The 44,778-nt window shown below is 69.7% G+C and carries 45 protein-coding genes; 25 read left to right on the top strand and 20 right to left on the bottom strand.

What is annotated here, in order from left to right:
- From EJK15_RS37550 to EJK15_RS37535, 4 genes are all read right to left on the bottom strand, one after another.
- Window positions 1-265: LacI family DNA-binding transcriptional regulator (locus EJK15_RS37550; protein ID WP_138715225.1), on the bottom strand; the 265-nt coding region annotated here is incomplete at its 3' end.
- A complete protein-coding gene (locus EJK15_RS37545; protein WP_138715224.1) occupies window positions 265-1,149 on the bottom strand; it encodes a carbohydrate ABC transporter permease in 885 nt (294 codons plus the stop codon). The genes EJK15_RS37545 and EJK15_RS37550, both read right to left, overlap by 1 nt.
- On the bottom strand, window positions 1,149-2,033 hold the full coding sequence (locus EJK15_RS37540) for a carbohydrate ABC transporter permease (RefSeq protein WP_138715223.1): 885 nt from the start codon (window positions 2,031-2,033) through the stop codon (window positions 1,149-1,151). The genes EJK15_RS37545 and EJK15_RS37540 overlap by 1 nt, the downstream gene beginning before the upstream one ends.
- Window positions 2,030-3,346 (bottom strand): ABC transporter substrate-binding protein, encoded by a 1,317-nt coding sequence (locus EJK15_RS37535; protein ID WP_138715222.1) that lies wholly within the window; start codon window positions 3,344-3,346, stop codon window positions 2,030-2,032. The genes EJK15_RS37540 and EJK15_RS37535 overlap by 4 nt, the downstream gene beginning before the upstream one ends.
- A 180-nt stretch (window positions 3,347-3,526) precedes the next feature.
- Here EJK15_RS37535 and EJK15_RS37530 point away from each other — a divergent pair, with 180 nt between their 5' ends.
- Genes EJK15_RS37530 through EJK15_RS37505 form a run of 6 tightly spaced genes read left to right on the top strand, consistent with a single transcriptional unit; the run spans window position 3,527 to window position 9,950 of the window.
- Window positions 3,527-5,497 carry a beta-galactosidase gene (locus EJK15_RS37530; RefSeq protein WP_138715221.1) on the top strand — a complete coding sequence of 657 codons (1,971 nt, stop codon included), beginning with the start codon at window positions 3,527-3,529 and terminating at the stop codon, window positions 5,495-5,497.
- Window positions 5,498-5,523: 26 nt separating this feature from the next.
- On the top strand, window positions 5,524-6,624 hold the full coding sequence (locus EJK15_RS37525) for a glycoside hydrolase family 53 protein (RefSeq protein ID WP_138715220.1): 1,101 nt from the start codon (window positions 5,524-5,526) through the stop codon (window positions 6,622-6,624).
- Window positions 6,625-6,680: 56 nt separating this feature from the next.
- On the top strand, window positions 6,681-7,064 hold the full coding sequence (locus tag EJK15_RS37520; RefSeq protein WP_138715219.1) for a hypothetical protein: 384 nt from the start codon (window positions 6,681-6,683) through the stop codon (window positions 7,062-7,064).
- Between the two features lie 17 nt (window positions 7,065-7,081).
- On the top strand, window positions 7,082-7,720 hold the full coding sequence (locus EJK15_RS37515; RefSeq protein ID WP_138715218.1) for a nitroreductase family protein: 639 nt from the start codon (window positions 7,082-7,084) through the stop codon (window positions 7,718-7,720).
- Window positions 7,721-7,732: 12 nt separating this feature from the next.
- Window positions 7,733-8,770 carry a uroporphyrinogen decarboxylase family protein gene (locus tag EJK15_RS37510; RefSeq protein ID WP_138715217.1) on the top strand — a complete coding sequence of 346 codons (1,038 nt, stop codon included), beginning with the start codon at window positions 7,733-7,735 and terminating at the stop codon, window positions 8,768-8,770.
- A gap of 43 nt (window positions 8,771-8,813) precedes the next feature.
- Window positions 8,814-9,950, top strand: coding sequence for a Fic family protein (locus tag EJK15_RS37505; protein ID WP_138715216.1), 1,137 nt, complete (start codon window positions 8,814-8,816; stop codon window positions 9,948-9,950).
- 40 nt (window positions 9,951-9,990) lie between these two features.
- Here EJK15_RS37505 and EJK15_RS37500 read toward each other — a convergent pair whose 3' ends face one another.
- Window positions 9,991-10,206 (bottom strand): hypothetical protein, encoded by a 216-nt coding sequence (locus EJK15_RS37500; protein WP_138715215.1) that lies wholly within the window; start codon window positions 10,204-10,206, stop codon window positions 9,991-9,993.
- Window positions 10,207-10,365: 159 nt separating this feature from the next.
- Window positions 10,366-10,953 (bottom strand): TetR/AcrR family transcriptional regulator, encoded by a 588-nt coding sequence (locus tag EJK15_RS37495; protein WP_206061342.1) that lies wholly within the window; start codon window positions 10,951-10,953, stop codon window positions 10,366-10,368.
- Window positions 10,954-11,759: 806 nt separating this feature from the next.
- On the opposite strand from EJK15_RS37495, the gene EJK15_RS37490 reads away from it, so the two are divergent.
- Window positions 11,760-12,611 carry an alpha/beta fold hydrolase gene (locus tag EJK15_RS37490; RefSeq protein ID WP_138715213.1) on the top strand — a complete coding sequence of 284 codons (852 nt, stop codon included), beginning with the start codon at window positions 11,760-11,762 and terminating at the stop codon, window positions 12,609-12,611.
- Between the two features lie 232 nt (window positions 12,612-12,843).
- Window positions 12,844-13,458, top strand: a complete 615-nt coding sequence (locus EJK15_RS37485; protein WP_138715212.1) for a TetR/AcrR family transcriptional regulator — start codon at window positions 12,844-12,846, stop codon at window positions 13,456-13,458.
- A gap of 122 nt (window positions 13,459-13,580) precedes the next feature.
- Here the strand turns inward: EJK15_RS37485 and EJK15_RS71150 are convergent, their stop codons facing one another.
- Window positions 13,581-13,733, bottom strand: a complete 153-nt coding sequence (locus tag EJK15_RS71150; protein ID WP_171074744.1) for a hypothetical protein — start codon at window positions 13,731-13,733, stop codon at window positions 13,581-13,583.
- A gap of 25 nt (window positions 13,734-13,758) precedes the next feature.
- Between EJK15_RS71150 and EJK15_RS37480 the strand changes: the two genes are divergently transcribed.
- The 4 genes from EJK15_RS37480 (at window position 13,759) to EJK15_RS37465 (ending at window position 17,296) form a co-directional block, all read left to right on the top strand.
- Window positions 13,759-14,079: a hypothetical protein gene (locus tag EJK15_RS37480; protein ID WP_138715211.1), complete on the top strand. Its 321-nt coding sequence runs from the start codon at window positions 13,759-13,761 to the stop codon at window positions 14,077-14,079.
- A gap of 301 nt (window positions 14,080-14,380) precedes the next feature.
- Window positions 14,381-15,196, top strand: a complete 816-nt coding sequence (locus EJK15_RS37475) for an oxidoreductase (RefSeq protein ID WP_138715210.1) — start codon at window positions 14,381-14,383, stop codon at window positions 15,194-15,196.
- Window positions 15,197-15,268: 72 nt separating this feature from the next.
- Window positions 15,269-16,180 (top strand): alpha/beta hydrolase, encoded by a 912-nt coding sequence (locus EJK15_RS37470; protein ID WP_138715209.1) that lies wholly within the window; start codon window positions 15,269-15,271, stop codon window positions 16,178-16,180.
- A 543-nt stretch (window positions 16,181-16,723) separates the two neighbouring features.
- Entirely contained in the window at window positions 16,724-17,296 is a 573-nt protein-coding gene (locus EJK15_RS37465; protein ID WP_138715208.1) for a TetR/AcrR family transcriptional regulator, read from the top strand.
- A gap of 239 nt (window positions 17,297-17,535) precedes the next feature.
- Here EJK15_RS37465 and EJK15_RS37460 read toward each other — a convergent pair whose 3' ends face one another.
- Complete coding sequence (locus EJK15_RS37460; protein ID WP_206061340.1) at window positions 17,536-17,919, bottom strand: alpha/beta fold hydrolase; 384 nt, start codon at window positions 17,917-17,919, stop codon at window positions 17,536-17,538.
- A 91-nt stretch (window positions 17,920-18,010) separates the two neighbouring features.
- Here EJK15_RS37460 and EJK15_RS37455 point away from each other — a divergent pair, with 91 nt between their 5' ends.
- On the top strand, window positions 18,011-18,604 hold the full coding sequence (locus EJK15_RS37455; RefSeq protein ID WP_138715207.1) for a hypothetical protein: 594 nt from the start codon (window positions 18,011-18,013) through the stop codon (window positions 18,602-18,604).
- A gap of 242 nt (window positions 18,605-18,846) precedes the next feature.
- Here the strand turns inward: EJK15_RS37455 and EJK15_RS37450 are convergent, their stop codons facing one another.
- On the bottom strand, window positions 18,847-19,491 hold the full coding sequence (locus tag EJK15_RS37450) for an aldehyde dehydrogenase family protein (RefSeq protein ID WP_276615470.1): 645 nt from the start codon (window positions 19,489-19,491) through the stop codon (window positions 18,847-18,849).
- Window positions 19,492-19,520: 29 nt separating this feature from the next.
- Between EJK15_RS37450 and EJK15_RS37445 the strand changes: the two genes are divergently transcribed.
- From EJK15_RS37445 to EJK15_RS37435, 3 genes are all read left to right on the top strand, one after another.
- Window positions 19,521-20,078 (top strand): MarR family winged helix-turn-helix transcriptional regulator, encoded by a 558-nt coding sequence (locus tag EJK15_RS37445; RefSeq protein WP_138715205.1) that lies wholly within the window; start codon window positions 19,521-19,523, stop codon window positions 20,076-20,078.
- Window positions 20,075-20,455, top strand: a complete 381-nt coding sequence (locus EJK15_RS37440; RefSeq protein ID WP_138715204.1) for a hypothetical protein — start codon at window positions 20,075-20,077, stop codon at window positions 20,453-20,455. The genes EJK15_RS37445 and EJK15_RS37440 overlap by 4 nt, the downstream gene beginning before the upstream one ends.
- 106 nt (window positions 20,456-20,561) lie before the next feature.
- Window positions 20,562-20,975, top strand: coding sequence for an SRPBCC family protein (locus tag EJK15_RS37435; protein WP_138715203.1), 414 nt, complete (start codon window positions 20,562-20,564; stop codon window positions 20,973-20,975).
- Window positions 20,976-21,164: 189 nt separating this feature from the next.
- Here the strand turns inward: EJK15_RS37435 and EJK15_RS76585 are convergent, their stop codons facing one another.
- Window positions 21,165-21,392 carry an aldehyde dehydrogenase family protein gene (locus EJK15_RS76585; protein ID WP_276615469.1) on the bottom strand — a complete coding sequence of 76 codons (228 nt, stop codon included), beginning with the start codon at window positions 21,390-21,392 and terminating at the stop codon, window positions 21,165-21,167.
- Window positions 21,393-21,428: 36 nt separating this feature from the next.
- On the opposite strand from EJK15_RS76585, the gene EJK15_RS37425 reads away from it, so the two are divergent.
- Window positions 21,429-22,259, top strand: coding sequence for an SAM-dependent methyltransferase (locus EJK15_RS37425; RefSeq protein ID WP_138715202.1), 831 nt, complete (start codon window positions 21,429-21,431; stop codon window positions 22,257-22,259).
- Here the strand turns inward: EJK15_RS37425 and EJK15_RS37420 are convergent.
- The 4 genes from EJK15_RS37420 to EJK15_RS37405 are packed head-to-tail and all read right to left on the bottom strand — an operon-like array spanning window position 22,256 to window position 29,006.
- Window positions 22,256-23,647 carry a GH1 family beta-glucosidase gene (locus EJK15_RS37420; protein ID WP_138715201.1) on the bottom strand — a complete coding sequence of 464 codons (1,392 nt, stop codon included), beginning with the start codon at window positions 23,645-23,647 and terminating at the stop codon, window positions 22,256-22,258. The two genes, EJK15_RS37425 and EJK15_RS37420, sit on opposite strands and share 4 nt — an antisense overlap.
- Before the next feature lie 8 nt (window positions 23,648-23,655).
- Window positions 23,656-25,959, bottom strand: a complete 2,304-nt coding sequence (gene yicI, locus EJK15_RS37415; protein WP_138715200.1) for an alpha-xylosidase — start codon at window positions 25,957-25,959, stop codon at window positions 23,656-23,658.
- A gap of 27 nt (window positions 25,960-25,986) precedes the next feature.
- Window positions 25,987-28,008 (bottom strand): beta-galactosidase, encoded by a 2,022-nt coding sequence (locus tag EJK15_RS37410; protein ID WP_240777462.1) that lies wholly within the window; start codon window positions 28,006-28,008, stop codon window positions 25,987-25,989.
- Window positions 28,005-29,006, bottom strand: a complete 1,002-nt coding sequence (locus tag EJK15_RS37405) for a LacI family DNA-binding transcriptional regulator (protein ID WP_171074743.1) — start codon at window positions 29,004-29,006, stop codon at window positions 28,005-28,007. Before EJK15_RS37405 ends, EJK15_RS37410 begins: the two co-directional genes overlap by 4 nt.
- Before the next feature lie 158 nt (window positions 29,007-29,164).
- Between EJK15_RS37405 and EJK15_RS37400 the strand changes: the two genes are divergently transcribed.
- Window positions 29,165-31,603, top strand: a complete 2,439-nt coding sequence (locus EJK15_RS37400; protein ID WP_240777461.1) for a beta-galactosidase — start codon at window positions 29,165-29,167, stop codon at window positions 31,601-31,603.
- Window positions 31,604-31,803: 200 nt separating this feature from the next.
- Here the strand turns inward: EJK15_RS37400 and EJK15_RS37395 are convergent, their stop codons facing one another.
- On the bottom strand, window positions 31,804-33,222 hold the full coding sequence (locus EJK15_RS37395) for a glycoside hydrolase family 62 protein (protein ID WP_206061339.1): 1,419 nt from the start codon (window positions 33,220-33,222) through the stop codon (window positions 31,804-31,806).
- Window positions 33,223-33,413: 191 nt separating this feature from the next.
- Here EJK15_RS37395 and EJK15_RS37390 point away from each other — a divergent pair, with 191 nt between their 5' ends.
- Complete coding sequence (locus EJK15_RS37390) at window positions 33,414-34,688, top strand: SGNH/GDSL hydrolase family protein (protein ID WP_138715197.1); 1,275 nt, start codon at window positions 33,414-33,416, stop codon at window positions 34,686-34,688.
- A 33-nt stretch (window positions 34,689-34,721) separates the two neighbouring features.
- Here EJK15_RS37390 and EJK15_RS37385 read toward each other — a convergent pair whose 3' ends face one another.
- Window positions 34,722-35,924 carry a hypothetical protein gene (locus EJK15_RS37385; RefSeq protein ID WP_138715196.1) on the bottom strand — a complete coding sequence of 401 codons (1,203 nt, stop codon included), beginning with the start codon at window positions 35,922-35,924 and terminating at the stop codon, window positions 34,722-34,724.
- 167 nt (window positions 35,925-36,091) lie between these two features.
- On the opposite strand from EJK15_RS37385, the gene EJK15_RS37380 reads away from it, so the two are divergent.
- Window positions 36,092-36,670 (top strand): hemerythrin domain-containing protein, encoded by a 579-nt coding sequence (locus EJK15_RS37380; protein WP_240777460.1) that lies wholly within the window; start codon window positions 36,092-36,094, stop codon window positions 36,668-36,670.
- Between the two features lie 6 nt (window positions 36,671-36,676).
- Here the strand turns inward: EJK15_RS37380 and EJK15_RS37375 are convergent, their stop codons facing one another.
- From EJK15_RS37375 to EJK15_RS37360, 4 genes are all read right to left on the bottom strand, one after another.
- Window positions 36,677-37,921 carry a PP2C family protein-serine/threonine phosphatase gene (locus EJK15_RS37375; protein ID WP_240777459.1) on the bottom strand — a complete coding sequence of 415 codons (1,245 nt, stop codon included), beginning with the start codon at window positions 37,919-37,921 and terminating at the stop codon, window positions 36,677-36,679.
- 94 nt (window positions 37,922-38,015) lie between these two features.
- Window positions 38,016-39,794, bottom strand: coding sequence for an aldehyde ferredoxin oxidoreductase C-terminal domain-containing protein (locus EJK15_RS37370; protein ID WP_206061338.1), 1,779 nt, complete (start codon window positions 39,792-39,794; stop codon window positions 38,016-38,018).
- A gap of 240 nt (window positions 39,795-40,034) precedes the next feature.
- Window positions 40,035-40,295, bottom strand: coding sequence for a hypothetical protein (locus EJK15_RS37365; protein WP_138715194.1), 261 nt, complete (start codon window positions 40,293-40,295; stop codon window positions 40,035-40,037).
- On the bottom strand, window positions 40,292-41,098 hold the full coding sequence (locus EJK15_RS37360; protein WP_171074741.1) for a phytanoyl-CoA dioxygenase family protein: 807 nt from the start codon (window positions 41,096-41,098) through the stop codon (window positions 40,292-40,294). Before EJK15_RS37360 ends, EJK15_RS37365 begins: the two co-directional genes overlap by 4 nt.
- A gap of 83 nt (window positions 41,099-41,181) precedes the next feature.
- On the opposite strand from EJK15_RS37360, the gene EJK15_RS37355 reads away from it, so the two are divergent.
- The 5 genes from EJK15_RS37355 to EJK15_RS37335 all read left to right on the top strand — a co-directional run.
- Entirely contained in the window at window positions 41,182-41,946 is a 765-nt protein-coding gene (locus tag EJK15_RS37355; protein WP_138715193.1) for an AraC family transcriptional regulator, read from the top strand.
- Window positions 41,947-42,057: 111 nt separating this feature from the next.
- Complete coding sequence (locus tag EJK15_RS37350; RefSeq protein WP_138715192.1) at window positions 42,058-42,465, top strand: FAD-dependent monooxygenase; 408 nt, start codon at window positions 42,058-42,060, stop codon at window positions 42,463-42,465.
- Between the two features lie 255 nt (window positions 42,466-42,720).
- On the top strand, window positions 42,721-44,070 hold the full coding sequence (locus tag EJK15_RS37345; protein WP_138715191.1) for a carotenoid oxygenase family protein: 1,350 nt from the start codon (window positions 42,721-42,723) through the stop codon (window positions 44,068-44,070).
- Window positions 44,071-44,091: 21 nt separating this feature from the next.
- Window positions 44,092-44,355, top strand: a complete 264-nt coding sequence (locus tag EJK15_RS37340) for a hypothetical protein (RefSeq protein ID WP_138715190.1) — start codon at window positions 44,092-44,094, stop codon at window positions 44,353-44,355.
- A 33-nt stretch (window positions 44,356-44,388) separates the two neighbouring features.
- Window positions 44,389-44,778: hypothetical protein (locus EJK15_RS37335; RefSeq protein ID WP_206061337.1), on the top strand; the 390-nt coding region annotated here is incomplete at its 3' end.

Genomic DNA, 44,778 nt, shown 5'->3' with positions numbered 1-44,778 from the left:
TGGCGACCCGGATGAGCGTGCTGTAGTTGGGGTCCTCGAACAGCTTCTCGTGCGGCTCCGACAGCACCATCGCGACCGAGCCGGTCCGCTGCGTGACCAGGCTGCGGGCGGCGCGGTTGACGACGTAGCCGGTCTCCGAGATGGCCCGCTCGATGGCCACGCGCGCCGCCAGGCTCACATACTTGTCCCCGTTGAGCAGGCGGGACACCGTGCCGCGGGACACTCCCGCGGCGGCGGCGACGTCGTGGATCGTAGGGCGCTTCATTATTTCACCGCTCCGGAGGACAGGTCGGTCCTCCAGTATCTCTGCATCGTGAGGAAGAGCGCGATCAAGGGCACGAGCGACAGGAACGCCCCCGTGAGGATGAGGTTGTACAGCGACGGCTGGTTCGCCCCGGACTGCAGCAGCGTGAAGAGGCCGACCGTGAGCGGGAACTTGCCGTCGTCGCCGAGCATGATGAACGGCAGCAGGAAGTTGTTCCAGATGGCGACGAACTGGAAGAGGAAGATCGTCACCATGCCGGGCACCATGAGCGGCATCGCCACCCGGGACATCAGGCGCCACTCGCTCGCCCCGTCGATGCGGCCCGCCTCCAGCAGCGAGTCCGGGATGGCGGCGGTGGCGTAGATGCGGGCCAGGTAGATGCTGTACGGGTGCAGGATCTGCGGCAGCAGTACGGCCCAGTAACTGTCCGCCAGGCCGATCTTGGAGAACAGCAGATACTGCGGGATCGCCAGCACCACGGCCGGCACCAGGATGCCGCCGATGAGCAGGTTGAAGATCACGTTCCGGCCGGGGAAGCGGTACTTGGCGAGGGCGTACCCCGAGATCGCCGAGACCCCGGTGGACAGCAGCGCGCCGCCGCCCGCGTACAGCAGCGTGTTGGCCCCCCACCGCCAGAACACCCCGTCGCGGTAGGCGAACAGGTCCGCCACGTTGTCGAGGAAGCCGGTGCCGAAGGCCAGGGTCGAGGTGGTGAACAGCTCGCCGGGCGACTTGGTCGCCGCGATGAACACCCAGAGCACCGGGAACAGGCAGTAGATCGCGCCGAGCAGGAGCAGCGCCGTCGGCGCGATTCCCCACGGCCGGTCCGCGACCGCGCCTCGGGCGCGGCGGCGGTGTGTGGTGGTGGCGGTGATCCCGGCCATCAGCCCTCCCCGAAGGCGCGGTTGCGGACCACGCGCAGGAACCCGAACGACAGGACGAGCGAGATCGCCGCGATGACGATCGAGGTGGCGGCGGCCGAGTACAGGTCGCCGGTGACGAACGCGTCGCGGTAGACCTTCATGAGCGGGCTCCACGTGGAGCTGATCGTGTTGGTCAGCGGCCGCAGCGTGGTGGGCTCGGTGAACACCTGGATCGTCGCGATGATCGAGAAAACGGTGGTCAGGATGATCGCCGGGGTCAGGATCGGGATCTTGACCCGGAGGGCGATCTGGATCTCGGAGGCGCCGTCGAGCCGCGCGGCCTCGTACAGGTCGCGCGGGATCGCCCGGAGCGTGGTGTAGAGCACCAGCATGTTGAAGCCGACCCCGCCCCACACGGCCACGTTCGCCATGGAGTACGTGACGGTGGTGGCGCCCAGGAAGTCGATGTCGAGGACGTCCCTGATCGGGCTGAGCGACGGCAGGTAGAGGAACCCCCACAGCAGGGTGGCCGCCACCCCCGGCACGGCGTACGGCAGGAAGATCGCGATCCGTGAGAATCGCGCCAGCCGCACCCGCGCCGAGTCAAGCAGCAGCGCGAACAGCAGTGCCAGGCCGAGCATCACGACCAGCACCAGCGCGCCGTAGCCGAGCACCCGCAGCCACCCGTTCCACAGCTCCGCGTCGGAGAGGGCGGCGGCGAAGTTGTCGAACCCGACGAACACCTCGCGCCGCGCGCCCTTCCCGAGCCCGAGCCCCGACACCTTGGTCCGGCGCATCGCCAGGTAGACCGTGTAGCCGATGGGCACGGCCAGGAAGAGCGTGAACAGCACCATCGCGGGGGTCAGGAAGACATACGGCCACGCCCCCCTCTCCGACCGCTTCATGACGCGATCTGGAAGCCGGACTTACGCATGTCGGCGACCGTGGCGTCCTGCATGGCCTGGACGGCGTCGGAGAACGGCGTCTTGTTCTGCAGCGCCTTGTCGAAGGAGTCCTTGAAGGAGTTGTACGTCACGCCGACGTTCGGGCCGAAGGTGAACCCGCGCGCCCCGGCGGACACGGTGGCGGCCTGCTGCCAGAAGTCGGGCTGGTTGGAGAAGTACTCGGGCGCCTCGCCGAGCGCCGACTGCGCCTTGGTCGACGCCGGGTAGATCGCGGCCTCCTTGACCAGCAGCTCCAGGGCGGCGGGGTCGGTGTTGAGCCAGGTGGCGAACTGCGCGGCGGCGGCCTTGTTCGGCGTCTTGGCGGACACGGCCGTGGACGAGCCGCCCCAGAAGCCGCTGAAGCTCTCGCCCGCGTTCCACTGGGGGAGCGGCGCGACGGCCCACTTGCCCTTGGCCTTGGGCGCGTTGCTCGACAGCACGCCCGGCGCCCACACCGCGGACGGCCAGGTCAGCAGCTTGCCGTCGTTGAGCGCCTTGTTCCACTCAGGGGTGAAGAACGGCATGTCGTCGATGGCGCCGTCCTTGACCAGGCCGCCCCAGTAGTCGGCGACCTTCTTGGTGGGCTCGTCGGCGATGTCGACCTTCCAGGACTCGCCGCTGATCGACCACCACTGCGCGCCCGCCTGCTGGGCGAGCCCTGTGAACGCTCCCGGGTCCTTGCTGGAGAACGTGCCGAGGTACGCCTTGGAGTCCTTCTTGCGCACGGTGCGGGCCGCGTCGGCGTACTCCTGCCAGGTCTTCGGCACCTCGATGCCGTACTTGTCGAACAGGTCCTGGCGGTAGAAGAGCATCATGGGGCCGCTGTCCTGCGGGATCCCGTACACGCCCTCGGTGCCGAGAGTGACCAGCCCCCACAGGCCCTCCGAGAACTCGCCCTTGACGGCCGCGGTCTCGGCCTTGAGGTCGGCCACCGCGTCGGCGGCGATGAACGACGGAAGGTGCTGGTACTCGGCCTGCACCAGGTCCGGCGGGTTGCCGGCCTTGGCCGCGGTGAGGTACTTGGCGGCCGCGTCGTCGCCGCCGGCCTGCTTGCTGACGGTGACCTGGATGTCGGGGTGATCCTTGTTCCAGACCGCGACGATCTTGTCCATGTTCGGGGCCCAGGTCCAGTACGTGAGCTTGACCGGACCCTGGGCGGCGGCCGTGGGGCTCTGCGCCGCCTCGGGGCTTTCGGCCGGCTCGCTGGACCCGCAGCTCGCAAGGGTGGCCGTGAGAGCGACGGCCAGGGCGGCTCCGAGGCGGTTGGCGCGCATGCGTACCTCCGTAAAGTTCTGTGAACGTGCACAGAGTGGAGCAGGCCGGAAATGAACGTCAAGGGGTCGTTACGTTCTCGTTAACCTCCTGCACCAGCAGGAAGTTGCAGATGGCCTGTTCCCTCGGACGCAACCTGAGCGTTACTGTGCACGTTCACAGAAGCATTTCGAGGGGGATGGATGTATCCGGAGCGTCCTGCTGGTATCGCCTTTGGCGGGGACTACAACCCAGAGCAGTGGCCGCGCGAGGTCCTCGAGGAGGACGTGGCCCTCATGCGCGAGGCCGGGGTGAACCTGGTCAGCCTGGGCATGTTCTCGTGGGCGCTGATGGAGCCGGCCGAGGGACGCTACGAGTTCGGCTGGCTGGACGAGATCATCGACCGGCTGCATGCCGCCGGCGTCGCGGTCGACCTGGCCACGCCGACCGCCGCGCCGCCCGCCTGGTTCGTGGCGAAGCATCCCGACGTGCTGCCGGTGACCAGGGAGGGCACGCGAATCGGGTTCGGCGGCCGGCAGAACGCCTGCTCCAGCGCCCCGGCCTTCCGCGAGGCGACCGCCCGCCTGGTGCGCGCGCTGGGCGAGCACTACCGGGGCCATCCCGCCGTGGTCATGTGGCACGTGCACAACGAGTACGGCGCGCCGCTCGGCGAGTGCTACTGCGAGCACAGCGTGGCGGCCTGGCGTGAGTGGCTTCGAGTGACCTATCGCGATATTTCCGCATTGAACGACGCCTGGGGCGCCACCTTCTGGGGCCAGACCTACACCGACTGGTCCGAGATCGACGCCCCCCGGTTCAACCACACGGTCGTCAACCCGGCCCAGCGCCTCGACTACGCCCGCTTCAGCGACGGCCAGCACCGCGAGCACTACGCGCTCCAGCGCGACATCCTCCGCGAGCTCACCCCTGGCCTGCCCGTCACCACGAACTTCGCCGGCACCGTCAACTGCAAGTCCACCGACCTGTGGCAGTGGGCCCGCGAGCTCGACGTGATCGCCAACGACCACTACCTCAAGGCGGAGCGGCCGGACAACCACATCGACCTGGCCATGTCCGCCGACCTGGCCCGCTCGGTCGCGGGCGGCGCGCCATGGATGCTGATGGAGCACTCGACCGGGGCGGTCAACTGGCAGCCGCGCAACATCGCCAAGCGGCCCGGCGAGATGCGCCGCAACAGCCTCGCGCACGTGGCCCGCGGCTCCGACAGCGTGCTGTTCTTCCAGTTCAGGGCCTCGCGGTTCGGGGCCGAGAAGTTCCACTCGGGACTGGTCCCGCACGCCGGCACCGACTCCGAGCACTGGCGCGAGGTGGTGCGGTTCGGCGCCGACCTGCGCAAGCTCGCCGATCTGCGGGGGAGCCGGGTGCGGGCCGACGTCGCCATCGTCTGGGACTGGGAGTCGTACTGGGCGCTGGAGCTGGACTGGCGGCCGTCGGTCGACCTGACGTTCAGGGAGCGGGTGGACGCCTTCTACGAGGCGCTGTGGCGGGAGCACGTCACGGTGGACTTCGTCCACCCTTCCGCCGATATTTCGGGATATCGGGTGGTGGTGGCGCCCAGCTCGTACCTGCTCACCGAGGCGTCCGCCAAGAACCTGCACCGGTACGTCGAGGGCGGCGGCAACCTGCTCGTGTCGTACTTCTCCGGCATCGTCGACGAGCACGACACCATCCACCCGGGCGCCCACCCCGGTGCGCTGCGCGAGCTGCTGGGCCTGTCGATCGAGGAGTTCCACCCGCTGCGCGAGCACGAAACCGTTGCACTGACGGGCGGCGACACCGCCCGCATCTGGTCGGAGCGGATCCGCCCGGCGGGCGCGGTGGCGGTGCGGGACTTCGCCGCGGGCCCCGACGCCGGCCACCCCGCCTTCACCCGCCACGACCTGGGCGCCGGCACCGCCTGGTACCTGGCCACCGCCCCCGTCACCGGCCTGCGCGACCTGCTGGCCGGCGTGCTCGACCACGCGGCCGTGTCCCGCCCGCGCGGCCTGCCCGACACCCTGGAGCTGGTGCGCCGGGGTGTCCACACCTTCCTGATCAACCACGGCGACGAGCCCGTGACGGTCGAGGGGGTGACCGGCACGAGCGTGTTCGACGGCGTACGCCACGACGGGCCGGTCACCGTCGCGCCCGGCGCGGTCGTCGTCGTCGTGTAAACCCCCCGACCACAGGGAGCATCCCGATGAAACGCATCCTGACCGCGCTGCTCTTAGCCGTCGCCCTCACCGCCGTCGCGCAACCGGCGCACGCCGGGGCCCGCCTGCAGATCAGGGGCGCCGACATCTCCAGCCTCGCCAAGTCCGAGGCCTACGGCGGCGTCTACCGCGATGCCCGCGGCCGCCGCGGCGACGCGCTGCGCATCCTGTCGCAGGCCGGGCTCAACTACATCAGGCTGAAGGTCTGGGTGAACCCGGCCGACGGCTACAACACCAAGACCCAGGTGCTCGCGATCGCCAAGCGCGCCAAGGCGCAGGGCATGAAGCTGCTGGTGGACTTCCACTACTCCGACACCTGGGCCGACCCGGGCAAGCAGTTCAAGCCGGCCGCGTGGGAATCACTCCCGTTCGACCAGCTCAAGCAGGCCCTGTACGACCACACGTACGACGTGCTCGACGCGCTGCGCCGCCAGGGCACCACGGCCGACATGGTGCAGGTCGGCAACGAGATCAACGGCGGCCTGCTCTGGCCGGACGGCTCCAACTCCAACTGGGCGAACACGGCCGCGCTGCTGAACGCCGGCTACGACGCGGTCAAGGCGGTGTCCGGCTCGACGAAGGTCGTGCTGCACCTGGCCAACGGTGGCGACAACGGGTTGTACCGGTGGTGGTTCGACAACGCCGGCGCCAACGGCATCCGGTACGACGTGATCGGGCTGTCGTACTACGCGTACTGGCACGGCACGCTGGAGGCGTTCCAGGCCAACATCAACGACGTCGCCACCAGGTACGGCAAGCCCGTCGTCGTGGTCGAGACCGCGCACCCGTTCACCACGGCCGACGACGACGGCTGGGAGAACATCATCCTGTCGCCCGAGCCGTACCCCGGCTACCGGGCCACCCCGCAGGGCCAGGCCGCGATGCTGGCGAAGGTCGCCGACATCGTCCGCCAGGTGCCGAACGGCCTGGGCCTCGGCCTGTTCACCTGGGAGGCCACCTGGACCGGCGTCAAGGGCAACGGCTGGGACCCGGCCGACCCGTCGTCCGGCAACGGCTGGGAGAACCAGGCCCTGTTCGACTACGACGACCGCGCCCTGCCGGCCATGCCGGTGCTCGGCCGCGGCTGATCCCCGGCCCGCACCCATCCCGTCCCCGGCCCGTCGTCCTTGAGGAGGACGACGGGATGGGGCCGCGAGCGCGGAAGCGCGTGACGGGCGTGACGCGGGCGGGCACACGGGATACCGTTCGTACGGCGATCGGCGAGCCACTACGCCTGCCTCCGCTGGAGGCGGGCACCACGACCATCCTCAAGGCCGGGCCGCGGCGGTCATCCATGGACATCGGGGACATCCCGCCCGGCAAGCAAGCGCTGTGGCCGATGTTCACCTGCCGAGGCGCCGGCACGGTCGAGCTCATCCTGGATCAGGGCATCGTCATCACCACCCCCTGCGTGGCGAGCGAGATCCGCCCGAGTCTGCACAAGCTGGACATAGGGCCGAGGAAGACGCTGACGGCGCGGGTCCACGCCCCGACTGAGGTCGAATGGGCCCTGCGGATCACCCGCTAGGTTGACATGCTGGGCTCATGACGATCGAACCAGACGAGCTGCTCACCACCACCCGCAGCGTCCGCAAGCGCCTCGACCTGACCCGCCCCGTCCCCATGGAGCTCGTCCGCGAGTGCCTGGAGATCGCCCTCCAGGCCCCCACCGGCGGCAACCGGCAGACCTGGCACTGGATCGTGGTCACCGACCCGGACCTGCGCAAGACGATCGGGGACTATTACGGCCGCTCCTTCCGCGCCTACTACGAGTCCGGCGGCTCCGCCGGGTCGCTGTTCCAGGACGACCCGGCGCGGGCCGCCACGCAGCGGCGCGTCGCTGAGAGCGCCGTCTACCTGGGTGAGCACATGGGTGACGTGCCGGTGCTGGTGATCGGCTGCATCGGGGTGGGCGGCGGGCTGCCGCCGGGCAACCAGGCCGGGTTGTGGGGGTCGCTGCTGCCGGCGGCGTGGAGCTACATGCTGGCCGCGCGTGCCCGCGGGCTGGGCACGGCCTGGACGACCCTGCACCTGGCATACGAGAGTGAGATCGCCGAGTTGCTGGGCATCCCGGCCGACGTGCGCCAGGGCGTGCTGCTCCCCACCGCCTATTACACCGGGGAGACGTTCGGGCCGGCGCGGCGCCAGCCGCTCGGCGACGTGCTGCACCTCGATCGCTGGTAGGAGGAGGGCCCCGTGAGATCCTTGCCGCTGCTTCCGACGTCGCTGGTCGGCAGCTATGCCCAGCCCGAATGGCTGATCGACCGCGCCAGGCTGGCCGGCCGGTTCCCGCCGCGCGTGCGGGCCAGGGAGCTGTGGCGGATCCCGCCGGAGCATCTTGCCGAGGCTCAGGACGACGCGACCGAGCTGGCGATCCGCGCCCAGGAGCGGGCCGGGCTGGACATCATCACCGACGGGGAGATCCGCCGCGAGAGCTACTCGAATCACTTCGCCACCGCCCTGGAGGGTGTCGACGTGGACAATCCGGGTACGGCGCTGGACCGCAGCGGGCACCCGAACCCGGTCCCGCGCATCGTCGGCCCGATCCGCCGTCCGCGCCCCGTCGAGGTGGACGACCTGCGGTTCCTGCGTGCCCACACCGGCCGCCCGATCAAGATGACGGTGCCGGGCCCGTTCACGATGAGCCAGCAGGCGCAGAACGATCACTATCCGGACGCCGAGGCGGCCGCGATGGACTACGCGGCGGCGGTCAACGCCGAGATCCGTGACCTGTTCGCGGCCGGGGCGGACATCGTGCAGATCGACGAGCCGTACCTGCAGGCCAGGCCGGAGCAGGCGCGTGCCTACGGGCTGGCCGCGCTGAACGCGGCGCTGGACGGCGTCACCGGCACGACGGCGGTGCACATCTGCTTCGGCTACGCCGCGATCATCCACGACCGGCCGGAGGCGTACTCGTTCCTGCCGGAGCTGGCCGGCTGCCCGGTCCGGCAGGTGTCGATCGAGACCGCGCAGTCCGGGCTCGACCTGGGAGTGCTGTCCGACCTCAAGGACAAGACGATCATCCTCGGCGTCATCGACCTGTCCACGCCGGAGGTGGAGCCGGTCGAGGTGGTGGCGGGGCGGGTGCGCAGGGCGTTCGAGCGGGTGCCGCCCGAGCGGATCGTCATCGCCACCGATTGCGGGATGAAGTACCTGCCGCGGGAGTCGGCCGAGGGCAAGATGCGCGCCATGGCCGGCGCCGCCCGCCTGCTGCGCGCCGAACTCGGCCCGTAAGGACGAGTATGACGCAATGATTGCGTCATACTATGATGGCGTCATGTTGTTTCCGGCTCCCGTACTCGCCGCCGCCGACCGGAGGGTTCTCGAAGAGGTCGAGGTGGCTCGCCAGAAACTCCGCCGCCAAGTGCAGTCCACCCCGAGCAAGTGGACCGAAGGGTTGCGAAAGTTCCTCACTGCCGACGCCGTCGCCGCCTCTAACTCGATCGAGGGCTTCAAGGTGTCCACGATCGATGTGGAAGATCTACTCGAGGGCGAGCGAGACGTGGACGTCTCCGATGAGAATCGCGAGGAAACCCTCGCCTACCAGCGGATGATGACATACATCCAGACCCTCCATGATGTGGAGGACTTCTCCTACAGCACGGGGTTCCTCAACGCTCTGCATTGGATGCTCCAGGGGCACCGGCACACGCCGCGCAAGCCTGCGGGACAGTGGCGCCGCGGGCCGGTCTACGTCACCGACGCGCGTGACCCCAGCATCGCGGCCTACACGGCTCCGGACGCGGAGGTAGTCCCCGCGCTGATGCGGGAATTGTCCGACTGGCTCAATACCGGCGACGGCTCGCACTCGCTGATCAGAGCCGCAATGGCCCACCTCCATCTGGTCTCCATCCACCCATGGGCGGACGGCAACGGGCGCATGTCGCGTTCCCTCCAAACCCTGTTGATCGCCAGGAACGGCGTGCTCGCACCCGAGTTCTCCTCCATCGAGGCGTGGCTCGGGCGGCCGGGCAACACCTGGGAGTACTACGCCGTGCTCGCCCGGCGCGGTTCCACCTACCGGCCCGACCAAGACGTCTCCGACTGGATCCGCTTCAACCTCACCGCCTATCATCAGCAGGCGCAGACCGTGAAGAACCGTCTTGACCGCTCCACCCGTGTGTGGATGCTGCTCGGAGAAGTTGCGGAGCGGCGGGGCATGGACGAGCGAATCGTCACCGCTCTGCACGATGTGGCCATGTCCGGCCGCGTCCGCCGCAGCCGCTACGAACGAGCCGAGGGGCTGAGCCTCCAGCAAGCTCAGCGGGACTTGCGTGACCTGGTCACAGCCGAGATCCTCACCCCGATCGGTCGTACCCGTGCCCGGTTTTACACAGCTGGACCCAACTTCCCCCAAGCCGCCCTGGATGCCGCCCGCACCCCCCTGCCCCTGACCGACCCCTTCAGCCGCTAATTGAGTTGTGCAGGCACGAGCCGTGCCAAGCAGCCGGGCATCAGCGAACGCCGTGCGGTGACGTGTTCGAGGACGCCGGGTCGATGTGAGCCTCGACGAGATAGACGTTCACCGCGTTCCAAGGTATATAGATCATCATGCCGTTGATCTCGACGGCGACCTTGTCGGCGGAGACGTACGTGCTGCTAAGCGTGGCTGCGGCGTGCGCCTTGCTCATGTTCATGTCCGGATGCACGTCACTCAGCGTGACGTCCACGGTGGCGAGCGAAGTATCACGGCCTCGTGAAACTCTGCTGATACGGCATGCCGAGCCAGGACGCGAAGCGGCTCAACGCCTGCGCGCGGCGCAGCTCGGGAGAACGTGCCGGCGTCGAGCGTTTCCCGAGCTACAGCCTGGGGCTGGGGATGCGGTGCGTCAGACGAGCTGCTCGGCGTCCAGCACGGCGAGGGCGTTGTTGATGCCCTGATCGAGGAGTGCCTTGGCGAGTCGACGGTCGGTCAGGGCGCGGGAGAGCTGCAGCGTCCCGGCCATCAGGCCGAGGAGGCTGAGCGCCTTCACGCGTGCCGAGGACGGGTCGTCGGGCACCATGCGGGCGGCGAGGCCTTCGATGAGGACCAGCACGCCGTCGGTGTACGCCTGCCTGGTTGCGTCCGTACAGCGCCCGATCTCGTCGAGCAGAGCGGCGTTGGGGCAGCCGTCGCCAAGGCTGTCCCGGTGCTGGACCGACAGGTAGCCCCGCACGATCTGCTCGAGTCCGGCACGGCCGGGCTTCGCCTGCGCGACGACGTTCTCGGCCTGAGCCTTCAACTGCTCGGCGATGGCTGTGGCGACGAGGTCCTCCTTGGACTCGAAGTGGGTGTAGAAGGCGCCGTTGGTCAGCCCCGCGTCCTTCATGAGCGTCGAGACCCCCGAGCCGTCGATGCCGTCCCGCTTGAACCGACGGCCGGCCGTCTCGATGATCCGCCGCTTCGTCTCCTGCTTGTGCTCTTTTCTGTACCGCACCACACCACACGCTCCTTCGCCGCCGGCAGGACCGGTTGTCCTTCACCGAACTGCCCAGTCTATGGTATTGCGAACGTAATTCAATTTGTCGGCAGCGGTGACGGCCGGCCGCCTCGTCGCCAGTTGCTCGATCTGCCGTTTGCCGATCACCTGGCCGCAGCGCGCGATGATCGCCGCGGCTGATCGGTCAGCGCAAGGTCGACAGACCTGACGTGGGCCCATTCGGTCCGCTCAGCGCGCGAGTCCGGGCGGCGCCGCGTAGGCGTGACGGTATGGCCCGGACTCATCCGATCGAGCAGAAGAGGGTCCGGGAAGAGATCACGCGGTTGCGGGAGGAGGTCGTACGGGTGGGGGCCGTGCTCGGTGAGGCGGAACGTGTGCTTCAGCGTCTGGTGCGCGTGCAGCGGTGGCCGAGGTGCTGGGCGAGACGCCGTCTGCGGTCGCGGAGCCGGTGCGGAGTGTGGTGGCGGGCTCGCCTGAACCTCTCCGCTCCCTCTTCGGCAGCAGCGGCTCGATCCGCTCCCACGAGTCGTCTGGCACGATCCACGGCGAAGTCACCACGGCTCGGAAAACGGCCAACTCGCCATCCAGGCACGGCCATCAGGACCTATCCAGCTCATTCTGTCGGCCGTTCTAAGTTTTTGGGTACCGACTGGTACCAAGTGAGGTGCACATCCTGGTACCAGTCGGTACCCAAAAGGGAGATAGCGTGGTACCGTCTGGGTCGGAAGCAGGATCCAGCAGGTCACCGGCGCTTTGGGTGGGCTCGGGAGGTCCTCGTCGTGTCGAACCGAGGAGTCAGCCGCATGTATACGCATTTCAATGCGCCCACGAAATTCGTGGACGTCAATGGGGTCCGTCTGGCATATCGCCGTTTCGGGGCGGACAACGGTGTCCCGATCGTGCTCCTGCCGCATTTCCGTGCAGGGATGGACCACTGGGATCCCCTGCTGACCGACGGCCTGGCCGCGAAGCGACCTGTTGTGCTGTTCGACAATGTCGGAATTGCAGCATCAGCCGGTGAGGTACCGGACAGCATCGAGACCATGGCCGATGACGCGGCGGCGTTCCTGCGCGCGATCGACCTGCCCCTGGTCGACGTGCTCGGGTTCTCCCTCGGCGGCGCGGTTGCACAGTCGTTGACGCTGCGCCATCCCGAGTCGGTGCGTCGCCTGATCCTATTGGGCACCGTTCCGCCCAACGGCGACATGGCCGATGCGCACCCTGACGTCCCGCGGGTGGCGGTTAACCCGGTACCGACCGTGGACGACTTCCTGTTCCTGTTCTTCGGCTCGTCGCCGGCTGCGCAAGAGGCCGGCCGCGCCTTCTGGGCGCGCCGCCACCAGCGCACCGAGGATGTCGATCCGCCGTCGTCGCCGCAGACGATTCAGGCGCAGGCAGCGGCAATGGAGAAGTGGAACACCTCGCCGGTGGACCGCGACGCCGAACTCGCGAAGATCACTCAGCTCACGCTGGTCGCGAACGGCAACCGGGACGTCATGCTCCCCACGATCAACTCCTATATCCTGGCTCAGCACATTCCCAACGCGCAGCTGGTCATCTATCCCGATGCCGGGCATGGCGCGCAGTTCCAGTACCCGCGGCTGTTCCTGAACGACGTCACACAGTTCCTCGACACGGAGGTTCCCTTCAGCTGACAGCCGCTCCCTTGGCGAGGCGCTACCACGTGGATGCTTGGGCCGCTCGTGCCGAACGGCACGCCGGTGCCGGCCGGGAGTGTGCCATCGTGAGAGCGTGGCCTGCGCCTGGCGGCCGGTCACGCCGAGCCAGGACTGAGCCGATAATCGACCTTGGCCGCGGTGACGCGTCGGCGTCGCCGAGGAGACCGGGGCGGCCATTCCGATTTTCGACGAGAACCATGGGTACCACGTGAGCAGAAGTCACGAATCAACTCCGCCGCTCGACCCCCTTTACCGCAATCGCGCACCAAGGGAGCGGATTCTTTCGTCTGCGGCGGCGCTTTTTTATCATCGCGGAATTCACGCCACCAGCGTCAGTGACGTAACGAGCTCCGCGCGCGTTTCCAAGCGAACACTCTACGAGGAGTTCAAAGACAAGGACGAGATAATAGCAGCCTATTTGGCCTGGTGCGATCAGGCACCGGATAGCAACGAACGCGCATTGGAGCGAGAGGATCTGCCGCCTCGGGAACGTCTCATAGCACTGTTTGACCCCCCGTCTCTGGGAGCACAGTTCAGAGGGTGCCCGTTCCATAATGCGGCCGTTGAGATCAAACAGCCTCGGCATCCGGCGCAGAATGTCATCCTTGCCCACAAGCAGGAGTTCCGCCGACGCTTGCTGCGGACGGCCCACGAGGCGGACGCACGCGATCCGGAAGAACTCGCGAGCCAACTGTTCGTCCTCTTTGAAGGGGCCACGGCACTAGCCACTTCGCTGGGTGACATCCAAGCGTTTGACTTCGCCAAGTCGGCGGCGCTGATGCTCATCAGAGAGGGCCTTCACCCCGGGGCGGAGACTGTTTGAGGCATCACTGACTGGGCTGTGAGGCGTGACGCGATCGCGCACTACGTGCCGATGGCAGAGGCCCTGCACATGCTGCGCTTGGCCGACGAGCCCGGATGCCGGTGGCGGATCGAGGTGCTGTGTCACACGACCGGATCACGCCGCCGCAAGCGCTGTCCGCCCCGGGCGACGACTTTGATCCGGTCGGTGATCTGGCGTAACGGGTCGACGTGGACGCTCCTCGATCCACCCATGGACAGCGACGACCAGGCCGGCAGCGCTCGTGTCTCCGGCATGGGACCCCCGCGAAGGAGACGATTGATGAGTACGAATGCCACGCCAGGCGCCCTGCACGGTCCCTGCCTGACCGACGTCCGCGACATGGTCATGGCGCATGACGCGTTCCGCCGCGCCCTGGACTCCGGCGCGTCATTGGTGGGCGCCGTCGGTGACGGCGACCGCAAGCGGGCCGGTGTGGTCGCCGACCACCTTCCCATGGTCTTCGGCCTGTACGTGGAGGTCGGTGACCCGGAGGTCACCGCGCAGGCACTCGCCAAGGCGCCTGCGCCGCTTCGTCTGCTGCTGCGCCTCACCGCCCGACGCGCCTGGCGCCGCTACGAGGCCCGGGTTTTCGCGGCCTGACGAAGGCTTGGCCGCTTCGGTCGTAGACGCAGGTCCACGGGCCTGTTGCGCAACAGCCCGTTGGTCAGTGCGGAGGAGGACGGTCCCACCGCGTGCCGACCCGTGGGGACGGGGTGGGTACGCAACTGACCCGGCGGCCGATCCACGCTACGGGGGCGACCGCCGAACCTTGTCCTTTCCCGTACCGCACCACATGGTTCTCCGGTCGCCGGAGGTGACCCACTTGCCATCCGCCGCTCTTCTCTATAGCATTACGGTCATAAGACAAACGATCGTAATCCAATGATGCAAGGAGCCTGTGATGGCGACAACCCGGCCGGTAGCACTCGTGACGGGAGCGTCATCGGGTATCGGCAAGACAACGGCCCGCGCCCTCGTCGCAGCGGGTTTCGAGGTGATCGGCACCGGCCGGAAGACCTCGGGACTCACCCCGCCCGCCGGTGTGACGTATCTCGACCTCGACGTGGCCGGTGACGAATCCGCCGCCGCTGCAGTCCAGCAGGTGATCGACCGGTTCGGGCGGATCGACGTCCTCGTCAACAACGCCGGTATCGGCTCAGCCGGTGCCGTCGAGGAAAACTCCGTCGCCCAGGCCCAGAGCATCTTCAACATCAACGTCTTCGGCGTCATCCGCATGACGAAGGCCGTCCTGCCGCACATGCGCGCTCAGGGAGGCGGACGCATCATCAACATCTCGTCCGTCCTCGGGATCACCCCCCAGCCCTACATGGCCCTCTACGTCGCGGCGAAGCACGCGATCGAGGGCTACTCCGAGTCCTTGGACCACGAGGTCCGCGAGCACGGCGTCCGCGTCCTCCTCGTCCAGCCCGCCTACACCAAGACCGGCTTCGACGCCAACGCCGCGCAGCCCGACACCCCGCTGCCTCTGTACGCGGAGCGGCGGCGCATCTTCGACGAGGTGATCGCAGCGGCGATGAAGGACGGCGACGACCCCGCCGTCGTCGCCAAGGTGATCGTCACGGCAGCCACCGACCCGAAGCCGAAGCTGCGCTACACCGCCGGCCCGCTTGCCTCACGCGTCAGCACAGCGCGCCGCCTCGTCCCCGCCGGGGTCTTCGACAAGCAGATCCGCAAACTCAACCGGATGCCCGGTTGACGTCGCCCCAGCACATCGACCTGACTGCGAGCGAGAAGCGCACGCAGCGCTGACCTGAAAAGGAGCATCATCATGGGAATCAGTCCAGAAGCACAGCAGTTCGCACAGTTCCTTGAAGGAGTGCGCGCGAAGTCCTCGACACCCGGCCTCGACCTGGCCATCGTCCGCGACATCGTCGAGACGCACCATCTGGCCTCGACCGAGCCGGAAGGCGTCACCTACGCCGAGGTGGACGCGAACGGCGTCCCCGCCCTGTGGTGCATCCCCGAGGGCGCCGACCCCGACCGAGCGCTGCTCCACTTCCATTTCGGCGGTTCGGTCACCGCCTCGATGCATTCGGACCGCAAGGCCGCCGGTCACATCGCGAAGGCGGCAGGAGTTCGCTCGCTCGTCGTGGACTTCCGCCTGGCGCCCGAGCACCCGTATCCGGCGCAGCTCGACGACGCCGAGACGGCCTACCGGTGGCTGCTCTCACAGGGATATGAGCCGCGGAACATCGGCAGCACGGGCCACTCCATCGGAGGCACCCTCGCGGTCATGCTGCCGCTGCGCCTGCTCGCCAAGGGCGAGGCGACCCCGGGTGCGATCGTCAGCATCTCGCCGTGGACCGACCTCACCATCCAGAACATGAAGGTGGACGAGAACGAGGAACATGACAAGATGCTCAGCCGGGGCACGCTCGAGCTCTTCCGGGGTGCGTGGCTGCAGGACCCCGCCGTGGACTTCGCCGACCCCGAGATCAGCATCGTGAACGCCGATCTGACCGGCCTGCCGCCCACGAGCGTTTACTACGGCGATTACGAGACCCTCGCCGGAGACGGCGCCGACTTCGGGCGCCGGCTCGCGGACTTCAAGGTCACCTCCGAGGTCCACCCGATGCCCGAGGGCCAGCACTCTTTCATCCTGGCTGCCGGGCGCGTGCCCGAGGTGGACCAGGCGATCGAGCAGATGGGTCAGTGGCTGCGCCGGCATCTCGGTGCCTGAGCAGAAGAGTCCCGTTGCAACTTGACGTCACGGGCGTCGGCTCCGTGGCCCGCGCCGCCAAGTACGTACGCCCTCCGGGCCGGCGCGCCGACCAACCTACGGAAAGTGACAAGGCGCCGTGGACCTGTGTCTGCAAGGCGGCGGCCGGTGGGTCATTGATTGATCAGATCATGTGTGGCACGACTCGGACGCGCCGCCGCCCGGCGGGACCAGATGGCCCCGTCCATCACGGCACACGCCGACCAACCCGCCACCGACGCCCGAAGCACAGGCAACGGCCGTGGCCTTGCACGGCACGCTTGCCGTAGACACGCCCTTACCTGCACACCCTCTGCGTACCCCTGGCGACCTTCACTTCTTGTCAACTCGTCGCGCTGTTTCGGATCAACTCCGCGCCCCACTAAGCGGGCCAATGACGTCGATCGATACATAGAGCGGAGAGGGTCGCTCATCACCTTGCGTGCCGATCGTAATATTACATACGTCAGGCGATGATCTACGATGGGTGAGGCGATGGTCTTGCCGAGCGAATGGAGGAGCCCTGTGGCGCGCTATAGCAAGGAGCACAAGGAGGCGACGCGGCAGCGGATCATCGAGACGGCCGGCCACCGGTTCAAGCAGGACGGAATCGACGGCTCCGGCGTCGCCACGCTGATGGCGGACGCGGGGCTGACCAACGGCGCGTTCTACGCCCACTTCACGTCCAAGGATGATCTGGTCGCCAGGGTCGTTGCCGACCAGTTGCGTACCCAGGCCGAGACGTTCAGCACGCTGCCGCCCGGCCGAGCGGGACTGGAGGAGTTCCTACGCGATTACCTGTCGCCTCAGCACCGGGACCATCCCGGCGCCGGATGCGCTTCGGCCGCTCTGCTCGACGAGATCGGGCGCTGCGCGACCGCAACCAAGCACGCCTACACCGACGGTGCGCGGGCCATCGTGGACGAGATCGCCGCCCGCCTGGCTCCTGACGATCCGCAGTCCGCGTACGGAAAGGCGCTCGGGCTTTTCACGATGGCGGTGGGAACGCTGCAGTTGTCGCGTGCCCTGTCCGACCCGAAGCTCGCCGACGAGGTCCTCGAACAGGGTATCCAGAACGCCCTCACATTCCTTCGCTGAGCAACATTCGCGGCGTTCCACGGCGCCGCAGCGGCGGAAAGGCTGGGCGCCCGGAGGCGCCGCGCCTTCCTGGCTCGGCTGTCGAGGATCGACACGGCGGCAGAGCTTCGGCCACTTGCCTGCGGCGGAACGCGCACGGCTCAAGCAGGCGGGGCTGACGACCGGTCGTGCGGATTCTGCGAGGTCGGCCCCCTCGACCGCGACTGTCGTGGGCGAAGGGGTCGCCTCCTCCTCGGGTGTTACCGCTGGAGGAATTCGAGGGCCTTTCCGATGAACTGCCCGTAAAACTGGAAGATGCCGCCGTGGCCGGCGTCGGGGTAGATCACCAGCTCACTGTCCGGCAGGCGTCGAGCCAGGTCTGCCGAATTCTTCGTCGGCACCATCCTGTCGCTCTCGCCGTTCGCGACGAGCACGGGCTGGCGAATGACGGAGAGGTCTGACGGCTGCTCCAGCCCCCAGCGGTGGATGGCCGTGAGCTGGGCGAAGTAGGACTTGAGGGAGATCGCCTCATCCCGGTTGTCGGTGCGTTCCTTCAGGCGTGCCAGGAACTCCTTGCCGGCCCGACGCCCGTTGCGGGTCCTGGTGAAGAAGAGGAACTGCTTCGGGTCCTGCAACGTGAGCAAGTGGGCAGGCGAACGAAGCGAGAGCACCGCCCTCAGGTTTAATTGGCGGATTCGTACCTGATCAAGGATCGCCGCCGCATAGGGGGATGTGTTGATCTCGGACTATCAGCAACGGTTGCGCCGGCACCTTCTGGCTGCTCCCGTCGTCCAGGTGCCGGCGCCCTGGCAACCGGTGCTGGACAACAGAACGCCCATCGGTGGCCTGCTGGGCATCGGCTTCGCCGTCCATCCAGAGAGCAGACGAGATCTGGTCATGGTCGTCTCCAACGACGGCCACGGGCTCTTCGACGCGGTCACCGGCGAGAAGATTGCCCGAGATCGTGATCCCGACCCCGACACCAGCACACCCGACGCCTCCCCAGACCTCACCTGCCCCGGTCTCGGGCCAATCGCAGGCACTCGGGTGCACATTGCCGGCCTCTTCGGTGGCGGCCTTCACAGCACCACTTCGGACGGCTGGGGCCTCGACGTCGTCAGTCCCGAATGGCCCAACGACCGCGCCCTGCTATCTGCGGGCGGCGACATCTACAAGGACCCACCGGGACAAGGCTGGTGGCACATCTTCCACTCCGACTACTCCACATTCCGCGCCGCCGGATTCTCGCCCTCGGGCCTCACCCTCGCCGTCGCTACCAGCAGCGACCTCACCCTCTGGACTCGGCCCACCCCCGGCTTCCGGGCATGAACACGGAGCTTGGCCTCACTCGATCGTCCGCGGCGCCAGGCTCCCCGCCAACAACAGCTGGGAACCGCCATCTATAGATGGCGGTCACAGTGACAGAAAGCCCGCCTACCCACCGGTTCCAACAAGCGTGAGCAGGTTCCAACTATCGTGATCCGGCTCAGTCCATCAACCAGCAGCCGAACCACCACGACAAGAGCGCGGCGACATTAACCGTGGCACGTCACAGCCGGCCCTAGCGACGATCAGACGCCGGGGTGTGGCCGACCGCGTGACCCTGCGAGGCTACGGGGCCTGCTCGACGTCTCTTCCGGGGACCTGATGCTGATCCAGGTGGATTTCAGTTCGGTGTACTTGTCCAAAGCATGCAGCGATTTGTCGCGCCCGATGCCCGACTGTTTGAACCCGCCCCAAGGGGTGGTGATGTCGCTGTCGTCGAAATTGTTGATCCAGACGGTCCCGGCCCGCAGCCGCTTCGCGGCGGTGAGAGCCACGTCGATGCTGGCGGTCCACACCCCGGCGGCCAAGCCGTAAGCCGAGGCGTTGGCCAGCTCGATGGCCTGGTCGGGTCCGTCGAACTCGATGACGGCGAGCACCGGGCCGAACACCTCGTCCTGGCCCGGCCGGGTGGTGTTGGCGACCCTGTCGATGATGGTCGGCTGGACATAGGCACCGCCTGTGTCCTCGCGGGCGGCATGACCTCCGCGCAGGAGCCGCCCACCGGTCTGCAGGGCTTCATGCACGTGGGCGAGGACGCTGTCCCGGCTGTCGTGGTCGATGACGGCGCCGAATTGAGTCATCGGGTCGAGCGGATCGCCGAGCCGGATGGCATCGGCATGGGCGGTGACGTGCTCGAGAAGCTCCTGATGCGCCATGGATTGGCAAAGTATGGAAGCACGTACTATTGTGCTACTTCATAATGAAGGACGTAAATATCTATGAGAGCGACTCTGACGGCCTCCTCTACGATCCTCGGGTCAGGGCCGCGATGACCCAGTTCACCGACGGCGACGGAGACCTGCTCATCTTCGAGGCGGGCGCCGCTGTCCGCACCGCCAACCATGCCGTCGAGCGCATGCGCGCCCACGGCTCTCAGGGACGAGGGGTCAGCGCGGGCGCGCTCGACCTGCTGATCCGCCTCAACAGCAGCGAGCACGGCATCAGCATCGGCGAGCTGGCCCGGGCCGCCGGGGTCAGCTCCCGCAACGTCACCGGCTTGGTCGACACGCTGGAGCACGACGGGCTGGTCCGCCGGGTTCCCGACCCGAAGGATCGACGTTCGGTTCTGGCCGAGATCACACCTGCCGGGCGGGCGTGGATGGAGGCGTTCCGCAGGCCGTCGCAGCTTGCCATGCGGGCGATGTTCCACGGGTTCGCTCCTGAAGAACTGGTCGTTCTGCGCGACCTGTGCCTGCGGCTGGCCGCCAACCAGCATCGCCTCGCCGACCATCTGCGCCAGATCGGACAGCAGCCATGACCACGACAGCTCAGGAACAGACCCGTCGCACCGTGCGCGGCTATCACGAGGCCCGCTTCCGTGGCGAGGTGTCCGCGGCGGCGGCGCACCTGGGAGAGCCGTTCCGCTTCCAGAGCCCGTTCATCACCTCCGACGATCGGACGGGCCATCTGGCGACCTTGCCGGGGTTCGTGTCGATCGTGACCGGCGTCGAGCTGATCAGTGAGTTGTACGGCGAAGTAGAGGCCACGCTCGTGTACGACGTGCACACCGCGACGCCGGTCGGCACTCAGCGCACGGCCGAGCACTTCCGGCTGGACGGCGGCAAGATCGTGTCGATCATGCTGTTGTTCGACGCCTCGCCCTGGCAGCCGATGAAGGCCCAGATCGAGCTATGAAACGACGCGCCCCAGGCACGTGTCAAAGGCGCGAAAGACGTTGACGAGTTTGGCGTCGGTGCACTCGCGACGGCAGCATCGCAGGTGGAGAGGAGTTCCCGGCGTCATGGCCTCCATCCGCCACGAGATCGTCATCGACGCGTCCCCCGAGCACATCTGGGATGTGCTGCGCGACGTCGGAGCCGTGCACGAGCGCCTGCTGCCGGGCCGTGTCATCGACACCCGGCTGGAGGGCGACCAGCGGTTCCTGACCTTTCCCGACGGGCACGTCATCCGCGAGCTGATTGTCGCGATCGATGACGATTCCCGCTGCTTGGCCTATTCCGTTGTTGAAGGCGCGAGACCCCCGCTCGAGCACCACCACGCCTCGTTTGAAGTTCGCCCGGAGGGCGACGAAGCGGGCCGGCTGATCTGGACCACTAACGTGCTGCCACACACGCAAGCCGCCGAGATCCGCATTCGCATCGAACACGGCGCATTGGAGATGAAGCAGGCGATCGAGGCCGCAGCACGCAGCTGAGCCACCTACCCATGTGAACCCCTGGAAAGGGGAGGGTTAGATGTACTCGCCGAAGCGGCGCACGTTGTCTTCCTGTTAGGGGGACATGATGGCGACGTCGGCGCGATGCACCTCCCGCCCCTCGCTGCGCAGCCGCCCACGGGCCCCTCGGAATAGCGCTGACCAGCGCTAACGACCCTCGCATGTGCCTCATGACAGCTTCGTCAGCGACAGGCCGAGTCCGGGGACCACGTTGGGTACGCCGAGTGGCGGGCCGGCCTCGACGGCGAGCTCGGCGGCACGCAGCGCGCTGAGCGGTGACTGCTCGGCGGGCTTGAAGTCGACCTCGAGACCCTCCGGCGACGGGCAGGCGAGGCCGGCGGAGGCGGAGCCCGGCCCGTGACCGCTGGAATCGCCGGGGTGCCGGACTAAGATCATGTGATCGCCGACACCCCGCGATTCGAGGAGCAGACAGTGCCCGAGAGCGAGCAGGAAGCCGCGCCACAGGGGATCGACACCACCAAGCCGAGCGTCTCCCGCGTCTACGACTACATGCTCGGCGGCAAGGACAACTACGCGATCGACCGCGAGGTGGCCGCGATGGCGCTGAAGATCGCGCCGGACGCGCCCGAGGCTGCCCAGGCCAACCGGGAGTTCCTCCGGCGCTCGGTGCGCTACCTGGCCGGCGAGGCCGGAATCCGCCAGTTCCTGGACATCGGCTCGGGTCTGCCCACGCAGGGCAACGTCCACGAGATCGCCCAGTCCGTCGCCCCCGGAGCCAAGGTCGTCTACGTCGACAACGACCCGATCGTGCTCGTCCACGGCCGGGCACTGCTCGCCGTGGACGCCTCCACCACGGTCATCGAGGCCGACGCCCGCGAGCCGGAGAAGATCATCGATGATCCGAAGACGCGTTCCCTGATCGACTTCAGCCGGCCGGTCGGGCTGCTGTTGTTCGGGCTCCTGCACCACCTGTCCGACGACGAGGACCCGGGCGGCATCCTGGCCAGGCTCGTGGCCCCGCTGGCGCCGGGCAGCCACGTGGTGATCTCCCACTTCCACAACCCGGGTGAGGCCCTGCCGGAGGTGTCCCAGCAGGCCCGCACCGCGGAGAAGCTCTTCAACGAGCACCTCGGCACCGGCCGGTGGCGCGCCCGCGCCGAGCTGCTCGCCTATTTCGACGGTCTCGAGCTGCTGGAGCCCGGCCTGGTGCCGCTCCCCGAGTGGCGTCCCGACGGGGAGGACGAGGCCACGCCGGGCATCACCTACCACACCTTCGTCGGCGGCGTGGCGCGCAAGGGTTAGTCAGGCAGCTTGCCGGTGGCGACGACGTCGCGGTACCAGTGGGCGCTGTCCTTCCAGGTGCGCTTCATCGTGTCGCGGTCCACGCGGACGATGCCGAACCGCTTGGCGTACCCGTGCGCCCACTCGAAGTTGTCCATCAGCGACCACACGAAATACCCGCGCACGTCCGCCCCGGCCGAGATCGCCTCGGCCACGGCCGACAGGTGCCGGTGCAGGTAGTCGACGCGCCGCTCGTCCCTGATCCGGCCGTCGGCGTCCACGACGTCGGCGAACGCGGCGCCGTTCTCCGTGATCATCGTCGGCATGGACGGGTAGTCGTCGCGTAGCCGGAGCAGGAGCTCGGTCAGGCCGGTCTCGTCGATGTTCCAGCCCATCTCGGTGTACGGGCCGGGCTGCTGGACGAACTCGACGTCCTCGCACGCGATCCACGGCGAGGCGGCGCCGTCCTGGTGCCCGTCGGCGGTCTCCCGCCGGCTGGCGCCGTCCCACTGCCGTACCAGCGTGGGGTTGTAGTAGTTGACGCCGAGCACGTCCAGCGGCTGGCAGGCGGCCGCCTCGTCGCCGTCGCGCACGAACGACCAGTCGGTCACCGCGGCGGTGTCGTCGATGAGGTCGCGCGGGTAGGCGCCCTCCAGCATCGGGCCGAGGAAGGCCCGGTTGGCCAGCCCGTCCGCCTTCCGGACCGCGTCGGCGTCCGCCTCGGACACGCCGCGCACGTGGTGCAGGTTGAGCGTGACGGACATCTGCGCGGACGGGGCCGCGACCGCGCGCAGCGCCTGGACGGCCAGGCCGTGGCCGAGGTTGAGGTGGTGCACGGCGGCCAGTGCCGCGGCGGGGTCGGTCCTGGCGGGGGCGTGCACGCCGGAGGCGTAGCCGAGGTAGGCCGAGCACCACGGCTCGTTCAGGGTGATCCAGGTGTGCACGCGATCGCCGTACGCCTCGCCCACGAGGTGGGCGTACTCGGCGAAGCGCAGCGCGGTGCCGCGGTGCGGCCAGCCGCCCGCGTCCTCCAGCTCCTGCGGCAGGTCCCAGTGGTAGAGGGTGGCCACCGGGGCGATGCCACGGGAGAGCAGCCCGTCGATCAACCGGTGGTAGAAGTCCACGCCGGGCTGGTTGAGCGGCCCGCTGCCGCCCGGCTGCACGCGCGGCCAGGAGATGGAGAACCGGTACGCGCCCACGCCCAGCGCGGACAGGATGTCCAGGTCCTCCTCCAGCCGGTGGTAGTGGTCGCAGGCCAGATCGCCGGTGTCACCGTTGGTCACCAGTCCCGGCGTGTGGGAGAAGGTGTCCCAGATCGACGGGCCGCGGCCGTCCTCGTTCCAGGCGCCCTCCACCTGGTAGGAGGCGGTGGCGGTGCCCCACATGAAGTTGTCGGGGAAGGTGGTCATGCCGCTCCTCAGAAAATGATCTCGATGTCGTCGGTGCCGGGCCCGGCGGCGACCCGCACGCCGCCGGGTGTGGTCTCGAGCCGCGGGTGGCCGGCGTCGCGCACCCCGGCGAGCAGCAGGTTCCAGCGCGCGGGCGGGCCCTGCACGCGGCGGGCGCGTAGGCGGTCGCCGGAGCGGGACACCTCGAACACGGCGCCGGCGCCGCCGTCCACGGCCGGCACGGTGACGGTACGGGTGGCGCCGTCGGCGAGCTGGTAGACCTGCAGGGTGACGTCGTCGGCGTAGTCGTAGTCGGGCCGGTCCTCGCGGGCCCCGACGGGCAGCACCGTGCCCGGCCGCACCAGCAGCGGCAGGCTGTCGAATCCGTGCCGCTCGCTGCGCCAGCCCGGACCGGTGACGGTCTCGCCGTCCAGCAGCCGGGTCCACACACCATCAGGGACGTAGTACGAAATATCACCATCGGCCGACATTACGGGCGCCACCAGCAGGTCCCGACCCAGCATGTACTGGGCGTCCAGGTAGTCGCAGGCCCGGTCCCCGGGGAACGCCAGCTGCATGGCCCGCATCACCGGCAGCCCGTCCGTCGTGGCCTGGACCGCGGCCCCGTACAGATACGGCATCAACCGCGCCTTCAAACGGGTGAACGAGCGCAGCACGTCCACCGACTCCTCGTCGAACAGCCACGGCACCCGGTACGACCCGCTCCCGTGCAGCCGGCTGTGCGACGACAGCAGCCCGAACGCCGCCCACCGCTTGAACACGGCCGGATCCGGCCGCCCCTCGAACCCGCCGATGTCGTGGCTCCAGAACCCGAACCCGGCCAGGCCCAGCGACAGCCCGCCCCGCAGCGACTCGGCCATCGCCTCGAACGTCGACTCGCAGTCGCCGCCCCAGTGCACCGGCAGCCGCTGCCCGCCCACCGTGGCGGACCGGGCGAACAGCACGGGCTCGCCCCGCTCGGCCAGCACGTCGTTGACGGTCTGGTTGTAGAGCAGGGTGTAGTAGTTGTGCATGCGCTCGGGGTCGGAGCCGTCGGCGTAGACGACGCCGGTCGGGATGCGCTCGCCGAAGTCGGTCTTGAACGCGTCCACCCCCATGTCGAGCAGGGCGCGCAGCTTGCCCGCGTACCACTCGCGGGCGGCCGGCGAGGTGAAGTCGACCAGCGCCCGGCCCGCCTGCCAGTGGTCATCCTGCCAGACGCTCCCGTCCGGCCGGCGCAGCAGGTGCCCGGCCGCCATGCCCTCATCGAACAGCTTCGATGCCTGCCCGATGTACGGATTGATCCACAGGCACACCCGCAGCCCGCGCTCCTTCAGCCGGCCCAGCATGCCCTCCGGGTCCGGGAACACCTCCGCGTCCCACTCGAAGTCGCACCACCGGTACTGCCGCATCCAGAAGCAGTCGAAGTGGAACACGCTCAGCGGCAGGTCCCGCTCGGCCATCCCGGCCACGAACGACGTCACCGTGGCCTCGTCGTAGTCGGTGGTGAACGACGTGGACAGCCACAGTCCGAACGACCAGGCGGGCGGCAGCGCCGGCCGGCCGGTCAGCGCCGTGTAGCGGCGCAGGATGTCGGCCGGCGTCGGCCCGTGGATGATCAGGTACTCGAGGTCGTGGCCCTCGACGCTGAACTGCACCCGCGACACGGTCTCCGAGCCCACCTCGAACGACACCCGCCCGGGATGGTTGACGAACACGCCGTAGCCGCGGTTGGTGAGGTAGAAGGGGATGTTCTTGTAGGCCAGCTCGCTGGTGGTGCCGCCGTCGTCGTTCCAGATGTCGACGGCCTGCCCGTTGCGCACCAGCGGACCGAACCGCTCACCCAGCCCGTACACCAGCTCGCCGGCGCTCAGCCGGAGCTGCTCGACCATGAAGTGCCGGTCGCCGGGGTCGTGCACGATGCCCAGGCTCTTGCCGCCGCTGCGGGTGAGCTCCCTGCCACCCGCGCTGAACGTCATCTCCCACGGCGCGTCCCTGCGCAGCCGCACGGTGAGGGCGCCGCTGGTCAGGCCGGCCACGTCGTCGTCCACGGAGATCTCCACGTCCGGCGAGTCGTCGCGCACCTCGAAGGCGGGGGAGCCGGGCACGGAGCCGGCGAAGTGCACCGTGCGGACGCGGATCACGTCCGGCATCGGCGACGACACGTCCACCCGCAGGACGGGGCCGTCGATGGTGTTGCCGCGGCGGGTGATCGGCCGCGTCGGCGCCAGCACCCGCAGCGAGGCGGCGTCCGCGGTCACGTCGTGGGCCGCGGTGGCGTACTCGCCCCGCACCCCGGGACGCATCCGCCAGTGGCCGTCTTTGAACTTCATGCCGGTCCGTTCTCGAGGTGGGCGTTGTCAACCGTGCGGGCGCAGCGCGACGACCGCGCGGGGCGGCAGCGTGACCGGGCCGTCCGTCGCGGCTCCGGTGAGCAGGTCTACCGCCGGGCCGGGTATGGGCACGCTCGCCGCCTCGGCGCCGTGGTTGAGCAGGAAGAGCACCTCGCCGCGGCGTACCGCCTCGACGCCGGGCGGCGGCGGAGCTCCGTCGGGCACGGCCCCGCGCACGCCCGCGTCGGCCAGCGCCCGCGCGGTGAGCTCGCCGAGCGCTTCGGGCTCGGGCATCGTCGCGACATACCAAGCGATGCCGCTCCCTGGGCCGTCCCCGGCCCGGTGCCGCAGCACCGCGGGCCGTCCGGCCAGGTCTCCGCCGGCGAACTCGGCCACCGGCTCGGCGCCCTCCGCGGCCACCAGCTCCGTCCAGGTGTGCGCCGTGAACTCGGCGCCGCCGGCCCACCGGCAGCGCACTTCCTCGGCAGCGGGGAGCCACTCCTCACCGGACGCGCCGAGCACCTCGCGCAGCGGCGCGGGAAACCGCCCCGTACGGATGTGCGCCCGCGGATCGACGACCCCGGAGAACGGCCCGACCACCAGCACCCCGCCGCCGCGCGCGTAGTCCGTCAGCGCCGCCGCGTCCCGGTCGCTCACCAGGAACAGGTTCGGCACCACGACCAGCGCGTATCCGGTCAGATCTGCGTCCGGCGGCACCAGGTCCACGCTGACCCCGCGCTCCCACAGCGGAACGTAGTAGGCGAGCAGCTGGTCGGTGGCGTTCAGCCGGTCGCTGGGCCGGCCGCGCTCCTCCAGCGCCCACCAGCTCGCCCAGTCGAACACCATCGCCACCCGCGCCGGCACCGGCTCGCCCGCCACGGAGGCGAGCCTGCGCAGCTCCTGGCCGTGCGCTCGGACCTCGGCGTGCAGCCGCGTGTCCGCGCCCGCGTGCGGCACCATCGCGGCGTGGAACCGCTCGGCGCCGAAGCGGGAGGCCCGCCACTGGAAGTAACACAGCCCGTCCGCGCCGCGGGCGAGGGCCTGCAGCGACTCCAGCCGGAACTGGCCCGGCGGCTTCGGCAGGTTGTGCGGGCGCCAGTTGACGCCGGTGGTGGCCTGCTCCATCAGCAGCCACGGCCGGCCCCTTCCCAGGCCGCGCATCAGGTCGTGGACGAGCGCGCTCCGCGCCGGGGCGAGCGGGTCGCCCGGCTCGGGGTACCAGTCGTTGGAGACGATGTCCTCCTCGCCGGCCCACGCCCAGGAGTCCACAGGCTTGAACAGACCCATGAAATTCGTGGTGATCGGCGTGTCCGGGGTGCGCTCGCGCAGGATGTCGCGCTCGGCCCGGTAGTGGGCGAGCAGCGCGTCGGAGCAGAAGCGCTGCCAGTCGAGGTTCTGCGTCGGGTTGATCAGGTACGGGGCGCGGCGCGGGGTGACGATCTCGGCCCAGTCGCCGTAGCGCTGGCTCCAGAACGTGGTGCCCCACGCCTCGTTGAGCCCGTCCAGATCGCCGTATCGCTCCTCCAGCCAGGTACGGAACGCCGCCGCGGACTCGTCGCAGTGGCAGATCTGGCCGTACTCGTTGCCCACGTGCCACAGGGCCAGGGCGGGGTGGCCCGCGTACCGGTCCGCCAGGTCGGTCACGATCGACAGCGCCCGCTCCCGGTAGACCCGCGACGACGGGCAGAACTGGTTGCGCGAGCCGTACCAGAGGCGGTGCCCCGACTCGTCGACCGGGAGCGTCTCCGGCCAGCGGTGCCCCAGCCACGGCGGCGGCGAGGCGGTCGGCGTGGCCAGGTCCACCGCGATCCCGGCCGCGCCCATCAGGTCGAGCACCCGGTCCAGCCAGCCGAAGTCCCGCGCGCCCGGCTCCGGCTCGATCCGCGCCCAGCTGAACACGCCGACCGTGACCAGGTTGACCCCGGCGGCCTTCATCAGCTCGACGTCCTCGGCCCACACGTGCTCCGGCCACTGCTCGGGGTTGTAGTCCCCGCCGAACAACAGCCCGCGATCGCGGGTGAGCGTGTGCATCCCGAGCCGCGCCGTCACGAGCCGCTCCTGGGCGGGGCGGAGCTGTCGCCGGCCACCAGGCCGCAGGGCACCAGCCGCTGCTGCGGCGGCCCGTCGCCCTCCAGCCGGTCGATGAGCATCCGCGCGCCGAGCCTGCCCAGCTCGGCGCTGGGCGGCTCCAGCGTCGTGAGCCTGGGGTGGAACATCTCCGCGACCCTGGCCGACGACAGCACCAGCATCAGCGTCAGGTCCTCGGGGATGCGCCAGCCGCGCGCCGCCACCCCCGCGATGACCCCGACGGCCGCGTGGTCGTCCATCACGGCCAGCGCCGTCACGTCGGGGCGCGCGGCGAGCAGCCGCTCGAACGCCTCCCGGCCCTCCTCGGCCGAGCCCGGGCCGAAGCCGTCCACGTAGCCGAGCCCGGCCTCGCGGGCGGCCGCGGCGAACTCCTCGCCGGCGCGGACCGCGGGACCGTACCCGGTCGCGTACGTGCCGGCCGGCAGGTTGAAGAAGGCCAGCTTGCGATGCCCCAGCCCGGCCACGTGCGCCACGGCGTCCCGGGCCGTCGCCGCGAAGTCGATGTCGGCGTAGTCCAGCGAGCCCGGCTCGCGGGTGCGCCCTATCATGCTGAACGGCACCCCGGCCTGCGACAGGAACTCCGGCCGCTCGTCGTCGAGGCGCACCTCCATCAGCAGCACGCCGTCCACCAGCCCCAGACCGGTGAGGTGGCGCAGCTCCTCGATCGGGTCGGCGTTCTCGGGGGAGAGCAGCAGGTGGTAGCCCAGCTCGCCGGCCGCCTCGGCGGCGCCGGTCGCGAACTGCATCTCGGTCAGGCCGAAACCGCCGCGCGGGGCCGGGTACAGCAGCGCCAGGATCCGGGTCCGCTTGCTCTGCAGGCCGCGGGCCAGCACGTTGGGGCGGTAGCCGAGCTCGGCCGCGGCCCGCTCGATGCGCCGCTTGGTGGCCGCCGCGACCGGGCGGGTGCCGTTGAGCGCGGCGGAGACGGTGCTGACGGCGACCTGCGCTCGCTCTGCCACGTCACGTAACGAGGACATTCCACTCCGGCCGGGCAAGATCGGCCGCCTGAAGGCCGCCGAGACGGATCGTCGAAACGTTTCGCACAACCTAGAGTCCGTTTTGCGGAGATGTCAATGGTGTTAAATCGGCTGGCCTAAAGCGCCGATACGATCGGCGGGTGCTGAAGGTCACCATCCCCCCAACGCCCGAGCCGCCCACCAGCGGTCATCTCGCCATGGGGGAGGAGCCCGGCCTGCCGGACGCGATCACCGCCGACTCGCGCAACCTGTGGCGCGGCGGCCGGCCGTGGTTCCCGGTGATGGGCGAGTTCCACTACGCACGCTACCCGGCCGCGGAGTGGCGCGAGGAGCTGCTCAAGGTACGGGCCGGCGGGGTGACGGCCGTGGCCACGTACGTCTTCTGGAACCTGCACGAGGAGCGCCGCGGCAGCTACGACTGGAGCGGCGACCGTGACCTGCGCCGCTTCGTGACGGCGTGTGCCGATGCCGGGCTGGACGTGGTGGTGCGGGTCGGGCCGTGGGGGCACGGCGAGTCGCGCAACGGCGGCTTCCCCGACTGGCTGCTGGCAGAGGACTGCGTGCCGCGCACCGACGACCCGCGCTACCTGGCCCTGGTCCGGTCGTTCTTCGAGCAGATCGGTTCCCGGCTTCGCGGGCTGACCAGGCGGGACGGCGGGCCCATCGTCGGCGTCCAGCTGGAGAACGAGCTGTACGACCAGCCGGGCCACCTGCTCACGCTCAAGCGCATGGCCAAGGAGGCGGGCATCGACGCCCCGCTGTGGACGGCCACCGGCTGGGGCCACGCGCGGCTCCCGGCCGACGAGGTGATCCCGCTGTTCGGCGGGTACGCCGAGGCCGCCTGGGACACCGCGCACGACGGCTGGCCGCGGCAGAGCCGGGCGCACTACTTCTTCGGGCCGGGCCGGGACGACGACTCGATCGGCGCGGACCTGCGTGCCACCGGCACGTCCGGGACCGGCGAGAGCCACCTCGCGCGCTACCCGTTCGCCACCTGCGAGCTGGGCGGCGGCATGTACACCTCCTACCACCGGCGGCCGATCGTCGCGGCCCGCGACGTGGCGGCGCTGTCACTGGTGAAGCTGGGCAGTGGGTCGGCCTGGCAGGGCTACTACATGTACCACGGGGGGTCGCAGAAGATCGGCGAGCTGAGCACGCTGCAGGAGTCGCACGCCACCGGCTACCCCAACGACTGTCCGGTGATCAACTACGACTTCCAGGCGCCACTGGGCGAGTTCGGGCAGTTTCGCGAGTCGTACGCGCGGCTGCGGCTCCAGCACCTGTGGCTGGCCTCGGACGGCGCCGGCCTCGCGCCGATGACGCTCACCATGCCACCGGACGCGCCCGGCGGCACCGCCGACCGGAGCACGCTCCGCTGGTCGGTACGCTCCGACGGCCGCTCCGGCTTCCTGTTCGTCAACAACCACCAGCCCGTCGAGACACTGCCCGCGCACGACGACGTCCAGTTCACGGTCACCCTCGGCGGGCGTGACCTGGTCGTGCCCCGCCGGCCCGTCATCGTGCCGTCCGGCGCGTCCTTCGTGTGGCCCCTGGTCCGCCGGGTCGGCGCCGGCACGCTGCTGACCGCCTCCGCCCAGCCCGTGTGCACGCTCGACGGCCCGGTCCTGGTGCTCACCCAGGTCGCGGGCATCCCGGTCGATCTGGTCTTCGACGCCGCCACCGTCACGGCCGTCAACGGCCCTAGGGTCGACGGCTCTGGGGCGGGTGTCCTTGGGGCCGCGGCGGGAGACGCCGGCGAGCCGGTGACCGTGACGAGGGACGGCCGCGACCTGGTGGTCCGCGGCCTGCGCCCCGGCACCGACTGCCTGGTGCGCGTCACCGCCGCCGACGGGTCGGTCGCACATGTGCTGGTGCTGGACGAGGCCGGCGCCCTCACCGCCACCCGGGGCCGGGTCTGGGGCGCCGATCGGCTGATCCTCAGCCCCCGCCCGGCCGTCGTCGACGGCGACCGCCTGGTGCTGTACGGCGGTCACGCGGGTGACCGGCTGCGCGTCTTCCCGTCACCGGCCGAGGACGACGGCTTCGCGCTCCCCGCGGAGGGTGGCCGCTTCGCGCGCCTCGGGGCCGGCTGGGCGGCGGAGGGCGTCTTCGGCGTGATCGAGCTGCCCGCGCCGGACACCGAGCCGGTGGCGGCCGTCGTCGAGCAGGTGGCGGTGGCGGGACCGCCCAGGCGGCCGGTCATCGACGCGAACTCCGGCCGCGCCTCGGCGCCCACCGACGCGGACTTCGCCGATGCCGCCGTCTTCCGCGTCACCGTGCCCGCCGAACTGCTCCACGGCGACGACGAGGTGCTGCTGCGCCTGGACTGGTCCGGCGACGTGGGCCGCGCCTACATCGGCGGCCGCCTGGTGTCCGACCAGTTCTGGTACGGCCCGCCCTGGGAGCTCGGTCTGCGCCGCTTCCGCGAAGAGCTGCTGGAGCACGGCGCCGTCGAGCTGCGGCTCCTGCCCATGGCCGAGGACGCGCCGATTTACGTCTCCCCGGAGGCCCGCGCCCGCAAGGGGATGCTGGAGCTGCGCTCGGCGACGTTCGTCCCGGTCCCGCGCGCTGTGATGTAGCGATCTCATGCCGACTTCTGAGACCGCTGTGATATGGCGATCTCATGCCGACTTCTGAGACCGCTGTGATATGGCGATCTCATGCCGACTTCTGAGACCGCTGTGTCATGGCGATCTCATGCCGACTTCTGAGACCGCTGTACTCAAGACCAAGTGAGCGCCGCCCCGGCGGCGTGACGGCGCTCGTCCGGTGACCCGCCTCAGCAGGTGGAGTTCGTCTGGGTGAGCAGGGCCAGCTTCCACGGCAGCGTGTTGTAGTCCCCGCCGGCGTTGGGGTCCTTGCCCTGGTAGAGGTAGCGCAACTGGCACGGGCTGATGGTGAGCGTCTGGTCGATGCCGTCGCGGATCATCTCGCCGTGGCTGATGTCCGCCGTCCAGGTGGCGCCGTCGAAGGTGACGTTGTTGCTGCGGGCGAAGGGGTTGCTCTCCGTGTCGGCGAGCCGCGTCCACGTACCGGCGATGCCCGTGGAGGTCCAGGAGCGGAAGTACCTCTTGCCGTCGCTGCCGATCGCCTCGACGAGCAGCAGGTACTGGTCCGTGCCCTTGATCTTGTAGATGTTGCTCGCCTCCCACAGGTTGTACTTGTTGGCGTCCTGCATCACGATCACCGTGTTGGTGAACCCGTTGGGGAAGTTCGCCACCGTCGTCTGCGAGCGGTAGAGGTGACCGTTGTCGTCGGAGGAGAACAGGTAGCAGTTGACCGCGTCGCAGATGACCCACATGTCGACCCAGTAGCCGGAGCCGATGTTCTGCCGGATGATGTCCGGCATGCTCGAGTAGAAGTGCTGCGGCGCGCTCCAGGAGCGCGGGTTGGTGATGTCGGTGGTGGTCGAGTACGACGCGTTGCCGGTCTGGTAGACCAGATACCACCTGTTCTGCGGCGCGAAGTAGAACACCTGCGGCGCCGCTCGATAGCCGGTCCCGATCGCGCTCTGGTCGAGGTAGTGGTGCGTGGCGGCCCCGGCCTGCGCCCAGTCGGTGAAGTTCAGGTAGACCAGGTTGTAGCCGCCGGCCGTGCTCGCGGTGCTGGCGAACACGTGCCAGCGGCCGTTGTGGTAGACCACCGACGGGTCCTTCACCGCGGCGATGCTGTGACCGGAGTCGGACTTGGGGCCGATCAACGCGGGGCCGGAGCGCCAGCGGAAGCTGCTCGGCAGCGTCCCGGTGCCGCCGGTCGGCGTCACCGTCGGGGTGGCGGTCGGGGTGCTGCCGGTGCACGGGGTGCCGTTGAGCGCGAAGTCGGTGGGCGCCGGGTTGGCGGCGCCGTTCCACGAGGCGTTGAAGCCGAACGTCGTGCCGGCGCCGGTGGCGAGCGCGCCGTTGTAGCCGGCGTTGGAGACGGCGACCTGGGCGCCGGACTGGGTGACGACGCCGTTCCACAGCTGAGTGATCGTCTGCCCGGCGGTGAACGACCAGGTCAGCCGCCAGCCGGTGAGCGGATCGCCGAGGTTGGTAACGCTAACACCTGCGCCAAAACCGTTCGACCATTGATTGGTCACCGTATAGTCCACGCGGCAGCCGGGGGCCGCTTGGGCGGTGGGTGCGGTGAGCAGGGCGAGCGCGGCGATCACGGCGGTCGCCGCCGCGACGATCCAGGACCGAAGGCGGTTGAGGTGCACGACATCCTCCCAGGCGTGGCCGGTGATCGACGAGCGTCTCAGAAACGTTTCAGTCCATCAACCCGAAACTTTCGAGATCCGCTATGCTGCCGCTGTTTACGTGGGATGTCGCAGGGTGTGACGCGGCTGAAGGATGAAACGTTCAGCTCGCCACCGGGGGCAGAAACGTTTCGGAACTCGGGAGCGGGCCCATGGGGAGAGGGTGGAAGGTGGTCTTGGTCGCCGGTCTCGGGGCGGCGGTCCTCGTGGCCTCGCCCGCGATCGGCGGCGGCAGCGGATCCGGCGGGCGCTGGGTCGACACGTGGACCGCGATGCCGCAGCCGACGGAGCCCGGAAACATGCCGCCGCCCCCGTTCACGACGGACCATCTGGTCCTGGACGACAGCACGCTGCGGCAGACCGTGCGGCTGTCGGTGGGCGGGCAGCGGGCGCGGCTGCGCTTCTCCAACGCGTTCGGTGGGGCGCCGCTGCCGATCACGCGCGTGTCCGTGGCGTTCCCGGCCGGTGGCGTGGCCGGGGTGAGCGCGATCCAGGCGGGGACCGCCCGGCCGGTGACGTTCCAGGGCCGTCCTGGCACGGTCGTCCCGATCGGCGCGCAGGCGGTGTCCGACCCGCTGGAGCTCCCGCTCGCGTCCGGCTCCGTCCTGACCGTGACCGTCTACCTCGCCGAGGGGCAGGCCTCCAGCGCCATCACCTCGCACCCGGGCTCGCGTACCACGTCCTACCTGGTGACGGGCAACCAGGCAGAGGCCGAGGACCTCCCGGGCGCGACCCCCGTCGACCACTGGTACTTCCTCAGCGCCATCGAGGTGTGGTCCAAGCCCGCCACCGCGGCGCTCGTGCTGCTGGGCGACTCGCTGACCGACGGCAGGGGCTCCACCACCAACCTCAACAACCGCTGGCCCGACCGGCTCTTCGACCGGCTGCGCGCCGACCGGCGCACCGCCGGGGTGGCCATCGCCAACCAGGCGGCGGGCGGCAACAGGGTGCTGAACGACGGCCTCGGGCCCAACGCCCTGGCGCGGCTGGACCGCGACGTGCTCGCCCGCAGCGGTGCGCAGTGGCTGGTCGTCTTCGAGGGCGTCAACGACCTCGGCACGGCGGAGGCCACTCAAGGCGCCCAGAAGAGGATCGCCGACGAGCTGATCGCCGCCTACGACCAGATCATCGTCCGGGCCCACGCGAAGGATCTCACGGTGTACGGGGCGACGATCACCCCCTTCGGCGGCCACTCCTACGACGACCCCCAGGGGCACCGCGAGGGGGCTCGGCAGGCGGTCAACGAGTGGATCCGGACGAGTGGCAGGTTCGACGCCGTGATCGACTTCGACCGGGCGGTCCGCGACCCGGCCGAGCCGCGGCGGCTCCAGGCGGCATACGACGTGGGCGACGGGCTGCACCTGAGCCCGGCGGGCTACAAGGCGCTGGCGGACGCCGTACCCGCCCGCCTGTTCCACCGGTCCTGACAGGGGTTCGGCCAGATCCGGGCCGGGTGGCCGTCACCGCTTCTGCGCCAGGCTCCGCACGGGGTGCTCGCCCTCGGTCTGCAGGCGGTACTCGCGGCCGGACTTGGCCCGGTTCTGCTCGATGACCCGCTCCGACGGCGCCGGCTCCCCGCCCATCAGGGCGTCCTGCATCCTCTCGAACCGCTCGTGGGCTTCCTGCACGTAGCCGGTGCCCAGGGTGGTGTAGTCGATCTGGGTGGCGATCAGCTCCCGGATGTAGGCCTTGTTCGGTTCGAAGGTCACCGCAGCGGGCAGCTCGGGGGCGCACACCTGCTCCGGTTCGCGGCCGTCGTGCCTCTTGAACAGCTCGGCCGCCAGCCGCAGGTGCTCGAGTTCCATGTTGAGGTGCAGCTCCCAGATGCTCTTCACCTTGGGGTCGGACTCGGTCTCCATGAACGAGTGGTACAGGTAGCACTCGTTGTACTCGTGGTTGAGCAGCATCTCCCACCAGCTCTCGCCCGGGTCCACCAGGGACTCGTAGTGGGTGACGTGCTCCTCCTCGATCAGCCCGATCTCCTGGTAGAGCTGGCGCGCGATCGGCTCCATGTAGGTCGGGCCCACGTTCATGTAGAAGTTCATCGTCTGCTGCTCGGCCGCCGTGATCGTGAGCGCGTGCAGCCTCGAGATGGGCGCGGTGCTGCTCCGGTCGTACGGCTCGCGCACGTTGTCCCTGCCGTCGCGGTGGTGCAGGTACGTCGGCCGGCCTGGCATGACCTCGGTGAGCTGGTCGACGATCTTCTCGGCCTTGCGGTGCTCGATCATCTCGTACAGGTTGGCGTAGCGGTAGAGGTGATCGAAGTCCTCCAGGACGCCGAACTGGTAGGCCTGGCTCAGGTACGGGTCCGGCTCCATGCGGGCCACCCACGCGGTCAGGTCCACGGCGACCTGCTCGTAGGCGATGGTGGTCTCCAGCACCGAGGCGACCCCGGGCAGCAGCCAGTTGACGACCTTCTGCTGCTGGGCCTCGATGTAGCGGACGCGGGCCAGCTGCTGCCTGATCTCCGTGTCGGGGCAGTGCCGGGCGAACTGGTGGCTGAACAGGATCGCCTCCACCTCGATGCCGTTCATCGCGATGATCCGGCACCGGGTGTACGGGTCCGCATGATCGGGATCGATGGGCGTAACGTTCAGCTCGCGCCAGTTGCGCAGCTGCTTGTCCAGCGGGATACCCCGCTCCTGGAGTGGGTTGAAGGGCATGGCGCCGCGCTCCTTTGCGCTGGTCGGAAACGTCCGGGATGCGGCCTACCCGAGGGCCGGACCGGCAATCTCCCCGCCACACCGGCGAAAGGCCTGGAGATGGTAATGGCCGGCGTGGCCCGCAACTCCACGGGTAGGCACGGGGCCGGACCGGAGAAAGGACGATCATGACTGCTCAACGGACGGCGCCGGAGAAGATGGCCGAGAAGGACGTCATCGACCTGCTGCAGGCTCAGCACGGGATGATCAGGGACCTGTTCGACGAGGTCGAACAGGCGCCGGCCGACCGGCGCGGCGAGGCGTTCACCCGGCTGGTGCGGCTGCTGGCCGTACACGAGACCGCCGAGGAGGAGATCGTCCACCCCTACGCGCGCATGAAGATCGACGGCGGGAACGGCGTCGTCGACGATCGGCTGGCCGAGGAGCACGACGCCAAGGAGCTCCTCATGGAGCTGGACGAGGCCGGTCCCGGCGCCGGCGACTTCGCCGAGAAGCTCGCCATGCTGCGCGCCGCCGTGGAGACGCACGCACGCAGCGAGGAACGCTACGAGTTCGCCAAGCTGCGCGCCCACACCACCGAGACCGAACGCCGCGTCATGGCCACCGGCGTCAAGGCCGCCGAGGCGATGGCCCCCACGCACCCGCACCCCGGCACCGAGTCCGCCACCAAGAACATCCTGGTCGGCACGCCGGTCGCGATGATGGACCGGGCCCGCGACGTGATCCGGCGCGCCATGGGCAAGTGACGGCTCTCAGAGAGTGAGCTGGTGCCGGCGCCGGCTGCGCCATTCGACCGTCAGCACGGTCGCGTCGTCCTGCAGCCGGCCGCGCTGGTGCCGCAGGATGGCCTGGATCAGGCGGCGCAGCGTCTCCGGGGCCGACATGCCGTCGGCCTCGTGGCGGATGACGAAGTCGATGAAGCGCTCCAGCCCGAACAGCTCTCCGTCCGGGCTCTGCGCCTCGATGATGCCGTCGGTGTAGAACAGGAGCCGGTCGCCGCGCTGCAGCTGATAACGGCACTCGCCCGTGGTGATGCCCAGCGCGAAGCCCATGGGCGGGTCGGGGACGCTCTCCAGCGTGGCCACGAGCCGGCCGCCGCGGATCAGCAGCGGCGGGTGGTGACCACGGTTGACCCAGCTCAACAGGCCGCTGCGCAGATCCAGGGAGGCCAGGATGCCGGTGGCGAAGCGGCCGGTGAACTGCTCCTTGATCGCCGCGTCGACGGCCTCGCTGATCTCGGGCAGGCCCATTCCCTGGCGGCGGTTGTGGCGGCACGCCCCCATGGCGACGGTGGCGGTCAGCCCGGCCGACGTGTCGTGGCCCATCGCGTCGAACAGCGACACGTGCAGGGTGTCGCCGTCGATCGCGTAGTCGTAGGCGTCGCCGCCCATCTCGTAGGCGGGCTCCAAGGCGGCGCTGACCACCACCTCGTCGTTCGCGAACGTGCCCGGCGGCAGCAGGTTCCACATCACCTCCGCCGAGAGGGTCATCGGGCGGGCGCGGACCAGCCGGGCGTACGAGTCGCTGTGCGGTCGCTTGCTGATCACCAGCACCGCGACCAGGGCGGCCAGCTGCTTGGCCCGCCATTCGACCAGCTCGCCGTCCTCGGGCACGGTCACCCCGAACACGCCGACGCGTTCGGTGCCGTCCAGCAACGGCAGCCACAGCCGCCGCGCCGTCTCGCCGGCCGCCGGCCCCACGGGCTCGGGCACGGCGGGGTCCGGCATGCGCCTGGCCTGGACGATCTCCACGTTGCGGAACGCGCGGCCCGCCAAGGTGGTGTCGATCTTGAAGGGTTCGAGCGGCTCGCCGGCCGCGTCGCGCTGGCCCGCCAGCGGTACCAGGGACAGCTGCTGCAGGTCGGCCACGTAGATCGCCGTGTGGGAGAAGCCGATCAGGCGGGCATGCTCGGCGACCAGGCCCGGCAGCGCCTCCATCGCGGCCAGGTGAGTGGCCTCGAGCAAACCGCCCAGCGCAAGCTCGCCGTCGCTCCGCACCGGCTTCCCCCTTCCCCCGCTCGCCCCCTGGTCGCGTAGGTGTTCCTACCCTGCGGCCACGGCCGGTCACCCGCAGAAGAGGGCTAGGCCCGCTCTATGACCAGCCGAGCTCCTCGTAGAACGCGTCGCGGGCCCGCCCGAACGCGTTCCGGTCCAGCACGGCGCCCTTGTACGGCCCTTCGGCGATCGGCTCGTCATGCATCCGGGCGGGCAGCTCGTCGCGCCCGCCCATGCCCTCGCGCCCGGCGTACGCCCGCATCTCGTCGAGCCGCCGCTGCCCGGCCGCCAGCAGGTCCTCCAGCGTGAAGTCCTGGCCGAGGACGGCGGTGACCAGCGCGGTCAGGTGGTCGACGGTCAGCGGCCTGGTGGGGGAGGAGGCGAACACGCACAGGTTGAGCGCGTCGAGCCCGCTCCACAGCCGCAGCAGCCGGGCGCTCCGCCGCCCCCGCTCGGCGTCGATCTGGCCGGCCGGCGCCGGCTCGACCGCGATGCGCCGCGCCTCCGGGAAGCTGTACGCGAGCCCGGCGACGGGGTCGAAATCGAGATCGTGCTCAAGGGCGTCATAGCGGGGCCCGTTGGGGGCGATGGCGTACCCGAGGCCGATGCCCGGCTGGATTCGCGGGTCGAAGCAGGGCAGCTCGGCGCCCTTCACGGTCATCGCGTACGGCACGGTCTCGGGCCCGAGCCGCCCGGCCGCCCGCGCCGCCCCCTCGGCCAGCAGATCGCCCAGCGCTCCGCCGCGCGCCGCGACGTCCCTGATCAGCCCGGTCAGGGCCGCGGCGGCACCGAAGGCCGGCCCATCGGGGAGAAGACCGCGCTCGGCGCACTCCATCGCGAAGGCGATCGTCCCGCCCAGGGAGACCGGGTCGAGCCCGAGGTCGTTGCAGAGCGCGTTCGCCTCCAGCACGGTGTCGAGGTCGTCGATCCCGAGATTCCACCCCAGCGACAGGAAGGCCTCCTGCCCGAGCCCGCCCGGCCGCCGCTCACCTGCGGAAGGCGGGGCGTACACCTTGAGGCAGTCGTTCGGGCACCCGGGGCAGGCCCCGCTGGTCGCCACGGCCCTGCCTGCGTAGTCCTGGACGCCGGGCACCCGCAGGCCGTGCGCCCCGGGGACGGAGAAGTTCCGCACGGCCGCGTAACCGGGCGCGGGCGGCTCACCCACCCACCCGGCGAACCCGGGCTCACTCACCTGGAGAGCGGCCAGGGGATTGGTCGTCAGCGACTCACGGTAGTAGGCGGCGATCGCGGCGACCGCCTGCGGATCGGCGACCTCGGCCGGAGCATCGCCCACGCACACGATCGCCTTGAGATTCTTGGCCCCGAACACCGCGCCCAGACCGTACCGGCCGGCGGCGTAGGCGTAGTCGGTCACGACGCTCGCGTACCGGACCAGGTTCTCCCCGGCGGGCCCGATCGCCGCCACATGCGAGTCCTGCCCATGCCGGTCCCGGAGCGCGTCCGTCGTGGCGGCGGTGCCCAGCCCGCGCAGCTCCCCGGCGTCGTGAAAGGAGATCTCGCCACCGTGAACCAGCAGATAGGAGAGCCGCTCGGCCCGCCCCGTCACGGCCAGCGCCCTGGCGCCCGCGCCGCGCATCCCGGCGGCGAACGGTCCCAGCGCATGCGCCTCCCCGGCCACCCCCGTCAGCGGCGACTTGGCCAGGAAGACGGCCTTGGCCAGCCCGGGCGCCAGCGTCCCGCCCAGCATCCCGGCCGCGACGTACAGCAACGCCCGCGGGTCGTACGGATCCAGCCCGGCAGGCGTGCGCTCGGCCATTAGCCGCAGCCCGAGTATGGACCCGCCGTAGTGCCCCGGCTCGCCGGATCGGCGCTTCGGGACGACGGTTCCGCTGGTCAGATCGACGATGAACGGCACGGCATAGCTCCTAGCCACGAAAGAAGGCGGCCGGCAGGGCGCGTCTCCCGCTGCTGTATGCCCTTCCACCAGGGCCCAGAAGCGGCACAACATCACACAACAGCGCAAAGACGCAACCCCTCACCGGCACCCGTCAAGGCGGTACGCACGGACGGCCCGCCGCCGTGCGGACTATGGCTTGCAGGCTTCGCCGCGGGCAACCCGTCGGGCGATCCGCCCGGTGTGAGCTTGGTTCGCCGCCTATGACAGCTTCTCGAAGAAGAATTCGTGCTTGAGGAACGACGTCTCGTATTCGTGCCCGGGATACGGCGGGATGAGCTGAGACGCCTGGAAGAGCCGCCAGCCGTCGCGCAGCGCGTCCACCCCGGTCTCGTACGGCGGCTCGTCCCCGTCACCCGCCGTCGGACGCGTGCGGCCGGTGCCGTCGTAGGAGGACCACCCCACCACGGGCGCGTCGAGCGCCGACGTGGCCAGGTACAGGACGAGAACCTGCTGCTTCATGCGACCCTCCCGGGACGGTTGGTCACGCGCGTCGTCCAGTGCTCGACGTCGAATGCCGGGTCGGCGGTCATCGCCCGCCACAGGCGCACCCGGTTGTGGATCTCCAGCCGCCCGGTCGCGTTCTCGTACCAGGGGAAGCGCCGGTTCAGCTCGGCGACCACGGCCGGGTCGGCCAGGTCGGAGGTGTCCCACAGCCGCACCTGCGGCACGGTCGGGTTGAACCGGATCTTGAACATGTACCTGCGCCGGTCGCTGTCGTTGCGCCGGCCGCCGTGCCAGATCCCGTGGTGCAGCAGCATCACGGTCCCGGCCGGGCAGGTCAGCCGGGTCTGCCCGCGCAGGTTCTGGTAGCGCCCGGTGTCGCTCTCGTTGATCCGGCGCAGGTGGCTGCCCGGCACCACCAGAGTGCCGCCCATGTCCGCGTTCACCTCGCGCGGGTAGTACATGAGCTGCACGTCGAAGGCGTCCACGCGGGTGTCGATGATCGCGTCGGCGTGCAGCGGCTGCGCCTCGCCGCCGTGCGGCTCGCGCACGTGCACGGCGTGGTGGTCCACGGTCGGGTCGGGGCCGACGAGGGACCGCAGAGCGCCCGCGATCTCGGGCACCTCGACGAGCCTGCGGGCGAAGGACCCCTCGGGGAAGGCCCGGCCGACCGGCGTACCGTACGGCACCGCCGGAATGCCCGCCTCCAGCACGTCGATCGCCTGGTCGTTCAGCTCGTCTGGGACGATCTCGTCGAGCCGCAGGTAGCCGGCCGCGACGAACCCGGCCACCTGTACGGAAGTCAGCAATGTGGTTCGCATGCCTCGAACGTACGATCACGCACATGCCATGTCGTGGGTTGTAATCATCGACTACTGGTCCGTTTTCACCTATATATACATGCATGCACCGGGTCACCATCGCGCTGTCCGAACCCCCGGACGTGGCCGGTGCGGGCGTCGGGGTGCACGGCGTCGTCAGTCCCCACGACGTGTTCAAGCTGCCCGACCTCTGGCAACTCCACCTGTACGGCTACGCCGCCGAGCTGATGCTCGAAGGCACCACGCACCCCATCAGGCCGGGCCACGTGAGCCTGATCCCGCCGGGCACCGAGGTGCACTACCACTATCGGGGCAGGTCGGAGCACCTGTACGCGCACTTCCGCCTGCCCGGCGACGGCGAGCGCCGGGACGTGGCCGTCATGCGCGACGCCGGGGACCAGGCGCCGGTCATCGCCGCCTCGTTACGGCAGGCCATCGCGGCGGTCCCCGGCACCCGGGCGCGCGCCGCGGCCGAGGTGTGGACGGTGCTCTGGCGGGTGGCCGGCCTGCCCGTGGCCGGCAGCCCGGACGCCGTCGTGGGCGCCGCGATCGAGCACATCGAGGCGGACCTGGCCGCACCGCTGACCGTGCCGGGCATCGCCCGCGCCGCCGGGGTCTCCCACAACCACCTGACCCGGCTGTTCCGCGCGCACACCGGGCACACCGTCGTCGCCTACATCCGCCGCCGGCGCTCAGCCCGCGCGCTGCACCTGCTGCGCGAGTCGACACTGGCGATCCCGGCGATCGCCGCGGCCGTGGGCATCCCGGACCTCCAGGCGTTCAACAAGGCCTGCCGCCGCGAGCTCGGAGCCTCCCCGAGAGCCCTCCGCGAGCGCGCTCGCCCGTAAGAGCCGGTACGCGAACCGGGCGCCTCAGGGATGCGACGTGCCGCCGGCCATGGGCAGGATGACGGGGAAGTGCGGACCACCGCTCGCGCCCGAACCGGAGTGGAGCACGTCATGAAGCCCACGCTGTCCACCGATGTCATCGTCGTCGGCGCAGGACCGACCGGTCTGATGCTCGCGTGCGAGCTGGCGCTCGCCGGGGTGAGGTGCCGCGTGCTGGAGCGCCGCGCCGATGAGCCGAACATCACCAGGGCCTTCGCCCTGCACGCCCGTACCCTTGAGCTGCTCGACGCCCGGGGCCTCGCCGACGATGTGGTGCCCCGCGGCGTCCAGATCCACGTGGTCGCCCCGCTCCCCGGCGTGTCGGTCGACCTGAGGGAGCTCGACAGCCGCTACCCGATGGTCCTGATCGTCCCGCAGAGCGGCACCGAGATGGTGCTGCAGGCGCGCGCCGAGCAGCTCGGCGTGGTTATTTGGCCGCGTACGTCAGAGGGTGTCTTCTCAGCCTCCACCGTCGGGTAATGATCTTGAGCTGCGAGAGTCTCGGCGGCCGCACCGTCCGCCGGGTCGGGGGTGAAGCCGGCCGCCGTCGATCCTCGCCCCCGTCTGAGGGCCTCCCCATGTTCTCGCAGCGGCTCCATCTAGGGTTTTCTGAGGCGGCTCTCACCTGGGGCTCTGTCGGGCGGCTGAGGCGGGCGGGAAGAACAAGACTGTTGTCCGCGGATTTTTTCGTGCACGGTTGTCGGCGTCTCCACCCCTGCCGATAGGAGTTCCAGCATGTCCGAAACCGTGCCTCTGCACCTCGCGGGCAACAACGCGCCGGTCGCGGAGGAGGTGACCCTGGAGCCGTCCAAGGTCGTCGGCGAGATCCCGGCCGAGCTGAGCGGGCAGTTCTTCCGCAACGGGCCCAACCCGCGTACCGGCTGGTCGCCGCACTCCTTTGCGGGCGACGGTATGATCCACACCATCGCGCTGGAGGGCGGCAGGGCCCGCTGGTACCGCAACCGGTACGTGCGCACGCCGCTGTACGAGCACCCCGGCCAGTCCCGCTTCGCCCTCGCCTTCGACCAGGAGACAGGCCGGATCGACTACCGGGTGACCACGGCCAACACCCACCTGATCGCGCACGCGGGCCGGCTGTTCGCCCTGGAAGAGGGCGGCTTCCCGTACGAGGTGACGCCGGACCTCGCCACGATCGGGGTGCACACCTTCGACGGGGTCCTGCAGACCCCGATGACCGCGCACCCGAAGACCTGCCCGATCACGGGTGAGCTGTTGTTCTTCGGCTATCAGCTGCGTCCGCCGTACCTGACCTGCTACCGCGTCTCGGCCGTCGGCGAGGTGGTGCAGACGCGGGTCGTGGACGTGCCGCGCGCGACGATGATGCACGACTTCGCAATCACCCGCAACCACGTGATCTTCATGGATCTGCCGGTCGTCTTCGACCACGTCCAGGCCGCGGCGGGCGGGCCGCCGTGGCGCTGGGATGACGCGCACCGCGCCCGGTTCGGCGTGCTGGCGCGTACGGCCGGCGACGACGCGCCCGTACGCTGGTTCGACGTCGCCCCGTGCTACGTGTGGCACACCATGAATGCCTTCGAGGACCCGCAGGGCGACACGATCACCGTCACCGGCACCCGCGTCCCCACGCTGTGGCGCGGCGGCGCCGACGACCTGGAGGGCGGGCTTCCGGTCGTGTACCGCTGGACGCTGGACCTGAGGTCGGGCGCGGTCGCCGAGGAACCGCTCGACGACGCGCCCAGCGAATACCCCCGTGTGGCCGACTCGATGCTCGGGCTGCCCCACCGTTACGGCTACACGACGAGCTTCTCCTTGGACGCCGAGCCTGAGCGGTCGGAGATCTACGCCTACGACCTCACCGGCGGCGGCGAACGGGCGGTGCACCGCCTCCCTCCAGGCCACACCTGCGGCGAGGCAGTCTTCGTACCCCGGGGCGGGACCGGTGAGAACGAGGGCTTCCTGATGACGTTCGCCCACAACCGCGGCGCCGGTACGAGCTACCTGGCCATCCTGGACGCCGCCGACCTGGCCGCGCCCCCGCTCGCCGAGGTACACGTCCCGGTGCGCATCCCCACGGGCTTCCACGGCAACTGGATCCCGGTCTGAGTATCGAGGAAACCAGACCTGGTGCTCGTCCCCGTCCTGGCAAGTGATCCTGCCGATCTCACGGACAGCAGCGGGTGGTCAGCTGATTCCGATGACAAGAGCGTCGCGGGCGGCGTCGATGACCTCGGGGCCTCATTTTCAGTGATCATTGATCACTGGTCGCGGATCACCGGGAGGAACCTGAAGGCCGTGCCGGTCTCCGTGGCGGCGCCCCTGACCCGGGCGCCGGCTTCGCAGATGAAAATCTTCGGACGCGTGGGCTTCATGCACGTGCACGTGCGGTGATCCGGTCGGCCGTACCAGGTAGGTTTGCCGACCATGGAGGAACGCGAACGCCCGAACGACCCACGACGCTCCGCCCGCCCCCTCGCCGCGGTGGCGGTCGCGGCCCTCATCGGCATCGCCTCCTGCGGAGGCCCGCCCCCTTCGGGAGGAGCCGCGGGCGCGTCAGGCACGGCGCCGACCGGCACGGCGACCCCCAGCACGACGGCGAGTACCCGCGCATCTACCGGCGGGACGCTCCCCGCCCCCGGCCAGGCGATCTCCGGGAACGCCACGCGCCTGGCCTCCGCCCTGCGCAAGACCACCACCGCACTGAACGCCGCCATCGACCGGTGGACGAAGGACGGAAAACCGCCGCAGGACGTCGAGCTCCTGGCCCTCTACCAGCAGCGCATCTACCGTTACGCCTGTCTCTTATACATATCT

The sequence above is a fragment of the Nonomuraea basaltis genome, from assembly GCF_005893125.1.
Classification (GTDB): Bacteria; Actinomycetota; Actinomycetes; order Streptosporangiales; family Streptosporangiaceae; genus Nonomuraea; species Nonomuraea basaltis.
This window is presented reverse-complemented; position numbering and strand designations above follow the sequence as displayed.

Bases quoted from the DNA above. Each gene is read 5' to 3' on its own strand.
- EJK15_RS37515 (WP_138715218.1), top strand. From the start codon at position 7,082: ATGACGATCGAACCAGACGAGCTGCTCACCACCACCCGCAGCGTCCGC.
- EJK15_RS37535 (WP_138715222.1), bottom strand. From the start codon at position 3,346: ATGCGCGCCAACCGCCTCGGAGCCGCCCTGGCCGTCGCTCTCACGGCC.
- EJK15_RS37385 (WP_138715196.1), bottom strand. From the start codon at position 35,924: ATGCCCTTCAACCCACTCCAGGAGCGGGGTATCCCGCTGGACAAGCAG.
- EJK15_RS37545 (WP_138715224.1), bottom strand. From the start codon at position 1,149: ATGGCCGGGATCACCGCCACCACCACACACCGCCGCCGCGCCCGAGGC.
- EJK15_RS37380 (WP_240777460.1), top strand. From the start codon at position 36,092: ATGACTGCTCAACGGACGGCGCCGGAGAAGATGGCCGAGAAGGACGTC.
- EJK15_RS37480 (WP_138715211.1), top strand. From the start codon at position 13,759: ATGAGTACGAATGCCACGCCAGGCGCCCTGCACGGTCCCTGCCTGACC.
- EJK15_RS37540 (WP_138715223.1), bottom strand. From the start codon at position 2,033: ATGAAGCGGTCGGAGAGGGGGGCGTGGCCGTATGTCTTCCTGACCCCC.
- yicI (WP_138715200.1), bottom strand. From the start codon at position 25,959: ATGAAGTTCAAAGACGGCCACTGGCGGATGCGTCCCGGGGTGCGGGGC.
- EJK15_RS37445 (WP_138715205.1), top strand. From the start codon at position 19,521: ATGAAGGACGTAAATATCTATGAGAGCGACTCTGACGGCCTCCTCTAC.
- EJK15_RS71150 (WP_171074744.1), bottom strand. From the start codon at position 13,733: ATGCCGGAGACACGAGCGCTGCCGGCCTGGTCGTCGCTGTCCATGGGT.
- EJK15_RS37350 (WP_138715192.1), top strand. From the start codon at position 42,058: ATGAAGCCCACGCTGTCCACCGATGTCATCGTCGTCGGCGCAGGACCG.
- EJK15_RS37490 (WP_138715213.1), top strand. From the start codon at position 11,760: ATGTATACGCATTTCAATGCGCCCACGAAATTCGTGGACGTCAATGGG.
- EJK15_RS37440 (WP_138715204.1), top strand. From the start codon at position 20,075: ATGACCACGACAGCTCAGGAACAGACCCGTCGCACCGTGCGCGGCTAT.
- EJK15_RS37365 (WP_138715194.1), bottom strand. From the start codon at position 40,295: ATGAAGCAGCAGGTTCTCGTCCTGTACCTGGCCACGTCGGCGCTCGAC.
- EJK15_RS37355 (WP_138715193.1), top strand. From the start codon at position 41,182: ATGCACCGGGTCACCATCGCGCTGTCCGAACCCCCGGACGTGGCCGGT.
- EJK15_RS37390 (WP_138715197.1), top strand. From the start codon at position 33,414: ATGGGGAGAGGGTGGAAGGTGGTCTTGGTCGCCGGTCTCGGGGCGGCG.
- EJK15_RS37475 (WP_138715210.1), top strand. From the start codon at position 14,381: ATGGCGACAACCCGGCCGGTAGCACTCGTGACGGGAGCGTCATCGGGT.
- EJK15_RS37520 (WP_138715219.1), top strand. From the start codon at position 6,681: ATGGGGCCGCGAGCGCGGAAGCGCGTGACGGGCGTGACGCGGGCGGGC.
- EJK15_RS37525 (WP_138715220.1), top strand. From the start codon at position 5,524: ATGAAACGCATCCTGACCGCGCTGCTCTTAGCCGTCGCCCTCACCGCC.
- EJK15_RS76585 (WP_276615469.1), bottom strand. From the start codon at position 21,392: ATGATCTTAGTCCGGCACCCCGGCGATTCCAGCGGTCACGGGCCGGGC.
- EJK15_RS37345 (WP_138715191.1), top strand. From the start codon at position 42,721: ATGTCCGAAACCGTGCCTCTGCACCTCGCGGGCAACAACGCGCCGGTC.
- EJK15_RS37360 (WP_171074741.1), bottom strand. From the start codon at position 41,098: ATGCGAACCACATTGCTGACTTCCGTACAGGTGGCCGGGTTCGTCGCG.
- EJK15_RS37470 (WP_138715209.1), top strand. From the start codon at position 15,269: ATGGGAATCAGTCCAGAAGCACAGCAGTTCGCACAGTTCCTTGAAGGA.
- EJK15_RS37530 (WP_138715221.1), top strand. From the start codon at position 3,527: ATGTATCCGGAGCGTCCTGCTGGTATCGCCTTTGGCGGGGACTACAAC.
- EJK15_RS37420 (WP_138715201.1), bottom strand. From the start codon at position 23,647: ATGACCACCTTCCCCGACAACTTCATGTGGGGCACCGCCACCGCCTCC.
- EJK15_RS37435 (WP_138715203.1), top strand. From the start codon at position 20,562: ATGGCCTCCATCCGCCACGAGATCGTCATCGACGCGTCCCCCGAGCAC.
- EJK15_RS37505 (WP_138715216.1), top strand. From the start codon at position 8,814: ATGTTGTTTCCGGCTCCCGTACTCGCCGCCGCCGACCGGAGGGTTCTC.